Here is a 54,036-nt window from a genome sequence, read left to right on the forward strand (position 1 = left end):
CAGCGGGGGCCCAGCGGCGCGGGCTTTCTTGCGGGCGTTGCGCCCTTTGCGCATGGGTTTCGGGTCGGACATGGAACCAGAGTTGGCAGGTTATGGGCGCGTGCAAGCGTGGTGCTGTGAGTTCAGCGACAGCAAATGCATATTTTCAGAACAATGAAGACAGGGCCGTGTGATTGACCGGCAGGCCGTGCCCTTCATTGTTCCGGCAAATATGCAAATCCGGAGTGCCGCCATGAAGACCCAGACCCGTTGTGTTGTGATCGGTGGCGGCATTGCCGGCTGTTCGACCCTGTATCACCTGACCCAAGAGGGCTGGACCGACGTGGTGCTGGTCGAGCGGGATGAGTTGACCAGCGGCACGACCTGGCATTCGGCGGCGCAGGTGACGAATTTCGGCATGAACCAGACGATGGTGGGGCTGAAGACGCATTCGATCAATCTGTATAAAGAGTTGGCCGAGGACCCGGACTATCCGATCAACTATCACCATGCGGATGGCGGTATTCGGCTGGCCAATACGCAGGCGCAGATGGATGGATATCGCCACTTTGCGTCCATGGCGCGGGGCATGGATGTGCATTTCGAGGTGATTGATGCCGCCGAATGTGCGCGCCGCCATCCGCTGATTTCGACGGACAATCTGGTGGGCGGCCTGTGGGATCCGCTCGATGGCGATATTGATCCGGCGCAGCTGTGTCAGGCGCTGGCGCGGCGGGCGCGGAAGGCGGGGGCGGAGGTGTATCGCCATACGCCTGTGACTGGTCTGACGCAGCATAAGGATCACAGTTGGACGGTGCACACGTCCAAGGGCGATATTGATTGCGAAGTGGTCGTGAATGCCTGCGGCTACCGCGTGAACGAAGTGGGCGCGATGATGGGGGTGCATCATCCGGTCGCCTCAATGGAGCATCAGTATTTTCTGACAGAAGAGATCCCGGCCATTCGCGATGCGGGACATCGGATGCCGCTGCTGCGCTGTCCGATCAGTGATTATTACTGTCGGCAGGAGAAGAATGGCTTGCTGCTGGGGTTCTATGAGCAGGATTGCAAGACCTGGGGAATGGACGGGATTTCGCCGGATTTTTCCAATGATCTGTGTCCGGATGATCTGGACCGTGTGACGGATGTTCTGGAGGGGGCCTTTGCCCGTATGCCCGCGCTGATGGAGGTTGGGGTGCATACGGTGGTGAATGGTCCGATCACCTATACCATCGACGGGGCGCCCTTGGTCGGGCCCATTCCGGGCAAGCGGAATGCGTTTTGTATCATAGGCTTGCGGGCTGGTTTGGGTGAGGGCGGGGGCCATGGGTGGTTGCTGGCCCAGCAAATTGTGCATGGGGAGGCGTGTTATGACACCTGGGTTTTGGATCCACGTCGGTTCACCGGGCATGGCAATGTCGAGCTGACGGCGCTGAAGGCGATCGAGGATTATCAGAACGAGTTTCGGTTTCATTTTCCGAACGAGCATCGCCCGGCGGGGCGGCCGATCAAGACAACGCCTTTGACCCCTGTTTTGGCCGCCGAGGGGGCGGAGTTTACTGTGGTGAACGGGTGGGAGCGGGCGGAGTTTTTCAAGCCCGCGCCGGGGTTTGCGGTGACGCATGGGTTTCACTTTGACGAAGCGTTCGACGTCGTGGCCGAAGAGGTGAAGGCGGTGCAGACCGGGGTGGGGCTGGCTGAGGTCAACGGTTTCAACCGGATCGAGATTGCGGGCCCGGATGCGCATCGGTTTCTGGATCATGTGATCTGTGGCCGGGTGCCGCGGACTGAGGGGAAGGTGGGGCTTGGGTATCTCTTGAACCACCATGGGTGTGTGAAGGCGGAGGCGACGGTTGCCAACCTGCCGGGTGGGCCGGTCTGGTACGGGTCTGCTGCTGCGTCCGAGTGGCATGACATGGATTGGTTGCGTGCGCACGCTGATGGCTTTGATGTATCGTTTCAGTCACTTACGACTGACTGGACCATCCTTGTGCTGGCGGGGCCGAAGGCGCGGGAGGTGCTGTCGGAGGTGTCGCGCGGGGATTGGTCGGCGCAGGCGTTTCCGTGGCTGTCGGTGCGTCGCGCCTTTGTCGGGGTCGCGCCTGCGGTTGTGATGTCGGTGAGTTTTTCGGGGGAGTTGGCCTATGAGATCCATGTACCGAATGCACAGCTTTATGCGGCCTATCTGGCGTTGCGAGCGGCGGGAGAGGCGCATGGGCTGCGGTTGTTTGGGGCGCGGGCCGTCGAGGCGATGCGGATGGAGAAGGGGTATTTGCATTGGAAGGCCGATTTGATCACTGAGTTCGATCCGTTTGAGACAGGGCTGGGGCGGTTTGTGAAGATGGACAAGGACTTCGTGGGCAGGGTGGCGCTTGAGGAACGGCAGGCCAAGGGGCCGTCGCGGCGGTTGGTGAGCTTGTGCGTCGACAGCACCACGTCGCCCGCGCATCCGGGCGCGTCGGTCATGCGGGACGGTGCGGTTTTGGGCACTGTCACGTCGGGTGACTGGGGGCACCGGGTTGGGATGAATCTGGCCTATGCATTTGTCGATCCGGCCTTTGCCGCGCAAGGCACTGAATTTGCAGTGGATATGCTAGGTGAGATGATCCCGGCGCGGGTGATCGCGCCATCGCCCTATGATCCGGACATGACCCTGCTGCGCGGCTGAGCGGGGGTATGACAAAGCGGCGATATAGTTACAAAGGCGGGTGACAGATTTAGTTGCGTTGCATAACAATCCTCTCGGAAGAGCGAGTCAGGCCGTTGGAGCGCTGACCGGATATGGGAGGAAATTCATGTCACTCACACGTAAATCATTCCTGAACCTGGCGGGTGCCGCGGCGCTGGCCATCGGGTCGGGGACCGCTGCGCTGGCGCAAGAGGTCACGCTGAACCTGCACCAGTTCCTGCCCGCGCAGGCCAATGTGCCCAAGCTGGTGCTGGATGTCTGGGCGGACAATGTCGAGGAGGCGAGCGGCGGTCGGATCAAGGTGGACCGCTTTCCGTCGATGCAGCTTGGCGGTCGTCCGCCAGAGCTGATTGACCAGGCGGTTGACGGTGTGGCCGATGTCGTCTGGACCGTGGTCGGCTACACGCCGGGCCGCTTCCCGCGGACAGAAGTCTTTGAACTGCCGTTCATGATGACAGACGCGCGTGCGATGTCATCAGCCTACTGGCAAATGTTTGAAAAGCATATGAAAGATACCGAGTTCAAGGATGTGCATATCCTGGGCACATGGGTCCATGGGCCGGGCATGATCCACGTGAACAAAGAGGTGAAGACGCCTGCTGATATGGCGGGTCTGAAGATCCGGGGCGGGTCACGCACAGTGAACAACCTGCTGGAAAAGATGGGTTCGACCCCTGTGGGGATGCCTGTGCCTGCAGTGCCCGAGGGCCTGAGCAAAGGTGTGATCGACGGCACCACGATCCCGTGGGAAGTGACGGCGGCGCTGAAGATCCCGGAGCTGGTGGGTAATCACACCGAGTTCGAGGGCAATGCGCTTTATACCCTGACCTTTGTGCTGGCCATGAACAAGGATCGCTACGAGTCGCTGCCTGCCGATCTGCAGAAGGTGATCGACGACAATTCCGGGCTGGAGTTCAGCATCTTTGCCGGTGGCACGCAGGCGGATTCCGATGGGCCCGCGCGCGAGGCGGCGGTGGCCAATGGCAACACCATTGTCACCGTGTCGGGCGATGATCTGGCCGCCTGGCAGGAAGCGGCGCAGCCGATCTATGACGAGTGGGTGGCCGACATGGAAAGCAAGGGCATCGACGGTCAGGCGCTGATCGACGAGGCGCGTGCGCTGATGGATGCCTACGAAGGCTAAGCCGTTTACAGATTCGAAAGTCGGGCCGTGGCAGGAATGCTGCGGCCCGATTTGTCCAATGAAAAGAGGCAAGTATGTATAGGCTCGTGAAATGGTTGTCACGGTTTTCGGCGGTGATCGGGGGTATCGTTTTGGTGGCCCTCGTTCTACTGACGACGCTGTCGATCGTGGGGCGCGAGCTGTCGAAGCTGGGCCACGCGCTGGGCGAGGGGTGGTTCGGGCAGATGCTGCTGGCGAGTGGTGTGGACGAGATCAAAGGCACTTATGAGCTGACCGAAGCCGGTGTCGCATTTGCCATTTTTGCGTTTTTTCCGGTGTGCCAGTTCTATGGTCAGCACGCGACGGTGGATGTCTTTACATCGACCTTGCCGCGTCGGGGCCTTGGCTGGTTGCGCGCGTTCTGGGAAGTCGTTCTGGCCGCTGTGATCGTGTTCATCGGCCTGCGTCTGTACGAAGGTATGCTGCGCTATCTGGGCAATGGGGAGACGACGCTGTTTCTGCAATTTCCGGTCTGGTGGGCCTATGCCGCGAGTGTTGGGGCGGCGGCGATTGCTGGGCTGACGGCGGTCTATTGCGCCTGGGTTCGGGTGGTCGAAGCGGCCACCGGGCGCCAAATCTTGCCAGAGGGTTAACAGGCGATGGATTGGATTCGCGATATTGTCCAGTTTCTGGGCCTGACCCGGTTGGAACTGGGGTTCTGGTCCTTCCCGATCCTGCTTGGGCTGATTTTCTTGCGCGCGCCCATCGGGCTTGCGATGTTCCTGATGGGGCTGCTGGGGTGGATATTCGCGATGAACGGCAATGCCACGCCGATCCTCGCCAAGCTGAAATCCGAGACTTACACCACATTCTCTAACTACTCGTTAACCATCATCCCGATGTTTCTGCTGATGGGGCAGTTTGCGACCTTGTCGGGCATGTCCACGTCGCTGTTCAAGGCGGCGGAGAGCTTTCTGGGCCACCGGAAGGGCGGTGTTGCCATGGCGTCGGTTGGCGCCTGCGCGGGGTTCGGTGCGATCTGTGGGTCGTCGCTGGCGACCGCGGCCACGATGGGCCGTGTGGCCCTGCCGGAGCTGAAAAGATATGGGTATTCAGGGGGTTTTTCGACCGCGACCCTGGCTGCCGGTGGGACGCTGGGCATCCTGATCCCGCCATCGGTGATCCTGGTGATCTATGCGATCATCACGGAGCAGAACATTGCCAAGCTGTTTCTGGCGGCCTTTGTCCCGGGCATTCTTGCCGCGATTGGCTATGTGCTGACCATCTCGGTCTATGTGCGCCTGTTTCCGGGCAGTGCGGGCACGCGCGAGGCTGTGCCTTGGCCGGAGCGCTGGAAGGCGCTGGGAGAGACGTGGCCGGTGCTGGCGATTTTTGCGCTGGTGGTGGGCGGTATTTACGCCGGATGGTTTACGCCGACCGAGGGCGCTGCCGTGGGTGCGGCGGGCACGGGGCTGGTGGCTTGGCTGGGCGGCAACCTGAGCTGGCGTGTGCTGGGCGAGGCGCTCATTGGGACGGGCAAGACGACCGCCATGATCTTTTTCATCGTGTTCGGGGCTGCGCAGTATAACGGGTTTCTGGCCCTGTCCGGTGCGCCGCAGTGGCTGGCGGATTTCGTTCTGTCCCAAGGGTTTACGCCCATTCTGGTGCTGAGCGTGATCCTGCTGTTCTATCTGGTGTTCGGCTGTGTGATGGACAGCCTGTCGATGATCCTGCTGACGGTGCCGATCTTTTTCCCTGTGATCTCCGGCCTCGATTTCGGGATGAGCCCGGAGCACGTGGCGATCTGGTTTGGCATTCTGGTGCTGATCGTGGTGGAGGTTGGGCTGATCACGCCCCCTGTGGGAATGAACCTGTTTATTATCAATGCGATGGACCGAGAGACGCCGATCACAGAGACGTACAAGGCGGTGCTGTTCTTTGTCGGGTCGGACATTTTCCGGGTGATTCTGCTGGTGGCTTTTCCGGCGATCACTCTGTTTTTGATCCCGTGACGCGCAACGTTCGTTGGCCTGTATGTCGTCAGTGGTGCGGAATACCCGTTAACGCCAGCAAAGCACGTGCTTCTGGCGATACACATGCCGTACACAACCTGTGCACCACCCGTACACCGGTGATGCACCGATGGCCCGGTTAACGGCCCGCTCGGGGCGTTAATCTTAATGGGTGGTTAAGGCGGGTGGTGAGCCTGCGTGCCGGCGTGGTCTGTATGCAATAAAGTGCCACTTATGCCCCTATCGCTTGGTAAGCTGCGGCAGCGCCGCGCACTATAGCGCAGCGACCTTGAGTCTTTGGGAGGAGGCACATGGCAAACGCGGCATCTTATTTCGTGGACCGGCATGTTGCCGAAGGGCGGGGCGATAAGGTGGCCTTTCGCGAGGTTGGCGCGGGGCGCAGCCTGACCTATGGCGCGCTGGCCGAGGCGTCAGGCCGCGCGGCGGCTGCATTTCTGGCGGCGGATGTGCGGCCCGAGGAGCGGGTGGCGATGCTGGTGCTGGACCAGATCGAGTTTCCGATCCTGTTCTGGGGCGCGCTGAAGGCTGGCGTCATCCCGGTGCCGCTGAACACGCTGCTGGCGACGCCTGTTTACGATGCGATTTTGCGGGATAGCCGGGCGACGATGTTGATCGTATCTGAGCTGTTGTGGGACGTGGTGGCACCTGTGTTGGAGGGTAATCCGTTTCTGCGCCGTGTTGTTGTGATTGGTGCGGCGCGGGAGGGAGTTGAAACCTATGATGGCTTCATGGCTCGCGCCGAAGGGCCTGTCGCTCCGTTTGAGGCCAAAGATGATGAGACGGCGTTCTGGCTCTATTCCTCTGGCTCGACCGGGCAGCCCAAGGGGGTGCATCACATCCATTCGGCACTGAAGGCGACGGCGGACACCTATGGCGCGCAGGTCTTGCAGGTGCGCGAGGACGATGTGGTGTTTTCGGCTGCCAAGTTCTTTTTCGCCTATGGCTTGGGCAATGCGATGACCTTTCCGATGTCGGTAGGGGCAACCGTAGTGATCTTTGGTGGGCGGCCGACGCCGGACCAGATGGTGCAGGTAATTGCGGATGAACAGCCGACCGTCTTCTGCGGGGTGCCGACGCTCTACGCCGCGATGGTGGCGCATATGGAGGCTGAGGGCGCGCCGGAAACGCCATTGCGCACGTGTATTTCGGCGGGCGAGGCGCTGCCCGAGGATGTGGGGCTGCGGTGGGAGGCGCTGACGGGTGTGCCGATCCTCGATGGTGTGGGGTCGACCGAGATGCTGCATATCTTTCTGTCGAACGCGCCGGGGGATGTTGTTTATGGCACCTCGGGCGTGCCGGTGCCGGGATATGAGGTGCGGCTTGTGGACGAGGCCGGGGCCGAGGTTGGTACGGGCGAGGTCGGTGAGTTGCTGGTCAATGGGGCGTCCGCTGCTGGCGGATACTGGAACCGGCGGGACAAGACGCGGGATACGTTCGAGGGCGTATGGACGCGCACTGGCGACAAGTATGAGCGGCGTGAGGACGGGCGCTTTGTCTACTGCGGGCGGACGGATGACATGTTCAAGGTGTCTGGCATCTGGGTGAGCCCGTTTGAGGTGGAGCAGGCGATTACCTCCCATGCCTCGGTTTTGGAATGTGCCGTGGTGGCTGCGCGGGATGAGGATGGGTTGGAGAAGCCAAAGGCCTTTGTCGTGCCACATGGGGAGCGGCCCGAGGGGTTGGAAGAGCTGTTGAAGGATCATGTGAAGGACCGCGTGGGCAAGTGGAAATACCCGCGCTGGGTGGAATGCGTGGAGAGCCTGCCCAAGACGGCGACGGGAAAGATCCAGCGCTTCAAGTTGCGGGAGGGCGCGTGATGGAGTGGGGCAAGGGCACGGTTTCGGTTGCCGGGCATGATTTGGAGTATGCGTGCTGGGGGCCTGCGCCGGGGGACGCGCCGACGTTGGTGATGTTGCATGAAGGGTTGGGATCGGTGGGCCTGTGGCGTGACTGGCCTGCCGCCTTGGCTGAGGCGACGGGGATGGGCGTGCTGGCCTACTCTCGGGCTGGCTATGGCCGGTCGTCGTCGGTGCCCGTGCCCCGCCCGCTGGATTACATGACGCGGGAAGCGGAGGATGTGCTGGGGCCGTTGATGGATGCGGCGGGCGTGCGGGCGGCGGTGTTGCTGGGTCATTCGGATGGGGCGACGATCGCGGCGATTTATGCCGGGTCGGTGTCGGATATGCGGGTGCGGAGCCTCGTGCTGATCGCGCCGCATTTCTTTGCCGAGGCTGAGGGGCTGGAGGCCATTCGGGCGGCGAAGACGCTCTATGAGGACGGGGATTTGCGGGAGCGGTTGGCGCGGCATCACGATCACCCGGATGTGGCATTTTACGGCTGGCACGATGCCTGGACCAATCCGCGCTTTGCCGACTGGAACGTGGCCGATGCAATTGATCACTGGCGCATTCCGGCGATGGTCGTGCAGGGGGCCGAGGATGCCTATGGCACGTTGGCGCAGGTTCGGGAGGTTGAGGAGCGCGCTTATTCCCCGGTCGAGGCGTTGATTGTGGACAGTGCCGGACATGCGCCGCACGAGGACGTGCCTGAGGTGGTGACGCCTGCTGTGGCTGCGTTCTGTGCGACGTTGCTAGCGTTGGAGGATGCGCACTCTGACGCGCAGTAAAATGCATTAAATCGCGGTATGCGGCGGCATATTGTGCATTTCGGGGGCCGTGTAGTGTAGCATAGTGCCACTTTCGACCACTTAAGCGCGACGTGATTCATGACCCAGATCATCGATTTCCGGACTGATCCCAGCCGCTACAAGCATTGGCGTGCGGACTATGACGGGCCGGTGGCGACCCTGTGGATGGACGTGGATGAGGATGGTGGCCTGTTTGACGGCTACCAGTTGAAGCTGAATTCCTATGACCTCGGCGTGGACATTGAGCTGAACGATGTGGTCCAGCGGATGCGGTTTGAACATCCGGAGGTGAAGGTGGTCGTCATGCGCTCGGCCAAGGATCGGGTGTTTTGCGCGGGTGCCAATATTCGGATGCTTGGAGGGGCGGCGCATTCGCACAAGGTCAACTTCTGCAAGTTCACAAATGAGACGCGCAATGCCTATGAGGCGGCAGAGGCGGAGAGCGGGCAAAAGTACGTTGCTGCCGTGCAGGGCGCCTGCGCTGGCGGTGGGTATGAGCTGGCGCTGGCGTGCAATCATATCATGTTGACGGATGACTCGACGTCTTCGGTCGCTTTGCCGGAGGTGCCCTTGCTGGCCGTGCTGCCGGGGACGGGTGGCCTGACCCGTGTGACCGACAAGCGGATGGTGCGGCGGGATCGGGCGGATGTGTTTTGTTCGACCGAAGAGGGCGTGAAGGGCAAGCGCGCCGTGCAGTGGAAACTGGTGGACGAGGCTGTGCCGAATGCCCGGTTTGATGACGTCGTGGCGGAGCGGGCGGCGGAGTTTGCGGCGGCCTCGGCCAAGGTGGATGTCGCGCAGGGGATCACACTGGGGCCGATTGAGCGGACGGTGTCGGACGATGGGTCGGTTTCTTATGGGCTGGTCGAGGTCACCGTGGATCGCGCGGCGCGGCGGGCGGAGATTTTGATCAAGGGGCCGGAGGGCGATGCGCCCGCCGATGTGACGGCGTTGGTGGCGGAGGGCGATCAGTCCTACATCCTGCGGCTGGCGCGGGAGTTGGAAGATGCGGTTTTGCATCTGCGTCTCAATGAGATGGAAGCCGGGCTTTGGGTGATCCGGAGCCAGGGCGATCCGCAGGCGATCTTGGCCCACGAGGCGTTGATTTTGGACAACCCCGACCACTGGCTGTGCAATGAGATCCGGCACTATTGGAAGCGGGTGTTGAAGCGGGTGGATGTGACTTCGCGCTCGCTGGTGGCTCTGGTGGAGCATGGGAGTTGCTTTGCCGGGGTCTTGGCCGAGCTGCTTTGGGCGGTGGACCGGTCCTATATGATGGAGGACGAGTTTGAGGGTGACAATCGGCCCCTTGCCGCCATCACCTTGAGTGAGGGGAATTTCGGGGCCTATCCGATGGGGAATGACCTGACGCGGTTGCAGACGCGGTTCTACGGGGCGGACGATGCCGACGGGTTGCGGGAGCATATTGGCGCGGCGTTGGAGGCTGAGGAAGCTGACGAGGCTGGGCTGGTGACCGAGATCCTCGACGATATCGACTGGGAGGATGAGATCCGCATTTTCCTGGAAGAACGCGCCTCGTTCAGCCCCGACGCGATGACGGGGATGGAGGCAAATCTGCGCTTTGCCGGGCCGGAGACGATGGAGACGCGCATCTTTGGCCGTCTCACCGCTTGGCAGAACTGGATTTTCAACCGGCCCAATGCGGTTGGAGAGGATGGCGCGTTGCAGCGGTATGGGACCGGTGTGCGAGGGGATTTCAACATGGAGCGGGTGTGACCCAGTTTGAGATGGAGCCGTTTTCCGACACGGAAAACGGAACGGAAACCGTGTCGGTTTCCGGCAACAGGAGGAGATGAAGACATGACTGTGATGAACGTCAGCTATGACACCCAAATCCCCAACAATGTGGGGCTGAGCCAGGACCGCAAGGTGTTGAAGGCGCTGGAGAAGTGGCATCCCGGCTACATCAACTGGTGGAATGACCTGATCCCGCAGAATTTTCAGGAGTCGATGGTCTATCTGCGCACGGCCGTGAGCGTGGACCCCAAGGGGTGGGCCAAGTTCGACTATGTGAAGATGCCGGAATATCGGTGGGGGGTGCTGCTGGCCCCCGCGGTGGAGGATCGGCGCATTCCTATGGGCGAGCATTATGGCGAGCCGGCGTGGCAGGAGGTGCCGGGCGAGTATCGCAATATGCTCAAGCGGTTGATTGTGATCCAGGGCGATACGGAGCCAGGCTCGGTTGAGCAGCAGCGGTTCCTTGGGCTGACGGCGCCCTCGCTTTACGACATGCGCAACCTGTTCCAGGTGAATGTGGAAGAAGGCCGGCACCTGTGGGCGATGGTGTATTTGTTGCAGAAATACTTTGGCAAGGACGGGCGCGAGGAAGCTGATGATATGCTGGTGCGGTCTTCGGGCAACGAGGATGCACCCCGCATGCTGGGGGCGTTCAACGAGGAAACGCCGGACTGGCTGTCGTTCTTCATGTTCACCTATTTCACAGACCGTGACGGGAAGATGCAGTTGGAGAGCCTTGCGCAGTCGGGCTTTGACCCGCTGTCGCGCACCTGCCGCTTCATGCTGACCGAGGAAGCGCACCATATGTTCGTGGGTGAGACGGGCGTGACGCGGACCATTCAGGCGACCTTGGCCGCGATGCAGGAGCACGGGATTGATGATCCCTATGACATTGAGAAGATCCGCGACTTGGGCGTCATTGATCTCCCGACGATCCAGAAGAAGTTGAACCTGCACTATACGCTCAGCCTTGATTTGTTTGGGCAGGAAGTGTCGACCAATGCTGCCAATGCGTTCAACGCAGGGATCAAGGGGCGGTACATGGAGCAGCGGATTGATGACGATCACAAGCTGACGAATGACACCTATGCCGTCGCCAGCATCGTGGACGGCAAGATCGTGACGCAGGATGTGCCTGCGCTGACCGCTATCAACATGCGGCTGCGGGATGATTACATCCGCGATGCGTCCGGTGGGCTGCGCCGGTGGAACAAGCAGATCCAGCGGACGGGCATCGACTTTGAGCTGAAGCTGCCGCACGAAGGGTTCCACCGGAAGATCGGGGTGTTTGCCAACCAGCCGATCACGCCGGAGGGTGCATTCATCAATTCCGCCGATTGGGAGGCGCGTCAGCACGAATGGTTGCCCACGAAGGAAGATGGTGCTTTTATTCAGTCATTGATGAAGCCGTGCTATGAGCCCGGCAAATATGCCAGTTGGATCGCCCCGCCCAAGGTTGGGATCGACAACAAGCCAGGTGACTTCGAATACGTAAAACTTCACATGGCGTGAGGATGAACGCGATGCAGGTTCAAAGGACTGTTGTTGAAACACCCCCGCCCCAGCGTGCCTTTTGCGCGCTGGAATGCAAGGGCTGCACAGGCATGTGCTTTGCGCTTTACATGATGCTCACCCGCGAAGAGCAGGACGCCATGTCAGAGCGCTACATGTCCGGCAACAGTGCCGAAACCTGTCATTGAGAACGGGTCACTGACGGAAGGGTACATCAATGAAAGTGGGTATTTATTACGGCTCGGAGACGGGCAATTCCGAAATGCTGTGCGAAGATATTGAGGCGGAACTGGGTGACGGGTTCGACTGCGATATCCAGAGCCTTGCCGACGTGGACCCGGCGGCGATGGAGAAAGACACGTTCTACATCATCGTGACGTCAACCTATGGGAATGGTGATTTGCCGTCCACGGCGCTGCCATTTGAGGAGGCGTTGGTGGAGGGCAAGCCGGATTTGAACGGCATTCGCTTTGCGATCTTTGGGTTGGGCGACATGGTCTTTGCTGATACCTTTGCACATGGCTCCATGAAGCTGGCCAAGATGATGAACGCCCAAGGCGCCACGCAGGTGGGTGAGCGCGGTATTCACGATGCGTCGGGCTTTGACATGCCCGAGGACATCGCCTTGCCTTGGGTGCAGGGGATCATGGGATTGATCGACGCGGACCAGGCTGCTTGAGCCAGCCATTTCGGCACGAGATTCGGGTCACATGGGGCGATTGCGACCCGGCAAGGATTGCCTACACGGCCCGCCTGCCGTGGTTCGCCCTCGATGCGATCAACGCATGGTGGGAGGCCCATCTGGGCGGGGACGGCTGGTATCAGCTTGAGCTGGACCATAATGTCGGCACGCCCTTTGTGCATATGTGCATGGATTTTCGATCGCCTGTCACGCCGCGACATAGGTTGATCTGTGAAGTGTGGCCGAGCCGGCTGGGCGAAAAGTCGGTGACCTTTCGGGTGGATGGGTGGCAGGGCGGGAGCTTGTGCTTTGAGGGGACGTTCACCTGCGTCTTTGTCATTGCGGACAGATTTGAAAGCCAACCTGCCCCGCCTGCGCTGCGGGAGGTGCTGATCCCCCATATTCGCGCCACGTGATCCGTTGAATTGAACCGGTTGCGCCCTACAACTTTTTGTTACGAACAGGTTAAGTGCGCATGACATCACCGAAACCCATACCCGATGGCGCAATCCCTATGATTGCACGCCTTGCCACCCGCGTCCGCGCGGCGCGTGACGCGCTGGGCCTGCCGCGCCGCGAATTGTCGGAACGCTCGGGCGTGTCACCGCGCTACCTTGCCCAGCTGGAGGCGGGGGAGGGCAATATCTCCATTGTTCTGCTGGAACGGGTGGCGACGGCGCTGAACATGCGGATTGAAGATCTGCTTTCGGAGGCGCCGCCCATGGACGGGGATGTCGCACGCGTCGCGCGTCTGTATCAGGCGGCACCTGCGCAGGTGCAGGGCCGGGTGCGCGCGCTCTTGGCGCCGCAGAACCCGCTGGCGTTGCGGGCGCAGCGGATCTGTCTGGTCGGTCTGCGGGGCGCGGGCAAGTCCACGCTGGGCCGTATGGCGGCGGACAAGTTGAAGGTGCCCTTTGTTGAGTTGAACGAAGAGATCGAGGCCGAGGCAGGCATGCCGCTGTCGGAGGTCATGGCCCTCTACGGTCAGGACGGGTACCGCGCGCTGGAAGCGGAAGCGGTGGCGCGGGTTGTGAGCCGCCATGACAAGCTGATCCTTGCCGTCGCTGGCGGGATTGTCAGTGACACCGCAGTCTATGACACGGTTCTGGAGCGGTTCCACACGATATGGGTCCGCACCAGTCCGGGCGAGCATATGGCCCGCGTACGTGCGCAGGGTGACCTGCGCCCGATGGCCGGGAACCCGGCGGCCATGGACCAGCTGAAGGCGCTTTTGACCCATCGCACGCCGTCCTATGAACGGGCGATGGCGCAGGTGGACACGGCAGCCAAGCCGGTATCCACATCCCTGAACGAATTGCTGGCGATCATTGCCAAGCATCGGTTCTTTGAGGGTCTTGGGCCGTGACGACCGTCATCGCCCCGTTGCAGAACGCGTTCTGGCAGGCTTGCGAGACCTTGCTCTACCGTCACACGACCCCGTGGGAACTGGACGAGGCGCTAGTGGAGTGGGGATATGGCTTGGGACCGTGCGAGGCGCAGGATCTGGTCGGTTTGAACAAGGTTCTGGCGGCGCGCGACGGCGCGGATGTCACGCCGGTGCTGCCCCGTATGGTGGCTGAGGGGCGGTTGGGCAAACGCTTTGGCTGGGGGTTCTACCGCTATCCTGGAGGCGGCGGCGCAGTGATTGATCCTTTGATCGAGGATCTGATCTGCGAAGAAGCGTGGTTTGCAAAGGTGGAGCGCAGCGAGCTGTCGGGCGCAGAGCTTGTGGCGCGATTGCATGCGGATGTCGGTGATGTGCTACGCGCCAATCCGGATGCAGCGGTAACGCAATTGCACTTTCCGGCCGACAGGTTCGCGACTATCTGAGCCGTCGGGCGGTCGCTGTTTGGCTGCGCCAAAGACGCCCCGCCCTCCGTCCCGTCAAAGCGCCAGCAAGATCATCGTGCCCAGTCCCCAGAGCGTCATCTGGTAGTGCGTGTTCTGCGCCCCCTCGTGGCAGAACCAGTAACAGAAGTGGTTGCCGATGATCAGGAAGCCCGCCCAGATCGCAGTGAACAGCATGGCCCCCGCCATCGCCACAGCGCGGCCTGTGTCGGCATTGCCGGTCCCCACCAGCCCCATGATCAGACCTATGACCCCGGCCCAAAGCACAAGTGTGGCCGCCAGTTCCGCCACGACGACGAGGTGAAAGGCCATCCTTTGCAGCCTGCGGTTCGTGATGGCGCGGTGGGCGACATGGGCGAACGCCTCCGGGTAGTCGATCCGCATCCGCGTCATGCTCAGCACTTCGGCCGTATAGGTTTCATTCACCGACGGGTGAAGGATGTTGTCGCGGACGCCAAGAGTGAGCCATCCGGCAAGAAGGCTGGTCGAAAGAGCCTGTGCAGCGATCAGCATATGGTCCATCTGTTGCCTCCCGTTTCCTGGCTCCCCATGAAAAAGGGCCGCGCGATGGCGGCCCTTTTCCGAATTCACACTCCGCGCGTGGATCAGGTCCAGGCGACCTGGGCCGGGCGGAATTCGTAGGTGATGTGGTGTTCGCCCCCCACCAGACCTTCCTTGGTGTGGTTGGTCAGCGACCGCCAGTAGGGCTGGATCGTGACGCCTGCGTCCTGGATCATCTTCTGGCCGATGGCCATCAGCTTGCGACGCTCTTCGACGTCCGCTGTGGCGAGGGCCTTGGTCAGGTTGGCGTCGAACTCGGGGCTGGACCAGCCAAACTCGTTCCATGCCTCGCCCGAACGGTAGGCCAACGCCCAGATCTGGACGCCCAGCGGGCGGTGGTTCCAGTTGGTGGAGCTGAACGGGTATTTCGCCCAGTCGTTCCAGAAGGTCGAGCCGGGCAGGACCGTCCGTTTGACGTTGATGCCCGCGTCACGCAACTGGGCTGCGACCGCGTCGGTGGTGTCCTTGCGGTAGCCATCGTCGATCGAGATCAGCTCGTGTTCGAAATCGCCCATGCCGGCCTCGTCCATCAGGGCCTTGGCGCCTGCGGGATCAACCTCCATGGGTGGCATTTCGGCATATTCGGGGTGGAACGGTGCGACGTGGTGGTTTTCGGCCACTTCGCCACGGCCACCGATGCCAAGTTCGAGCAGGATGGTGTTGTCGACGGCCATGGTGATGGCGCGGCGCACACGCTCGTCCTCGTAGGGGCGTTTGCCGTCGACTTCGGCCAGTTGGTTGGGCCGGATCACGATGGTGGCCGCCGTCACGATGTCGTTCTGGACCATGCCATCAATGGCGGCAATCAGGTCAACAAAGTCACCGTCGACGGAGTAGGTCATGTCAACCTCGTCCGCTTCGACCGCAGCCATCCATGCGGCGGGGTCGGTGCCGTAGTCGATGTATTCGATCCGGTCGAGGTATGGGCCGCCATACACTTCGGTGCCCCACCAGGTGTGGTCGGCGTTCTTGACCAGCACGCCCTTCACGCCCACTTCGAGCGATTCCGGCAGGTAGGGGCCAGTGCCGATCGGATTGCTGAGCGCGGTGTCCGCAGTGTAGCTGCTGTGCACGATGGCCGCAGGGTAGTCCGCCATGCCTGCGATCAGCGAGATGTCAGAAGCGGGCAGGTTCAGGCGCACGGTGTGCGTGTCCACCACTTCGATCCCACCTTCGATGGCCTTGTTGGTGTCGGCGTCGATCAGCGTGTTGAAACGACCCGCCATCGAGTTGCCTTCGAGGTCCTTGTCGCACCAGCCAGCGATGTTGCGGGCCACGTCCTCAGCAGTGAAGTCGTCGCCGTTGTTCCATTTGACGCCCTGACGCAGGTTCAGGGTGTAGACTGTGGCGTCGTCGTTGATTTCCCAGCTTTCCAGCAGCGCGGGCTGGAAGGTGCCGTCGTTTTCGTAGGTGACGAGGTACTCCAGCCAGCCGCGTGAGAAGTTGGCGATCTGCGACCAGTCATAGGTGCGCGGATCCTTGAGCGCGCGGACCTCGGTCTGGTAGCGCAGTGTGCCGCCGTCGGCGTGGCCTGCGGCCTTGGCGGCGGGGGCGGTCATGCCCAGCATGCCGTAGGCAACGGCAGCGGTGGCGCCGAAGCTGCTGGCTGTCGCCAGGAACTCGCGGCGGTTGATGGGATCGGTGCCGACCTTGGCCGCTGAATCCACGATGGATTGCGGCAGCGGTTTGCCGGTACGGGTTGTGAATGTCATGTTCTTCCTCTCTGTTGGCGTCGCAAACATGTGTTTGCGCCCTGTCGGTCAGGGTGAGTGCCCAACCGTTTCGGTGTTGCAGTTGACCTGCGTTTTTGTCGCCATCCCGTGGCGGGAGACGCCCGAAGTTCAAACGATCAGGCGCATGGCGTCAACCCCGTGGTCCGGAGTTGCAGGGATTTGAATACTGCATACGCGCCAGCATTTTTTGCGGGTTTGCGTCGTCTACTGGTTGAAATGCGCCCTTTGGATCAGGCCAGGTCCTCTGACGCCGGGCGCAGAGGGGCCCGCCCCGATACGAGGTCCGCCGTGTGCGTCACATTACAGGTCAACAGGTCGGTGAGTGCCGCACCATCAACCGTGCCGGGCGGTGCACCCAGCGCCGTTGCCGCATCCGTGGTGATGGCAGGCAGCCAGTCTGCCAGTGGCGAGTCGAGATGCGCGGTCACGCAGGCCAGCGCGAGCGCCGCGCGCGGATCGTGGGCGCCGAGGGGGCAAAACGCGTCTGCCACGTTGTCCGATCCAATGACCACCGGCACGCCAGCGGCGCGCAATTCGCGCAGCCGGGTGATCCCGCGCCGGTCCGGTGTGCCATCAGTGCGCCCTTGCAGGTAGAGATTTGTCACGGGCAGGGCGCACACCGTGATGCCCGCCCGCGCCAGCTTGTCCGCGATGCGGGTGACATCGTCTGGGCTGCGGTCCATCAGGCTGACGCAATGTCCGCACAGGATCGGGCGGTCGAAGCCGGTATCCAATGCGATGTCGGCGATCATTTCTAGCCCGTTCAGGTCGCCAAGCCCCTCGTCCACGTGAAAGTCAAGCATCAGGTCATGCGACTGAGCGGTCGCGAAGATGGCCTTTAGCCCGGCATGCGTGCGCGGGTCGTCATACACGAAGGCGCCTGCGACACCATCGGTCAGGCGCAGCACGTCACCGACTGTTTGTGCAAATTCCGGGTAGCTCCACAGCTCGATCCCCGTCAAAGCGGCGAGCTGCAGCCCCGAGTGATCCTCGGCCAGTTCGACCAGAACGGACCACGCAAGCGGCGGAGCCGGTTCGTTGCCCCAGTCCACATGGCTGCGGATCAGGATGCATCCATTGCTGTGTGCTTCCGCCAGCCCCTTGGCGGCGCGGTGGCGCAAGTCGTCTTCGTCCCAGTGGTTCTTGTCCGCGTGCTGCCGCGCGATGGCCTCATGCAGGTTGCCGCCGACCTGACCAAGTCGGTGGATCGTATGACATTTATCGAGGTGGCAATGCGGCTCGACAAGCCGGGGCAGGACCATGCGTTCGGGCGCGCCCGTCGGTGGCGCCAGTCCTATCAGTCGGCCGTTCTCGATGACAGCGCTGCCATGCAGGCAGTCATCATGTACTGTGCCGCCAAAGGATGCAGGTGCCGCGACAAGAGTTTGCGGGACAAGGACGTTCATTTACTCTGCCGTGTCCGTGCGTTGTTGCAGACACGTGTGGCTATATCTGGATCCGCGTAATCGCGCAGGTGCAAGAGCCGCATGTCCATAAGCCTCCCCTCCCTCTGGCATGGAAGTGGATGTCAGCCGCCCTTGAGACAAAAATCCGCACCAGCACTATGGAAGGAGGGTTTCAAATTTCATGTGCACACGCAAGAGTGGAGGGTATGCAGTCTCTCGCGCCACCCTCCATCGCACCGCCCTTCGCCCGTTACTCACATGGGGTCGAAGTGCCCGCTGGATGGCGGATGGTGCGCACGTCCGGGCAGTTGGGGTTGGCCGGTGATGGCACTGTCCCCGCGGGGACACGCGCGCAGGCCGACATCTGTTTTGCAAACATCGCCGCCATTCTGGCCGAGGCGGGCATGGGCGCGCAGGATGTGTGTCATGTCAGCGCCTATGTCACCGACCGCAGCCATATGGCTGGATACATGGAGGCGCGGGATGCGTTTCTGGCGGGGCGCGAGGTGTTGCCCAGTTCGACGCTGATGATCGTGTCGGGCTTTACCCGCCCCGAGTTCACCGTCGAGGTCGAGGTGTGGGCCGCCGCCCCCTAGCCGTGATCGCGGCGGAGCAGTTTCCAGATTGTCCACGCGAACGTGCCGCCGAAGAAGATCGCGGCGAGGCCGATGGCTTCCCATCCGGCCGGTCCCTGCGGCATGCCGCGGAAGATCAGCGCCCCGGTCAGCATGGCGAGGCCAGCGACTGAGAACCAGAAGCGGAACATCAGGTCGCTGCGGGTAGGCCCGAATTTGTTGGGCGTTTGTTTGTTGGACATGTTGGTGCGCCTTGTACCTGTTGGACTGGGGCTCTGCCCCAGACCCTGGGATTTTCTGGAAACAGGGAAGACGTTAGCGTTTGTACGGGTTTTTCAAGGCGGGGCGTATGGTTCCGGCGCAGGTGCCAAATCCGATGCGGTAGCGGTCGCCCTTTGCGTGGCCAGCAAGCGTGAGCGTGTCGCCGTCTTCGAGGAAGGTGCGTGTTTCGCCTGTGTCGAGCGTGATGGGGTCCTTGCCGCCCCAACTGAGTTCCAGAAGGCTGCCGCGTTCTGGCCTTGTTGCGCCGGAGATGGTGCCGGAGCCCAGAAGATCGCCGACGTTCATCGGGCAGCCCGAGGTGCTGTGGTGCGCCAGTTGCTGGGCGGCAGAGTAGTACATCTCGCGGTAGTTGGTGCGGGTGATTGTGGTGGCGTCCTTGCCTGCCGGTGCAAGGGTGGCCGTCAGGTCGATGTCGTAGAGCATCGGGCCGGTGTCCTTGAGGTGGTCGAGCAGTTCGACCTCGCGTTTTGGCGTTGAGGTGCGGAAAGGCTCAAGCGCGGCCTTGGTCACGATCCACGGGCTGACCGAGGTGGCGGTGGCTTTGGCCTGGAACGGGCCGAGCGGCTGGTATTCCCACGCTTGAATGTCGCGCGCGGACCAGTCGTTGAGGAGGACGTAGCCGAAGATCGCGGCGTCGGCCTGATCTACCGTCAGGGGGCCGTCTGACGCCATGCCGACGATGGCGCCCATCTCAAGCTCCATGTCGAAGCGGCGGGAGGGCAAGAAGGCGGGTATGTCGTGATCGGGTGATTTGAGTTGGCCCCATGGGCGGCGGATGTCGGTGCCGGAGACCACGACGGACGAGGCGCGGCCGTTGTAGCCGATGGGCATGTGCAACCAGTTGGGCGGCAGCGCGTTTTCGGGGCCGCGGAACATGGTGCCGACATTGGTGGCGTGGTGGCGGCCTGCGTAGAAGTCGGTGAATTCGGAGACGACGAACGGCATGTGCATCGTGGCGTCGGCCATAGGGACGAGAAGCGGTTCTATGAGCGCCTGATCCTTGGAGCCTTTCTTCAGCAGGGCGGTCAGGCGGTTGCGCAGGGCGGTCCAGACGGCGGGGCCTTGCTCCATTAGGTCGTTCCAGAAGGGCAGTTCGAACAGCGGTTCGTCGGTGAGGTCGATGATGCCCTGCGCCTCTGCGGTGGTGACGTCGAGGATCATGTCGCCGATAGCGACTCCGCAGCGCGGACCGAGCGTGTCGGTGGAAAACACGCCGTAGGGCAGGTTGTTGAGGGGGAAGTCGGTGTCGGGGCTGTTGGCGCTGTCGAGCCAGGCGGGCGTGAGGGGCATTTGGTCTTTCTTCGGTCTTCAAAACCACCCATTGCCGTGGGTGGGCGGGTCTTCTCCCGGCTGTATCTTGCGGTTGTCCGCGGGATGGTTACGCCACTGGCGGATGATGGTGGGCAGTTGCCAAACTGTGAATACACTCAGGGCAATTAATAGCCAGCCGACCCATGAAATGGAGGAGATGAACTCCGTCACGTCTTGTCTGTGCGGTGCCACTGCCCGCGCTCGGCCCCGCGTAGGTCGTGGCCTGGCCCCTTGCCGTAGCGGTCGGGGCGGTTTTGGACGAATTTCTGCCACCAACCCCAGAGGATGAAGCCCAGCACAAAGACGATAAACGCGCCCATGAGGTATCCGAGATATTCCATCATTTCTTGCCCGGGCTCCCGTCGAATTTCTTTTCGATGTCTGTCCAGCAGTCGATGTAATCGTCCTGCAGCGGCGCTTCCTGAGCCGCGAATTGTGTCAGGTGCTGCGGGAAACGGGTTTCGAACATGAACGACATGGTGTTGTCGAGTTTCTGCGGGTGTAGGTCAGCGTTCGAGGCCCCCTCGAATGCGGTTTTGTCCGGCCCGTGCGGCAGCATCATGTTGTGCAAGCTCATCCCGCCCGGCACGAAGCCTTTGGGCTTCGCGTCGTACTGGCCGTAAATATTGCCCATCAGCTCTGACATGATGTTCTTGTGATACCATGGCGGGCGGAACGTGTCTTCGGCCACCATCCAGCGTTCGCGGAACAGCACGAAGTCGATATTGGCCACGCCCGGCTGGCCCGAGGGGGCTGTGAGCACTGTAAATATGGATGGATCGGGGTGGTCGAAGAGGATCGCACCCACCGGGCAGTAGGTCTTCAGGTCGTATTTCAGCGGCGCATAGTTGCCGTGCCATGCCACCACATCCAGCGGGGAATGGCCGATTTCGGTCTCGTGGAACTGGCCGCACCATTTGATGGTGAGGGTTGAGGGCGCCTCGCGGTCCTCAAAGGCGGCGACGGGGGCTTTGAAATCGCGCGGATTCGCCATGCAGTTGGCGCCGATGGGGCCGCGCCCGGGCAGTTCGAACTTGGCGCCATAGTTTTCGCAGACAAAGCCGCGGCAGGGGCCTTCGAGCACCTCGACGCGGTAGACGAGGCCGCGGGGCAGGATTGCGATCTCTTGCGGTTCCACGTCGATGATGCCGAGCTCTGTGCAGAAGCGCAGCCGTCCCTCCTGCGGGACCACCAGCATCTCGCTGTCGGCGGAGTAGAAATAGGCATCCTGCATGGAGGTGGTGACGAGGTAGATATGGCTGGCCATGCCCACCTGGGTGTTCACGTCCCCTGCTGTGGTCATGGTGCGCATACCCGTCAGCCAGGTCAGGTCCTGATCGGTGTGGGGCACTGGATCCCAGCGATATTGGCCCAGGCTTGTGACGCCCTGCGGGATGTGCGGCGCGGAGTGCCAATAGGGCAGGTCGATGCGGGCGTAGCGCCCCGAATGCTTCACCGAGGGGCGGATGCGGTAGCACCATGTGCGTTCGGGCCGCACATCGGTGAAGGCCGTACCGCTCAGTTGCTCGCCATAAAGGCCATAGTTGCACTTCTGTGGCGAGTTCATGCCCTCGGGCACCGCGCCCGGCAGCGCCTCGGTCTCAAAATCGTTGCCGAAGCCGGGCATGTACCCTTCGGTGATGCCTGCACCTGATGGCGCCTGGATCATGGAGTGCGGAGCGGACTGGCGGTTCATGGACACCTCCCTTGCGGAATTGGTCACACATGTAATAGTTGGAATTGTAACTAACAAGCGGATGCCAATGGTTAAGAGCGATGATTTCGATGTGCGGCAGTTCCTGCCCTATTTGCTGAACCAGGCGGCGGAGGCGTCGAGCCTGGAGTTTCAGAAAGTCTACAAGGACAAGTACGGGATGCTGCGCAACGAGTGGCGCGTTCTGTTCCATCTCGGCATTTACGGGCAGATGACGGCCAGCGGCATCGGCGCGCGGTCGCAGATGCACAAGACCAAGATCAGCCGCGCCGTGCAGCGGCTGGCGGAGCGGCGCTATCTGACGCGCACACGGGCCGAGGTGGACCGGCGTGTCGAATACCTGACGCTGACCTCTGCAGGGCAGCGCGTGTATCAGGATCTCAAGGCGACAGCCGCAGAATACGACACAGCCCTGACCGACGGCATGTCACGGCAAGAGGCTGCGTTGCTGCGCACGATGTTGGAGCGGCTGGCTGCTAGGCCGTGACCGACCGGACCAGCGCGAAACTGTCGGCTTCGACCCGTTCGGGACGCTGCTGTGCAATCGTATCGGCAAGCTCGGGCTGGCGAGGATGGTGCAGGAAGCTGTCAAAAGCCGTCTGATCCCGCCATTGCGCGTAGTTGATGACGTGCAAGCCACTTCCGGACACGTGGAAATTCGACGACAGGAAGCCATCACACCCGCTGATCCAGCCATCGAGATGTTCGAAGATGGCCTGCATCAGTGGTTCAGCCCGTCCTTCTGTCACGCGAAAGCGTATGATCTGGATGAACGGATCAGGGGAGAGTTCTGGCATGGTCAGTTCCGGCAATGAATTCTAAGCAATGCCGGTAGTTTAACGTGCCTGTCCTAGAAGTCGACCTCGACCTCGGGGAGATTGAGCGCCTTGATCAAATCCCGCAGTTCCTGCCGTGCGGCCACGTTCGAGATGTTGAGTTGCTTGACCCCGATATCCTTGAGATCCAGCAGGGTCAGGCCGCGCGGGAACAGTTCGCGAAAGATCACGCGCTCGGAAAACCCAGGTGCGATGCGGAAACCGATGCGCTGGGCAAGCATCTTGATCGCGCGCTCCATCTTTTCCTTGTTGACCATGCGTTGTGCGCCCATGCGGTTGCGCAGCACGATCCAGTCGATAGGTTTCAGACCGGCCTGCGCGCGCAGTTGGCGGGCATTCCAGACCATTTCCGAATAGACGGACGGCCCGAGGATCTTTTCGCCCGAGGCGTCGATCCGCGCCAGCAGGTCGAAGTCGACAAAGCTGTCGTTGAGCGGCGTGATCAGGGTGTCGGCCAGCGAGTGTGCCACCTGGCTGAGCCGGGTGTGCGAGCCGGGGCAGTCGATCAGGATGAAGTCGTTGTCGGGCTCTAGCGTTGCGACCGCTGCCGACAGCCGGTGGTCATAGATGTTTTCACCCGGTTTGAGGTCGGCTGCGTCAATCTCAGGCAGGTCATGCACGTCCGGCGACGGCAGATCGAGTTCGGTCGAGGCAAGGAATGATGCCCGATTCTCGACATACCGTCCGAAAGTGCGTTGCCGCAGGTCCAGATCCAGCGCGCTGACCTTTTTTCCGGCCCGCGCAAGGGCCGTGGCCACGTGCATCGAGACGGTCGATTTGCCGGCCCCGCCCTTTTCGTTGCCGACCACGATGATATGCGCCATGACTGCCCCCTAACCGCACATCCGCTTTGCGAATTTTGCGCTACTATATGTAGTGGCGAGAGGCTTTGAAAGCGGGCGACGCAACTTTCCTGCGGCGACGTGGCGCGGATGTCGCGTTGCCTTTCTGTTAGCGCTATCATACACGGTGATCGAACGCGGGCACTCGCCGCGCCTATATGTCTATGGAACGAAGTGAGGAACGAGGAGAGCGATATGCCCTTGCACCCGACTTTGCAGCGCGTGACCGAGCGCGTGATCGACCGCAGCGCCCCGACACGGCGGCGCTATCTGGACCGCATGGCGGCGGCCAAATCTCAGGGACCGGCGCGTGCGCACCTGTCCTGCAGCGGGCAGGCACACGCCTTTGCCGCCGCGGGCCCCGACCAGTCGCGGCTGGCCGAGGCGAGCGTGGGCAACCTTGGCATCGTGACAGCGTATAACGACATGCTTTCGGCGCACCAGCCGTTCGAGACCTATCCGACCTTGATCCGCGACGCGATCCGCGCGGCTGGGGGCACGGCGCAGGTGGCGGGTGGCGTGCCAGCAATGTGTGACGGTGTGACCCAAGGCGAAGCGGGTATGGAGTTGAGCCTGTTTTCCCGCGACGTGATTGCTCTGGCGACCGGCGTCGCGCTGTCGCACAACGTATTTGACGCGGCTGTGTTTCTGGGTGTGTGCGACAAGATCGTGCCGGGACTGATCATCGCAGCGCAGTCGTTTGGACATATGCCAGCCGTTTTCCTACCTGCCGGTCCGATGACCAGCGGTCTGTCGAACGACGAAAAGGCCAAGGTGCGCCAGAAGTTCGCCGCTGGTGAAGCGACACGGGAGGAACTGCTTGCCTCTGAGATGGCGGCCTATCACGGCCCCGGCACCTGCACGTTCTACGGCACGGCGAACACCAACCAGATGCTGATGGAGTTCATGGGGCTGCACCTGCCCGGCGCATCCTTTGTGAATCCGGGCACGCCTTTGCGCGATGCCTTGACTGTTGAAGGGGCCAAGCGGGCGTTGTCGTTGTCCGCCCTCGGGAACAATTACACGCCCGTGTGCAACATCCTTGATGAAAAGGCGTTCGTGAACGGGATTGTCGGTCTGAATGCCACAGGCGGGTCCACCAACCTGCTGATCCACCTGATCGCCATGGCCCGTGCGGGCGGCATCGTGCTGGATTGGGAGGATTTCTGCGATCTTTCCGAAGTCACCCCGCTGATCGCGCGCGTGTATCCCAACGGTCTGGCCGATGTGAACCATTTCCATGCCGCGGGTGGTCTGGGCTTCATGATCGGTGAATTGCTGAAAGCGGGCCTGCTCCACGACGATACACAAACCGTGGCTGGCGAAGGGCTTGAGAACTACACCCACGAACCCAAGCTCATCGACGGTGAACTGACCTGGCAACCGGGCGCAGGCACCAGCCTGAACGACAAGATCGTGCGCCCGGCGGCTGATCCGTTCCAGGAGACGGGTGGCCTCAGCCGGTTGGTCGGCAACCTCGGCACCGGCGTGATGAAAGTGTCTGCCGTCGCACCCGAACATCGCGTGGTCGAAGCGCCAGCCCGTGTGTTCCATGACCAGGATCAGGTCAAGGCGGCGTTCAAGACAGGCGAGTTCAACGAGGGAGATTTTGTTATCGTTGTCCGCTTCCAAGGGCCAAAGGCCAACGGCATGCCTGAGCTGCACAGCCTGACACCGATCCTCGGCATCATGCAGGGACGCGGGCAGAAAGTGGCGCTGGTTACCGACGGGCGCATGTCAGGCGCGTCGGGCAAGGTGCCCTCGGCCATCCATGTCTGCCCCGAAGCGCTGGATGGCGGTGTCATTGCGCAGGTGCAAGACGGAGATGTGATCCGCGTCGATGCCGTGTCGGGCCAGCTGGAGGTGCTGACCGACGGGGTGCTTGACCGCCCCCACGTGACCGCAGATCTTTCGCAAAATCATTGGGGTGTGGGGCGCGACATGTTCCACGCCTTCCGCAATACTGTTGGGTCCGCCAATACAGGCGCGACCGTTTTTGGAGACTTTTGAATGCTGACCGCCAAAGCCGCTGCCGTGCGCGCCCGTGAAATCTGTGAATTGGCGCCGATCGTGCCTGTGCTGGTGGTGGATGATGTGGCCCATGCAGTGCCCTTGGCCGAGGCTTTGGTTGCTGGCGGCTTGCCCGCGTTGGAAGTGACCTTGCGCACGGACGCCGCGCTCGACGTCATCGCGGCGATGTCCAAGGTTGAGGGCGGCGTTGTGGGCGCCGGCACTCTGGTGACGCCAGACGATGTAAAGGCCGCGAAAGAGGCGGGCGCGCAGTTCGGCGTGTCGCCCGGTGCGACCGAAGCACTGATCGCGGCTTGCGAGGCCGAGGAACTGCCGCTTCTGCCCGGCGCTGCCACGGCGTCCGAGGCGATGAGCCTTTATGAGCGCGGTTACGACATGCTCAAGTTCTTCCCGGCGGAAGCGTCGGGCGGTGCGCCTGCGCTCAAAGCCATCGGCGCGCCTCTGCCTCAGATCTCTTTCTGTCCAACAGGTGGGGTCAACATGGCCAATGCGGAAAGCTACCTCAGCTTGCCGAACGTGGTGTGTGCTGGTGGGTCGTGGGTGGCCCCGAAGGACAAAGTTCTGGCAGGCGATTGGGCCGGGATCGAGGCCCTGGCATGCGAAGCGGCGGCGTTGCCTCGGTAACAGCGCGTTGCGGAAACGCGCTGTATTCAGCCCTTTTGATCCATGTCAATGAAGTTGGCGGCTCGACTGTCAACTTTAGTTTACATGGAGGGCTGACATGCGCATTCTGTTTGTACATCCGAATTATCGTTCTGGCGGGGCTGAGATTGCGGGCACATGGCCGCCGGCTTGGGTCGCTTATCTGACGGGGCACCTGCGACAGGCGGGCTTTGACGATATCCACTTCATCGACGCGATGACGGATGAGTTGACCGATGCCGATCTGGCGCAGCGGATGGAGGCCATCAAGCCCGATGTGGTCGGCGTCACGGCGATCACGCCGTCGATCTACCGGGCCGAGGACGTGCTGAAAATCGCGCGAGACGTGGTGCCAGACGCCGTGCGCGTCATGGGTGGGGTGCACGCGACCTTCATGTACAAGCAGGTCCTGTCCGAAGCCCCCTGGATCGACGTGATTGTGCGGGGCGAGGGTGAGGAGATCTGCACCGAACTCATGCTGGCCATCGAAGACGGCCGCTTTCCCGCTGAGCGGAAGAAGATACGCGGCCTTGCCTTCATGGATGGCGACAAGATCTTTGCCACGCAAGCCGCCAGCACGGTCAAGGATCTGAGCAAGATCAAACCGGATTGGTCGGTTCTGGACTGGTCGAAATACATCTACATCCCCCTGAACACGCGCGTCGCCATTCCGAACCTGGCGCGCGGGTGCCCGTTCACCTGTTCGTTCTGCAGCCAGTGGAAGTTCTGGCGAGACTACCGGGTGCGCGATCCGAAGGACGTGGTGGACGAGATCGAAGACCTTGTGGAAAATCATGGCGTTGGGTTCTTTATCCTCGCTGACGAGGAACCCACGATCAACAAGAAGAAGTTCGTGGCCTTCTGTCAGGAGCTGATCGACCGGGGCCTGCCGGATCGCGTGAAATGGGGCATCAACACCCGCGTCACGGACATCTATCGCGACAAGGATTTGCTGAAATTCTACCGCAAGGCTGGCCTCGTCCATGTGTCGCTGGGCACAGAGGCCGCGGCGCAGATGAAGCTGGACGTGTTCAACAAGGAAACCAAGGTCGAAGAGAACAAGACCGCCATCAAGCTGTTGCGCAAGGCGGACATTCTGGTCGAGGCGCAGTTTATCGTGGGTCTCGACAACGAAACGCCCGAGACGCTGGAAGAAACCTACAAAATGGCGTGGGACTGGCAGCCCGATCTGGCGAACTGGTCGATGTATACCCCTTGGCCCTTCACCCCGCTGTTTCAGGAGTTGAAGGATCAGGTCGAGATTTACGACTTCTCAAAATACAACTTCGTGACGCCCATCATGAAACCCGCCGCGATGGAGCGGGGTGAGCTGCTGGACGGCGTGATGAACAATTATCGCCGGTTTTACAGTCGCAAGGCGCTGTTCCATTACCCGTGGCGCGGCACCGGGTTCCGGCGGCGGTATCTGCTGGGCTGCCTTTATGCCTTCCTCAAGGCTGGGTTCCAGCGCACGTTCTATGATCTGGGCAAGGCGGGGTATTGGGGGCCTCAAACCAAGAAGACGGTTGATTTCCACTTTGATGAGACCCGGCAAGTGGCCGAGGCGCAGTTGGAGGATTGGGAGGCCAGCGCCGACCGCGCCGCGCGTGCCAAGGAACGGCGCGAGGCGGTGAAGGCGCAGACCATCGCGCGCAAGCAGGATCTGAAGATGCCCAACGGGGCGCAGGTCAAAGCCTGCAGTGGCGGCGATCAGCAGATGGAGGATGTCTGAGGATGCCCAGCGTCCTGCGGGGCTGATCGGGCCGAACGCGATCCTTCAACTTTTGCCGTTGCTGGACCGGATTGGTGGGCCTGAGCGGCGCAACCGGATGCTTGCTGCGGCTGGTATTTTCGATGTGCCGGATGGGTCCTGTATGATCCCCGAAGGCGACGCCGCGCGATTGCACCAACAGTTGCGCAAGGAAGAGCCGGATTTGGCCCCCTGCCTGTCATCCGTCGCGGGATACGAGACGGCGAATTACATCCTGAGCCACCGTATTCCGCGCCCTGCGCAATGGGTGCTGCACACGTTGCCACCGGCGCCGTCGGCGCGGCTGTTGTCGCGGGCTATTAAAAAACATGCTTGGACGTTTGTCGGATCGGGGCGGCTGCGTGTGCCCAATGCGTGGACCTTCGAGATTGAGGATAATCCGCTGATCCGGGGAGAGAGGAGCGAGACTTGTCTGTGTCACTGGCATGCAGCTGTGTTTGCGCGGCTCTATCAGGCATTGGTGTCGCCAAGCTGCACCTGTGAGGAGTGCCGGTGCGGTGCGCAAAACGGTGGTGGCCCATGCCGGTTCGAGGTGAGGTGTGCGGCGTTGCATGTCGGGTGATGTCGGGGTGTGCGAGCGATGTCGGATTTGAACCTGGCATGCTTGACGCCGGGTAGTGAGTAATCGGTCGCTGTCTTGCGTTGCCTCAATTGGTCCGCCCGCAAGGTGGCATATTGACGTCCAAACGTGAGTGAGATTTCAAACAGGAGTAATTTGCGTGCGCATGACCCAGCCGCGCCCAGGACTTCTTGGATCATGGGACCGTTTCGTGGGCCCAGGTATGAGCAGAGGCGAGACCGTATTGCTGCTCGGCTCGACCTTTGCTGGTGGTGCGCTGGTCGCCGTTCATCTTCATACATTGGGATTGAGTTGGCCGCTGATCGTGCTGGGGGCGCTGATCGCGGCCGATATCATCGGCGGAGCAGTCTGCAACATGACGGAAACGACCAAGAGGTGGTATCACCGCCCTGAACAGCGCCATCGCGACCATTTGGGTTTTGTCGCACTGCATCTCTGTCACATTGTCATCGTTGCATGGGCGTTTCGAGGGCCGGGCTTCGACAGCGTTTACGCCTTGAGCATGGGCGGCTGGTTGCTGTTGTCCACCATCATCGTTCTTTGCGCGCCGAACGTGCTTCGCAGTCCGCTTGCGACGTTATTCTTTGCCGTCGCTTTGGGTCTTTCGCTCTATGCTTTGGGACCGACGCCGGGCTTTGAATGGTTCGTGCCGCTGTTGTTCATCAAGTTGCTGATCGGACATGCTGTCCCCGTTAAGGGCTAGCCAAACTGCGGTGGCTTATGTTTTTCGGGCTGAGATAGGGCTTGGGCGGGCGTCCGGCGACAGGACATGAGGGCCCGCGTCCCTCCGTATGCGCCACCCATCGCAAAGAAAAAGGCCGCTCCGGTTGGAGCGGCCTTTGGCAATTCTGTGATTTGGCGTGCTTTAGAAGCCCAGACCTGCGTACTTGTTCTTGAACTTCGACACGCGGCCGCCGGTGTCCATCAGGCGCGATGTACCGCCGGTCCATGCGGGGTGCACGGAGGGGTCGATGTCGAGCGCCAGTTGGTCGCCTTCCTTGCCCCATGTCGATTTCATTTGCACCACGGTGCCGTCCGTCATCTTGACGTCGATGATGTGGTAGTCGGGATGCGTGTCGGCTTTCATGCTTCCGCTCCTTCGGACTTCTTGGGTTTGTAGTTGGTGACTTCCGCGATCCGGGCCGATTTGCCGCGGCGCGAGCGGAGGTAGTACAGTTTGGCGCGACGCACGCGACCGCGGCGGACCACGGTGATGCTGTCGATGTTGGTCGAGTAGAGGGGGAACACCCGCTCCACGCCTTCGCCAAAGGAAATCTTGCGAACGGTGAACGAGCCAGCGATGCCTTGGCCGTTGTTGCGGGCGATGCAGACGCCTTCGTAGTTCTGCACACGGGTGCGGGTGCCTTCGGTCACCTTGTAGCCGACGCGGATGGTGTCACCGGCTTTGAAGTCGGGGATGTCTTTCCCCAGGGCGGCAATCTGTTCCGCCTCCAGCTGTGCGATCAGGTCCATGGGCCTGGTCTCCTATCTCATGCTCGTGGTTTGCCCACGAAGGTTTGTCGCGCCTGAGAGCTCTCGTGTCTTCACCGGGTCCACCGCAGTGCCCGCCGGAGGTCAGGTCATCATTCCTTGTTCGTCCTATTGGCGCGTGTGAATTTCACCGAAGAAGGTGCCACGCGCCAAGGTGTCCGGTCGGGTAGAACCCGAGTCGGAATGGGCGGTGTATAGGCGGGGTGGCCGTGTGGATCAAGCGGTTCGGGCGCGAAGTTACTGTGATTTCGCCTGGTGTTCCGCCCAGAGGTCGGGACGCCGGGCCCGTGTGAGTTTCTCGGACTGCGCTTGCCGCCATTCCGCGACCTTGCCGTGGTTGCCGGACATAAGCACATCGGGGATGTCGCGTCCCTCCCATGTCGCGGGGCGGGTGTATTGGGGGTGTTCGAGCAGGCCGTTTGAATGGCTTTCGTCGACGGCGCTTTCTGCATTGCCGAGCACGCCGGGCAGGAGGCGCACAGTGGCATCGAGCATGGCTTGCGCCGCGATCTCGCCGCCGGTCATCACAAAGTCGCCCAAGGATACCTCGATGATGTTCCAGTGCTCGAGCACGCGCTCGTCCACGCCCTCGAATCGGCCACAAAGCATCGTGACCCCGTCGCAGCGCGCCAGATCGCGCGCCATGCTCTGATCAAACCGTTGTCCCCGCGGGGACAAATAGAGAATGGGCCAGCGTCCGCGGGCGTGGGATTGCGCCTCGGCAATGGCGTTGCTGACCACATCGGCACGCAGGACCATGCCCGCGCCACCACCTGCAGGCGTATCATCGACGTTGCGGTGTTTGCCGATCCCGTAGGCGCGCAGGTCGTGGGTGTGAAGCTGCCATTTGCCGTCCTGCAACGCCTTGCCTGTGAGCGATGCGCCGAGGACGCCGGGAAATGTCTCCGGGAAAAGCGTGACGATGCGCGCCTGCCAAACGCCGACCAGATCGGGCGCTTCGTCCATCAGTGACGAGGGTTTGAGCGTCGGGCGGATGGCTTTGCGCCCGTGGGATTTTGGGGGCTGTGTCATGGCCCTAGAACAAGCCTTCGGGCGGGTCGGCCACTATGCGGCGAGCGGACAGATCGACGGTCGGCACTGCGGCTTTCGTGAAGGGCAAAAGCACCGTGGTCGTGCCGCCGGGCGCGTGGATTTCCAGAAGATCGCTGGCACCGTGGTTCTGCACCGACTTGACCCGGCCCAGAGATGTGCCGCCGGTGTCGAACACCTCAAGGCCGACGAGGTCGGTGTAGTAGAACTCATCATCGGGCAGGTGCGGAAGCTGGTCGCGGCAGGCGAAAAGCTGGGTGCCTTTCAACGCGTCAGCATCCTCTTTGGTGGCCACTTCAGCGATGCGGGCGACGAAGCCGTTTTTCATGGGCCGGATAATGGCCAGCGAGAAGAACCGCGCGCCGTCCTCGGTGGTGAGGGGGCTGTACGCTTCGATGTCCTCCGGATCTGCGCAGAAGGATTTGACACGTACCTCGCCCCGCACCCCGTATGCGCCGCTGATCGCGCCCACGCAGATCAAATCGTCACTCATTCCAGCACACTCCGTCGCGCATGACGCCGCCTTGCGACACGCAAGCCTCACCCGCCTGGCTGCGTTCGAACAGCAGACCGGCCACGAAGGCGATCAGGATCAGGATGGCAGTGCGGATCAGTCCGAACATCGGGTGCGCCCCTTGTGGTGGTTGGTGCATTTGCGACACGTTGCAGGGCCTTGTCCAGTGTATGCTGGCCGTGGTGTCTGTTTGCACCATCCTGCCGCCGTTCTATCGCGTCTCGATCACCAGATCGTGCCGGTGTTCCCATCCCGCGCGTTCCAGTTCGGGTGTATCTGCGTGCTCTTCGGGCCAGCCGACGCACATATAGGCGACGAGTGACCAGCCCTTGGGTACGTTGAGGTCGCGGCACAGTTGTTCCGGATCGAGGATGGAGACCCAACCCATGCCGAGGCCTTCGGCACGCGCGGCGAGCCACATGAGCGTGATGGCACCGACCACCGAGTAGCGGCGCATTTCGGGCATAGTCGCGGCACCGAGGCCGCGTCCTTGTGTCGTGCAGTCATCGCAGAAAATCGCAAGATGTTCAGGGGCTTCAGCCATGCCGGACAGCTTGAGTTGGCTGTAGTTTGTAGCTTCGTCGCCATCGTAGCCTGCAAGGGCCTGCGCGTTGGCGGCTTTGTAGTTTTCGAGCGCTGCGGCACGAGCCGTGTCGCTTTGGACGCGGAGGATCCGCCAAGGTTCGGACAGGCCCACGGAAGGGGCCAGCCGAAATGTGTCGAGGCAGCGCATCAGCACTGCCTCGGGCACTGGGTCGGTGCGAAAGCGGCGCACATCGCGCCGCCACGCCATGAGGTTCAGAAGCTGGCTGCGAAACTCATCCGGAAATGTGTCCACGCGCCAAGCCCTTGATTACTCTGCGGTTTCTTCTGCCGCTGCTTCTTCAGCCGGGGCTTCAGACGCTTCAGCAGCCTTGGCCGCTTTCTCTTCTGCGCGGTCCTTGGCTTTCTGGCCGGGCTCACCCTTTTGGGGGTTGTTGCGGTCTTTCTTCTCCACAACGCCAGCGGCTTCCAGCATGCGGCTGATGCGGTCGGTGGGCTGTGCGCCCTGACCCAGCCAGTATTGCACGCGCTCCATGTTCATTTTCACGCGCTCTTCGCTGTCTTTGGGCAGGAGCGGGTTATAGGTGCCCAGCTTTTCGATGTAGCGACCGTCGCGCGGCATGCGGCTGTCGGCAGCCACGATGCGGTAGAAGGGACGCTTTTTCGAGCCACCACGGGCAAGACGGATTTTCATGGCCATTGTTTGTTTCTCCTTTAATGGCGGTGACGGGCAAACACCCGTTATTCTTGGTGTTTCTTGTGGTGCTGAATGACTTCAGCGATGATGAAGTTCAGGAACTTCTTGGCGAATTCGGGGTCCAGATCGGCCCGGTTTGCCAAATCTTCAAGCCGAGCGATCTGCGCGGCTTCGCGCGTGGGATCGGAGGGCGGAAGGTCGTGTGTGGCCTTGAGTTTCCCCACGGCCTGCGTGTGTTTGAACCGCTCGCCCAGGGTATAGACGAGGATTGCATCGAGCCGGTCGATGCTGGCGCGGTGGTCCGCCAGCACTTCGGCGGCGCGGGTGATGGCGTCGGTCATGGGCGTCCCTTTCCTGGGCCGAAAGGGCTGGCAAACAGAGTGTCACCTCCTGTGCACCATCCGTACACCCCTCGTGCACCCCCATCGTGCAAGTGGGGTAAGGTTTCGTTAATCAAGTGCCCATCCTTTCGGTTTGAACATCGGGTCGGCGTAGTGGCCGATTTCCATCTCGATCCCGTGCGCCAGTTGCGTGCCATCGAGAGCTTCGGGGGACGGGTGGCGGTAGACGGCGTCGGAGCCGTCGATGGTTTGCGCCGCCTTGTCCTTGAACGCACCCAGCCGCTCGGCCAGCCGGATGCTGTCGAGGTTCATCGGGTCGAGATAGCTGACGGCCCCGTCCCATCCATTCGCGTAGTAATGCGCGCGCACGGCGTGAGTCGCTTCGAGGGCGTAGCCCTTGCCCGCCTTGTCTGGCCAGATGATCCAGGCGATTTCGCGTTCCGGCCAGCCTGCGGGCTGCCAGCCACCGGCCATGCCGTAGGTGTCGTCCGTGTCCTTGTCGTGGATCATCCACATGCCGAAGCCGCGGATGTCCCAATGCCCGATTTCGGCGGCGTAGAGCATCCACGCCTCATAAGGGTTCAGCGGGCCGCCCATGAAGCGGGAACGGTAGGAGGCGAAGGTTGCTTTGAAATTCGGGTAGTCCTCGGGCTCTGGCCCGCGCAGGACAAGGCGCTGCGTTTCGATGACGGGAATGGCGGCGTGGGACATCACATCATCTCCCGGACGTAGCGGTAGATGAGGGCGGTGTCGCCGTCTTGCGCGATCTCGCCATCGGGCAGGCCGCCGAGGCGTTGCGCCAGCTTGATGGAGCGGGCGTTTGCCGGGTCGATATAGGAGACGAGCGTGGACCAGCCGAGGGTCTGGAAGGCGTGGGTGAGGGCGGCTTGTGCGGCCTCTTGCGCGATCCCCATCCCTTCAGCCTGTTCGGTCAGCATGAAGCCCAGTTCGGGTTCGGGGTCACCGGGCTCAAAGCCCAGCAAGACGAAGCCCGCGATGTCGCCCGCGTGCCCGATGGTCCAGAGACCGTGGCCGTGGAGGAGCCAGGTTGAGGTCATCTGGCTGAAGTCGAGCCAGGCGTCTTCGCGCGTCATTGGTCCGCCCAGATGCTTGCCGCGGTCGGTGCAGGCGATTTGGGCGTAGGTGTCGAAATCGGTCACGCGCGGGGCGCGCAGCAGCAGCCGGTCGGTTGCGAGGGTCGGCAGGTGGCCTTGGAGCGCGATGGCGAAGAGGGAGGCCGCGCCGGTGCGGGGCGTTTCGCAAGGGAAGGTCATGGGCGCGCGCCTTTCCAAAAGGACGCGCTGCCGCGCGACGTCATATTGGCGGCGGTTGAAACGTGAGCCCGTTTGGTCGGGTGTGCAGCCTGTGGCTGATCGGCCCTTCGGGGAGGATTTTTTTGAAACAGGGAAGGGGTCATGTCAGTGCCTCCGGTCCGGGGTGGCGCCAGAGTTGCATGGGGCCGAAGCGTTCATGCGTGAAGTCGCTGTCGTAGGTCGCGCCGAGGCGTTCGGCGACGCGGCGCGAGCCATCGTTGCCTATGGCGATCAGGCTGGTGAGGGTGGTCCAGCCGAGGGTGTCATAGGCATAGTGGCGCGCTGCGATGGCGGCTTCGGTGGCGTAGCCCTTGCCTGTCGCACCGTCGAAAAGGTCCCAGCCGAGTTCGTTTTCGGGGAAGCCTTCGGGGTGCCAGAGGCCGACGATGCCGACCGGGTTTTGCGTGGTCTTTTCGACGAGCGTCCAGCGGCCGAAACCGCGCAGGACCCAGTGGCCTGCTTCCAGTGCCAGGTTGCGCCAGCTGAGTTCGCGGCTTTGCGGGCCGCCGACGAATTCCGCACGGGGGGAGGCGTAGAAGTCGGCCAGCACATCGAAATCCGTGAGCGCGGGCGCGCGCAGGATCAGGCGCTCGGTCTCAAGCGTGGGGGTAGAGAAGGTGACTGTCATGCCGTGGGCCTCGGGTGGCGATAGACATAGGCTGTGCCGGGGGTTTCGGCATCTTCATCGCGGACCGCACCCAGCCGTTCGGCCAATGCGATTGAGCGGGTGTTCGGGTAGGCAATGTAGCTGACGATGGTAGCCCATTTGAGTGTGGTCCACGTGTAGTCGATGACGGCTTTTGCCGCCTCGAATGCGATGCCTTTGCCTTCGATAGCGGGTTCGAAAATCACCCAGCCGACTTCCTGTTCGGGCCAGGTTTTCGGGTTCCAGTGGCCGACGATGCCGAGTGGTGTGTCGTCGCCCTGATAGGTCACGACAAACATGCCGTAGCCGCGCATGACCCAGTGGCCGATTTCGGTGCAGAAGAATTCCCACCCGCGTTTGTCGTCCTTAGGTCCGCCGACATATTGGGCGCGGTCGGTTTTGTAGAACTCGATGAAGGTGGGCGCGTCCTGCGGTTGCGGCGCCCGCAGGGTGAGGCGTTCGGTCGTGAGCGTCGGTGTGTTGGTGAGGGTGATCATGCGGACACCTCTGCAGTGAGGCGGTAGACCACGGCGCCTTCGTACCATGCCGGGGGTGTATCATCGGTCCGGGTTGCTCCGATCCGTTCGGCGATGCCGATGGAGCCTGAATTGTCGGGTAGGATGTGCACGATCATCTCGGGCCATCGGAGGTCGCCGAGGAGGTGATCGCGCACATGTGCTGCCGCTTCGGTGGCGAGCCCTTGCCCTTCATACCTGCTGTCCCACAGAGTCCAGGTGAATTCAGGTGGCTGCCTGTGGTCACGCTGCATCGGCCCGACGTGACCGATGGGCGCGCCGTCCTGTTGCATGATGTAGCGCCCGAAGCCGCGCAGCGCCCAGTGGCCGGCAAAGGCCGCGAATTTGTCGAATGCCTGGGCCGCGTCGAAGGGTCCGCCGACGAATTGTGTGCGGGGGCTTGCGCAATAGTCAGTGTAGGGGGGGAGGTCGCTGGCCTGAGGTTGGCGCAGGGTCAGGCGGTCTGTCGTTAGGGTTGTCGCTGCGGTCATGCGGCCCTCCGGTGGCGGTAGACTGCCGTTTCGTTGGCCGTTTCGCCGTCGGGTAGGGGGGCGTCCGGGTCGTGTGTGGCGCCCAGGCGGGTGGCAAGCGCTTCGGACCGCGTGTTGCCGGGTGTGATGTAGCTGACCAAGGATTTATCGCCATGGTTCGCGGTGAACCAGTCGCGAGCAGCTACGGCGGCCTCGTATGCGATGCCCTTGCCTTCGGACTCTTCCATCAGGGTCCAGCCCAGTTCCGGTTCGGGGAAGTGGGCGGGGTGTTGGAGGAGGATTTCACCGCAATAAGTGCCGGTGGCCCGGTCCTCGATCGACCAAGCGCCGAAGCCCATGAGCGACCAGCTTCCGATAGCGGCTGCAAATTCGGCCCATGCCCGGTCGGCGCCGATCTGGCCCCAGCTGAATGTCGCGCGGGGGGACGCGCAATAGGCGGCGAAGGCCGGGAAGTCGGCCCGGCTTGGTGCGCGCAGCACCAGACGCTCGGTTTCGAGCGTGGGGATATGATCGGTGATCCCGGTCACTTTTTCTTGCCGAACCCAGAGAGGCCGGGGGGCAGTGGCATGCCGCCGCCCAGGCCGGGGAGACCGCCGGGCATTTTGCCGCCGAGTTGTTTGGCTGCCGCTTCGAGCTGGGCCTGGTCCATGTTGCCCATGTCGGGCATGCCGCCGCCCTTGCCCATCATCGCCTGCATGGCTTTCTTCATCATGCCGCCTTTGCCCTTGCCGAGCTTTTTCATCATGTCGGACATCTGGCGGTGCATTTTCAGCAGCTTGTTGAGGTCGCTGACCTGCATGCCGGAGCCTGCAGCGATGCGTTTCTTGCGGCTGGCCTGCAGGATCTGGGGGGCGGCGCGCTCTTTCTTGGTCATGGACTGGATCATGGCGATCTGCTGCTTGAGGATCTTGTCGTCGAAGCCCGCGTCCTGCACCTGTTTGGCCATTTTGCCCATGCCGGGCATCATGCCCATCATGCCTTCCATGCCGCCCATCTTGATCATCTGTTCCAGCTGCATGCGCAGGTCGTTCATGTTGAACTGACCCTTGGCCATGCGCTTCATCATCTTTTCGGCCTGTTCGGCCTCGATGGTTTCCTGCGCTTTTTCGACCAGGCTGACGATGTCGCCCATGCCGAGGATGCGGCCTGCGATGCGCTCGGGCTCGAAGGTTTCGAGCGCGTCCATCTTTTCGCCCAGGCCCACGAACTTGATCGGCTTGCCGGTGACGGCGCGCATGGAGAGTGCCGCACCGCCGCGCCCGTCGCCGTCCATCCGGGTCAGGGCCACGCCCGTGATGCCGATGCGGTCGTCGAAGTTTTGCGCTGTGTTCACGGCGTCCTGACCGGTCAGGCCGTCAACGACGAGGATGGTCTCGCGCGGGTTGGCGATGTCGCGGACTTGCTCCACTTGCGTCATCAACTCTTCGTCGATCGAGAGGCGGCCTGCGGTGTCGAGGATGTAGACGTCATAGCCGCCCATACTGGCCTGGGTCTTGGCCCGTTTGGCGATCTGGACCGGGTTCTCGCCCTTGACGATGGGCAGGGTATCGACGCCGACTTGCGCGCCGAGGATAGCGAGTTGTTCCATCGCAGCGGGGCGGGTCACGTCGAGCGAGGCCATCAGCACGCGCTTGCCGTCACGCTCGGTCAGGCGTTTGCCGAGTTTGGCGGACATGGTGGTCTTACCGCCACCTTGCAGGCCGACCATCAGGATCGGGGCGGGGGGGCTGTCGATTTTGAGCGCGCCGGGTTCGCCTTCGCCCGTGAGGGTCGCGACGAGGGCATCGTGCACGATCTTGACCACCTGCTGGCCGGGGGTGATCGACTTGGTGACGGCTTGACCTGTGGCCTCTTCCTGCACGCGCTTGATGAAGTCGCGGGCGACGGGGAGGGAGACGTCGGCCTCAAGAAGCGCCACGCGAACCTCGCGCAGGGCGGTTTTGACGTCGTCCTCGCTCAGCGCGCCTTGCTTGGTCAGCCGGTCGAAGACACCGGAGAGGCGTTCGGAGAGATTTTCAAACATGGGCCTTCATCCTTTCGACCGTTGACGTTTGCCTGACACGTAAGTGCAAGCGGTGCAGACCCCAAGAAACAGACCGAAACGAGAAGCACCCCCGTGGGCGCAACGCGCTGACGGAGGGCGATCCCGGGCATATACCAAGGGACTGGAAGTTTACGGACTTCCGGGTATTGCGCGGGGCGTATGCCAGCGTTGGCTGTGAGTCAAGAGCGGTGGCTGCAAGCCTTGGCGCATCCGCTGCGCTGGCGCTTTGGGGCGGGCGCGATTCTTATGCCGATTGTGCCGATACGCGCGGCGGGTTGGAGGGGGTCTCCCACCCTTGGCGGTGATAGGCGCTATGCCAGAACATCCACTCGTGCCAGGACGATTGGGCAAAGGCGGTTTTCATCGCGTTTTGGGTGTTTTGGTCCGCTTGGGCGCCGAGCCGGTCGGTCAGGGCGATCATCGCATGTACGGATGAGGCGAATGCCTCACCCGCATAGGTGTCGATCCAGGCGCGATATGGGTTTTCGGGCGCGGCATGGGCATGGATGGACGTGCCGACCCGGTAGTAGATCCAGAAACAGGGCAGCAATGCGGTCACGGCAACGGGGAACGGATCGACTGCGGCGGACCGAAGCAGAAACGCGGTATAATGATCACAGGCCTGCGATGGCGGGGTGGCCATGAACGTCTCTGGTGTCACAACGAAGCGCGCCATGTAGTCGCCATGCAACTGTCGCTCGACCGCGATTGCACCTGCGGCTGATCCGGCAAGCTGCGCGATGGCGTCTGCCCCAGGCGCGCGGGACGCCGAGAGCGCGAGGGCGCGGGCGAAGCCTTCGAGATAGTGCGCATCCTGGATGATATAGCCTTGAAACGTGTCTGACGGCAGCGTGCCCGCCGCGAGTTCCGTGTTGAACGGCATTGTCAGGATCGTCTCCTGAAGCTCGGCCGTTTCGGACCATAGCATTTCGGTAAAGCTCATGTCCTGGTCTCCGTGGTTTGATATGGGGGTAGGGGCGCGGAGGTGGTGCGGTTGGGTGGTCGCATGGCATCCGCGCGCGGCGCTTGCGCCGCACGTGAGGTGCCGAAAAGCTGTTTCGCGATCATCACCTGCCTCCTCGCGTTATCATAGGGAGGCGCAGGGCAGACCTCGGAGGGACTGCACGCAACTTCCTCCGCCGGTCTGAACCGGTTCAGGTTCCAAGGGTGCTTCTCAACCCGGCACGATGCCGGATGCCCCTGTTGCTGTGGTCGAGAGTACGTTGCCACGGGCGGGTGTCAAACGCATTGTGGCGCCAGGAGCAAACCCGCGCTGATGTGGAGGTGGCGCTTGTTATCCTAAGTGACGGAGCGGCGCAGAGACCGCCTCATTCCTGGATGCTTTCCAGATAGGCCATCAGGTCCACGATGGGTTTGCTGGTTAGGATCGGCTGGCCGGTTTCGGCTTTCAGCGCAGTATCCTCGCCTTCGAAATACCAGCCATAGACCGGCATGGGCGAGCCATGGCTGACCAGCGGGTCACGCCCGTCGATCCGCGATACCACGCGGCTGATCGGGAATGTGCCGTCGTTGCGCGTGGCAAGATCGGTCAAGCTGGGCGGTTGGAGCAGCAGCGCCGGACGCATGGGTCCGTTGCCGTCCGCGTTGACACCGTGACAGGTGGCGCAATGCCGTTGATAGAGCGTTGCCCCGATTGATACATCCTGAGCCAAGGCGGTCACGGGCATGCTGCCAAGCAAAGCTAAGGTGGCGATGATCTGTTTCACGGGACGTCTCCTATCTGATACGGATGGGAGCGTAAGGAGCGGTGCGCCGCCCCGACCTGATCTTGATCAAATGCCCTGTGCTTTTTCGCGCAGCAGCCCGAGAGGGACGACCCCCATGACGCCACTCTTTGCGCCGCAAGCCTACAACAATGCGTGGTCCAATTATCGGTTGCATCGCGCCTGTGGCGGGTTGACCGCCAAGGAGCTGACCCAAGCGCGCCCGTCCTTTTTCGGGTCGATCATTGCCACGCTCAACCACATCCTGATCGTCGACTGGTTTTACGTGTCGGCGCTGGAGGGGGCCTGCATCGGCGCCGCCGCCTTTGAGTCCGAGGTGCCGCATCCCGAGCTGCCCGCCTTGCGTGCCGCGCAACGCGAGGTGGACCGCCGTTTGATCGCTGTGACCGAGGATGCCACGCTGTCTGACCCGGTGCGCATCGTGCGGATGCTGCGCGCCAGCGAGGTGCAGGAGGAGCGGTTTGACCGGACGTTTCTGCACCTCATCCAGCATCAGATCCACCACCGGGGGCAGGTTCACGCGCTGCTGAGCATGACCAGCGTTGCACCGCCGCAGCTGGACGAGTTTTACATGGCCTGGGACACCGAAGCGCGCCTGCGGGCGCCGGACTTGGCTGAAATGGGCATAACCGAGGATGACGTCTGGCGCGGGCGTTAACCGGCCCGGCGGTAGGCGCGCAGCCAGTCGTTGATCGCATCAGCGCACTGGCGCGGGCCGTTGCCAGATGTGAAGGCTTCGACCAGTGGGTACGGGGCTGCGTCGTCAAAAATGAGGATAGGGCGGGCGGTGTCAGAGAAGGTCTCGACCTCGGCCCGGCGGAGATGGGTCAGCGCATGCACGGCGTTTCGGTAGCGCAGAAGCGTTCGGCGCTGCACTGTGACTGTGCCCGTGCTGGCATCGAAAATCACCTGATCGCGTTTGATCGCGAGTGCAAAGATGCCCAGCGGAACGCCTGCGCCCAGGCCGACGGTCCAAAGACCACTAGTTTCGCCCGCCGCTAAAAGCGCGAGACCGGCGGCGGCACAGGCCACGATGCAGACAATGAGCCCGCCGCCCAGTACCCAAGGGGCGTGCGCGAGGATCAATTGCATGGGCAGGTTGCGGATGACGGTCATGGTGCGACGCTAGCGGCAACAGGTGATCGCGGACAAGTCCGGGAACCGGGCGCTGGGGGGCGGCGTTAACCATTCAGTAACGTTTTGAACGTTGCGCAGATGATTAAGAAAGATGAAGGATACCCTTTGAAGTTTATTGTTGTGACTTTTACTGCACTGACCCTTGCCTCACCGATGTTTGCGTCGGTTCATGTGCCACAGTCCCTGTCCGCATCAGGACCCCAAGCGATTTATCACGGCGGCGGATGTCGAAAATCCTCGCCTCCCGGGCAGTGCTGCCACGCAGGCTCACAACCGTATCACTGCCACTGAAATGCCAAAGCCCCGGCCAGATAGTCGGGGGCTTTGCGCTTTCTTGGGGTTGTGATTAGGCCGCGAGCTTCTCGATCTCGGCCTTGGCGTCCGCGATGGCTGCCTCGCCTTGGGCCATGACGCTGTCTGCGGCGATAACCTCGACATCGTGGATGCCGATAAAGCCCAACACATGCTTGAGGTAGCCGGTAGCGAAGTCGATGTCGCTGCCTACGGGGGTGCCGCCGGTTGCGACGGCGATGATGGCCCGTTTGCCGTCGAGCAGGCCGACGGGGCCAGTCTCGCTGTATTTGAAGGTCAGGCCTGCGCGGGCCACCAGGTCAATCCAGGCCTTGAGCGCGGCCGGAATGCCAAAATTATAGACCGGTGCGCCAATCACGATGGTGTCCGCCGCCTTCAACTCCGCGACCAGCGTGTCGGACAGGGCAAGCGTGTCGCGCTGGGCCGGGTCGCGGTCATCGGCGGGGGTGAAGTTGGCGTTGACCCAGGTCTCATTAATCTGGGGTAGGGCTTCGGCTAGGTCGCGGCGGATCACGTCGCCGCCAAGCTTGGCAACGATCTGGGCGCTCAGGTCGCGGGTCACGGAGCCTTCGGTGCGGGCGGAGCTGTCGATATGCAATATGGTCATGGTCGGGTCCTCTCTGGGATGGCGATGTCGTCTGTCCCCAGATTTGTACCTTGCAAATTTGAACGCAATTCCTGAAACTCAACATCATCTGTTAACATTTGCACAAAGAGCCTTTGACCGATGGACAACTGGGACGAGATCAAGACCGCCTATCAGGTGGCGCGCATGGGCACGGTCAGCGGCGCGGCAGACGTGCTGGGTGTTCACCACGCCACGGTCATCCGCCACATTGATGCGCTGGAGGGGCGGTTGGGTGTGAAGCTGTTCCAGCGTCATGCCCGTGGCTATACCCCGACCGAGGCGGGCGACGATCTGTTTCGGGTTGCGCAAGCCACCGATGATCAGTTCAGCCAGCTTGTGGGCCGCATCAAGGGGCGCGGAACGGAAGTGTCGGGCGAGTTGGTGGTGACGTCCCTCGTCAATATGGCGCCGCGCATGGCCCCGGTTCTGACCGAATTCCAGCAGCAGCATCCCGATGTGATTGTGCGCTATCTGACAGGCGAGCGGCTGTTTCGCCTGGAATATGGCGAGGCACATGTGGCAATCCGGGCTGGCAATGCGCCGGATCAGCCGGATAATGTCGTCCAGCCTTTCGTGCGTCAGTCCATGGGGCTTTATGCAACCAAGGCCTATGTCGAAGCCCGCGGGCATCCTGAAGACATTGCAACTGCGAAAGGCCACCGTTTTGTTAGCCATGACGCTGCCGACAATCGCGCGCCGTTTCACAAGTGGCTGCGCAGTCAGGTGAAGGAAGACGACATCACCTTCCGATCAACCGACGTCCGCGCGTTGGAACAGGCGGTTCTGGCCGGTGCCGGGATCGGCTTTCTGTCGGTGCTGGAGGCGCGCGCCAATCCCAATCTGGTTGAGATCACGACCCCGCGCGAGGACTGGTCGGCGCCATTGTGGCTGGTGACCCATGTGGATCTGCATCGCACCAATAAGGTGCAGGCTTTTCTGACCTTCCTCAAAGAAAAGTCCAAGGACTGGCACGTTCTGTGACGCCAGCCTTGCGCGGCCATGCGGCGATGCTGTTGTTCTCTGCCCTCGTGGCCGGGTCGTTTTCGCTTGGGTCCATGGCCGCGAACGAGATTGCGCCCGCCGCGCTGAACGCGGCGCGCTTCTGGATTGCTGCGGCGGTGATCGGGATCGCGGTTGTTGCGCGCGGTGGTGTGCCTGCGCAGGCGCTGAATGCTCCGTGGCGGTATGCCGTGCTCGGCGGTCTCTTTGCCGTCTACTTTGTGCTGATGTTCGAGGGCCTGAAGACCGCGGCCCCTGTCAGTGCGGCGGCGGTCTTTACCCTGACCCCTGTCATGTCCGGGGTGTTCGGTTATGTCCTGCTACGCCAGATTACGACCCCACGCATGGCGCTGGCCCTCGCCGTGGGTGCCACGGGCGCCTTGTGGGTGATCTTTCGCGCGGACCTGTCCGCTTTTCTTGCGTTCGAGGTGGGGCGCGGCGAAGTCATTTATTTCTTCGGCTGCGTGAGCCATGCGATCTACACCCCGATGGTACGCAAGCTGAACCGGGGTGAGCCCGCGGTGGTCTTTACCTTCGGCATGCTGGTTGCGGGCGCGGTGTTGCTGAGCCTGTGGGGCTGGCGCGATCTGCTAGCAACGCCTTGGGCTGATCTGCCGGGTATCGTGTGGGTGACGCTGATTTATGTGGCGCTTTTTGCCTCTGCCGCGACCTTTGTACTGTTGCAGTTTGCCACCCTGCGCCTGCCGTCGGCCAAGGTCATGGCCTATACCTATCTGACCCCAAGCTGGGTGATCCTGTGGGAGGTGGCGCTAGGCAACGGCGTGCCGCCCGGCATTGTCTGGGTCGGCGTTGGCCTGACGGTGGTCGCGCTATCGCTGCTGTTGCGGGATGAGGGTTAGATGACATGATCCTGTTACACTCATCGGCGCAGATAGTTTCATGAATATCGAAATGAAAGTGTCGGTCACGGTAGACCGGTCCGAGACGTTGCTGGCACCCGTGGGATTGAGCACACCTGCGGCCACCTGTCTGGGCGTGGAGGTTGACGGGGCCGATGTCGCCCGTGTGACTTGCGCCGCCTTACGGCAGGACGCTCTGATCCTTACCCCGCGGGCGGAACGCGTCATGTTGCACTACGGTTTCGACACGGGCCACACGCCGTATCCTGACGCGATGTTTGCGCCGCATGACAGCCGTTTCACCCGTGCGCATCCCGACCTTGCCGCAGAGGCGCAGAAGATCGTGTCGGACGGCGGGGTGGAGGCGATGGTCGCGCATGTCACGTCGATGTTCGACTACGGCCACACCGATGATCGGTTCTATGACACCGCAGATGCCATGCCGCAGTTGTGCGACATGACCACGGGCTCTTGCGTCGACATCAATGCCTATCTGGTGGCGGGCCTGCGCGCGGTGGGGGTCGAGGCGGGTTATGTCGCGGGATACTTCATTCCAGAAGGGCGCCGGGATCACACAACCGACATGCACTGCTGGGTCGCCACGCGAGAGGGCGAGCGGGTGCGTCATTGGGACATCGCACACCACCTGAAGATGGGACGGCGTGACATTCGGGCTGTGTTGAACCCCAAGCTTGGTGTGCGTGTGGCGATGTCGCATTCGATGGGATGGACGCTGCCTGGTGTGCCGTTCGCGGACTTCAAACTGCTGTGCGAACCGGTTTGGTTCAACGATGCGGTCTGGGATCAGGCCGACTGTACATTCACGCTTGCAGGCTATGACGCGCTGGATGCGGCGCAAAATGCGCTTGCTCACGCCTGACGGTCGGGCAGTTCTTTTTCGAGGAACCGCTCGAACGCGTCTAGGTTCACAGGCTCGAACTGACCAAACCCCTGCATCCAGACAGAGGCGCCGCGCATCGCGTCGGGGTCCAACTTGCACCACTTCACGCGGCCCCGCTTTTCCTGCTGGATCAGTCCGGCGCGGGTGAGGATGGTCAGGTGCTTTGAGATCGCGGCCAGCGACATCTCGAACGGTTCCGCCACGTCGGTGACAGCCATGTCATCCTCAAGCAGCATCGTCAGGATCGCCCGCCGGGTCGGATCGGCGAGGGCGGAGAAGATGGTGTCGAGCGGATCGGCCATGGCCCGTCATAGCGAGCGGGCGGTCCGAGGGGAAGCGATCAGAGGTAAGGGTGCCTGTTCTCTGCTGACGGCCAGCGGTGTTTCATTTGTGCGCGTTGAGATGGGGTGAGGCCGATGTCACGCGCAATGTGGTCGGTCATAGGGGGCAGGGTGGTGCCCTTGGATGTCTTTGTTTTTCTGTTGGCGCGCAGGAATTTTGCACAAGTAGAGAGGGCGCGCAAAAGCGCGTTGGAGCGTGCCATTTGCATGAGTTGCCTCATTTTGCAGGGGTATGAGGGGAATATGGGCGTGTTAGCCTGAAGGGACAAACAGAGTTCCTTGACATGACTTGTGCGTTTTCTGCACGATTGGCCCATGTCGCGCACCTTGCCACCCCTCAATGCCCTGCGCGCTTTCGAAGCGGCGGCCCGGCATGAGAGCTTTACCCGGGCCGCTGAAGAGTTGGGTGTGAGCCACTCCGCCATCAGCCGTCACGTACGCGGGCTTGAGGCGCGGCTGGGTGTGCAGCTTTTTCGCGATGCGTCGCGCGGTGTGGCGCTTTCGGCTGAGGGCAGCCACTACCTTCAGCGGATCGCACCTGCCTTTGATGTCATCAGCGACGCGACCGAGGGGTTGGCCGATACGCCAGCAGGCCGGGTTGTGGTCAACAGTGAACCCCTTTTTGCGAACAAGGTGATCGCGCCCTTGCTGCGCAAGTTCCAGCAGGAGCTACCCGAGATTGAGTTGCGCCTGATTGCCTCTGATCAACTCGCCAATCTGGATCGGTTCGAGGCCGATATGGCCATCCGTTTTGCGCATAAAGGCACGCTTGATGTGCCGTCTGACCTTATGAGCGATGCCAAATTGTATCCCTTTGCGGCGCCGGGCCTTGTTCCGGGTGATTGCATACGTCCCGAGCATCTTGGCCAGTTCCACCTGTTTCGGGACAGGCACGAGCTTGTCTGGTCGAAATGGTGCACGCTCGCAGGCTTTGATCCAGCGCTGGCCAATGAGGGGGAGTGGCGCGCCCGCTTGCCGCTGGCGTTCGAGGCGGCTGTGTACGGCGCCGGGCTGTACATGGGGTCGGCCGATTGTGTGCGGGTTGAGGTTGATGCGGGGCGACTTGTTCGGTTGTCCGATGTCGGGTTCCGCATGGGGTCCTTTCATTTGCTGACCGGTGGGCAAACCGCGCGGCGTAAGGCGGTCCGGACGGTGCGCACCTGGTTGCTGGATCACACGCGCTGCTTCCGCAGTAGAGAAAATCAACCAGATGGTTGAACATGCCTTCTGGGTGCGATTGGTCTCAAGCGGACGGTGCGACGCAATGGCACTTGCCTTCATTGTTCCAAAAAATATTTATAAAAACAAATGGTTGAGGTCACTACGCGTCGTAGTATGTGCGCGTTGACTCATACCCCGCCCCGACATATCCAACCTTCGAACCAAATGACGGGATGAAAGGCGCGTGACCGACCCCGAAGACGCAGATCGACTGAAGGCCCTGAGCGCCAAGATCGACGCGGTCAAGGAAGAGCACGCCCCGAAACCCCGCACACCGGATCCTCACTCTCAGGCGCAACTGGCCTGGCGCATGGTGGTCGAACTGGTGGCCGGTATAGGGATCGGCTTTGGCATGGGATACGGGCTGGACGCGCTGTTCGGCACCACGCCGTTTCTCATGATCATATTTGTGTTTCTGGGCCTCGCGGCCGGCATCCAGACGATGATGCGCAGCGCGAAAGAGGTTCAGAGCATGCGGGAGGCCGAAGAGGCCGATGAAGGCGACGCCCCGCGGGGCTAGGACGGAGAGAGCCGAATGGCAGACGAAGCAACAAGTGGTGGTGGGCTGTCCTTCAAGCCTATGGATCAGTTCGAGGTCAAAGCGCTGTTCGGCGGTGATATCGGGATGTTCACAATCACCAATGTGACGCTTTGGTTGGCGCTGGCCGTCCTGGCGGTCATTGGTCTGCTGGTCCTGACCACATCCAAGCGCGAGACGGTGCCGGGCCGTGGCCAGTCCATTGCGGAGCTGATGTACGGCTTTGTTTACAAGATGGTCGAGGATGTGACCGGCAAGGACGGGATCAAATACTTCCCCTACATCATGACGCTGTTCATGTTCATCCTCTGCGCCAACTTCCTCGGTCTGATCCCGATGTCGTTCACCACGACCTCGCACATCGCGGTCACCGCTGTTCTGGGCTTTGGTGTGTTCATCGCCGTGACAGTCCTCGGCTTCGTCAAGAACGGCGCCTCTTTCCTGAGCCTGTTTTGGGTGTCGAGCGCGCCGTTGCCGCTCCGCCCGATCTTGGCAATCATCGAGGTGATTTCGTATTTCGTCCGCCCCGTCAGCCATTCCATTCGTCTGGCAGGCAACATGATGGCGGGGCACGCCGTTTTGAAAGTGTTCGCTGGCTTTGCCCAGGTGGCGGTGATCGCCCCGGTGGCCATCGTTGGCGTCATGGCGATCTACGGGCTCGAAGTGCTGGTGTCGGCCATCCAGGCCTACGTCTTCACGATCCTCACATGCGTGTACCTCAAGGACGCGCTGCATCCGCATCACTAATGTTTGGTGGGCAGACTGCCCACCCTACGCAAACTTCCAATCGTAAGGAGAATTCTCATGGAAGGTGAACTCGCACACATCGGCGCAGGCCTGGCAGCAATCGGTTCCGGCGCAGCCGCAATCGGTGTGGGCCACGTGGCTGGCAACTTCCTCGCCGGCGCCCTGCGCAACCCTTCGGCCGCTGCTGGCCAAACTGCTACCCTGTTCATCGGCATCGCCTTTGCAGAAGCCCTGGGGATCTTCTCGTTCCTCGTCGCTCTGCTGCTGATGTTCGCCGTCTAAGCTTCTCTGGCGATATTCCTTACGGTCGGGCGGCGTGATACGGTCACGCTGCCCGATGTAACGGCTCGCACTTCGGCCCTGTGCGCAGGGCGAACTCAAGGGAACGACCGACATGGCAGAAAACACAAACGCTGCAGGCGAAGTGGCAGCAGGCGCGCCTCCGGGGATGCCGCAGCTGAACCCTGATTACTTTGCCAACCAGATCTTCTGGCTGATCGTCACGCTGCTGGTGATCTATTTCGTGCTGTCGCGCGTGGCCCTGCCGCGGATCGCAGCCATCCTTGCCGAACGGCAAGGCACAATCACAAATGACATCGCCGCGGCCGAGGACCTCAAGGCCAAGGCGGAGGCGGCGGAAGCGGCCTATGAGAAGGCGCTGGCCGATGCCCGCGCTGAAGCGCAACGCATTGCCGGTGAGACCAAGGCAGCCATTCAGGCCGACCTCGACGTCGCCATCGAAAAGGCGGATGCCGAGATTGCGGCCAAGGCTGCCGAGAGCGAAAAGGCCATCGCCGAAATTCGCGCCGGTGCCCAGGATGCCGTCAAAGAGGTGGCGAAGGACGCCGCGCATGACATCGTCGCTCTGATGGGTGGCAAGGCTGACGAAAAGGCGATAACTGCTGCCGTCAACGACCGGATGAAAGGATAAGTCATGCGTTTTCTGACCCTTACGCCCCTGTCCGTTCTGGTAGCCGGCCCCGCGCTTGCTGCATCGAAGAACCCGTTTTCGGCGGAGTTCTGGAAGCTGAGCAACACGGATCTGATCGTTCTGATCGCGTTCATTCTGTTCATCGGAGTCCTGTTCTACTTCAGGGTGCCTGGCATGATCGGGAAGATGCTGGACGACCGCGCGAGCGGCATCCAGTCCGAGATCGACGAAGCCCGCGCCCTGCGGGAAGAAGCCCAAACCCTGTTGGCCTCTTACGAGCGCAAGCAGAAGGAAGTTCAGGCGCAGGCGGACAAGATCGTCGAACAGGCCAAGAAGGACGCGGAAGCCGCTGCCGATCAGGCCCGTGCCGATCTGAAGAGATCGATCGAGCGTCGCATGGCTGCCGCCACCGACCAGATCGCGTCGGCTGAAGCGAGCGCTGTGAAAGAGGTGCGCGACACCGCCGCAGTGGTTGCTGTGCAAGCTGCGCGCGATGTGATTGCCAAGCAGATGACGGCCACCGACAGCAACAAGCTGATCGATGACGCCATCGCCGAGGTGGACGCGCGGCTGCACTAAGCCTTTGTCCCCACTCGGAAATTATTGAACCCCGGCCACCGCGCCGGGGTTCTTCGTATGTGAACCTTTTGTGAAGTTTTGCGTGGGCTTGCCATGGATCAAATGAGGTGACCGCGGCAGTCGCTAGGCGTTGGGAAAGGCACTGTTTCCCAGCCCAGCGAGGTTCTCAATGTTCGACGCCCAGACGACCAAAGACACGCCCGCCTTTGCCCATCGCCGCAACAGCCCACCCATCATGACGGTGCGCAATCTGTCGCTGCACTACGGTGAAAAGCAGGCTTTGGACGATGTCAGTTTTGATCTTTATGCCAACGAAATCCTCGCCTTCATTGGCCCGTCCGGCTGCGGGAAATCCACCGCCCTGAAATGCCTGAACCGCATGCATGATGACACGCGGGATGTGCGGATCAGCGGAACGATCCTGATGGAGGGCGAGGATATCAATGGCCCGGATGTCGACCCGCCACTTCATCGCCGTCGCTTTGGCTGGGTCGCGCAGAAGCCCAACCCGTTTCCCACGTCGATCTACGAAAACGTGGCCTACGCGGCGCGGCTGCATGGTCTGACGCCAAACGGAAAGGCGCTGAAAGAGCATGTGGAACAATGCCTTACCCGTGCTGGGCTGTGGGAAGAGGTGAGAGAGCACCTGTACAGGAAACCGGGGACCGACCTGTCGGGTGGGCAGCAGCAACGGCTGTGTATTGCCCGCGCGCTGGCGACGCAGCCTGATGTGCTTTTGATGGACGAGCCAACGGGATCCATCGACCCGATTGCTACCGCCCGCATCGAAGACCTGCTGCTGGAACTGAAGCAGGATCAGGCCATTGTCATCATCACGCATTCCATGGCGCAAGCGCGGCGGATTGCGGATCGGGTCGCCTATTTCCACCTTGGCAAATTGCTGGAAGTGCAGCCGACTGAAGCAATGTTCACCGCGCCTGCAACAAGCGAAGCCCGTGCCTTTATCGAAGGCAAGATGGGGTGATCAGGCCGATGTTTCGTGGTCGAGGCGCTGGCGGGCGATCTCTTCATTGTGCTCGGCCTTTTGCTGGTCGCGCAGGGCCCGTTCGACATAGTCGAGATGGGCGTGGACGGCAGCGCGGGCTGTGTCGGGGTCGCGGACTTGCAGGGCCTCGTTGATCTGCCGGTGTTGGTCCAGAAGGGCCTGCCGGGTGGTGCGCTGTTTGAACATGACCTGCCGATTGTAGAACACACCATCTCGGAGCAGTTGATACATCGACCGCATCATGTGGAGCATGATGACGTTGTGGCTGGCCTCGATGATCGCCATGTGGAACTGCGCGTCGAGCTGGGCTTCTTCCTCGCCATTGCGCTTGGGGTGGGCGGCTTCCATCTTTTCGAAGACCTTTTGCACGACGGCCAGATCGGTGTCTGAGGCGAGGCGCGCGGCGCGTTCGGCGGCGAGCCCCTCCATGTCGCGTCGGAAGCTGAGATAGTCAAACACAGCCTCGTCATGGCGGGCGAAAAGTTCAGTCAAAGCAGGAGCAAAGGCGGAGCCGAGGACGTCGGCCACGTAGACCCCGGCGCCCGGTTTGGCGACCAACAGCCCGGTCTCTTGCAGGGTGCCGATGGCGTCGCGGAGGGAGGGCCGGGAGACGCCCATGCGCTCGGCGAGGTCGCGTTCGGGGGGCAGCCGTTCGCCGGGGCGTAGGATGCCGCGCAGGATCAATTGTTCGATCTGGCGGATCACGGCGGCGGACAGTTTGTCGGGCTGGACGGGGCGAAAGGGCATGGTCTCTCCGGTCGAATTGGTAAAATCATATGACCAGTTGAGCGGTGGTGCAATCGGAGAGCGGGTGCGGTGAGTCGGCGCGTGCGTTTACCTTGTTTTCATGGAGATTGACGTCGAAAACAGGGTGTCACCCCCCTGTGCACCCGTCGTGCACCCCCTGTACACCCCCAACGGACGCCGAGGCGGAGGTTAACGCAACGCGCGGTGGGGTCTGTTCATTAGTTGTTAACCAAGCGTGGGCTTTGCTGCTGACATGCGCTTTGTTCTCTTTGCCTGCCTTGCTCTTGCCGCCTGCAACACCGCGGGCCCGCATTTTCGCGGTTTGCCAGCCACCACGGTCACGGTTGACGGATCGACATTTGACGTGCGCGTCAACGGACGACTGGCGGAGGCGCTGCGGACGAACATGCAGTACGCACCGCGATTTGGTCCGATCAAGGCGCGTGCGGCCAAAGCTATGGAGATCGTCAGCGGATGCAAGGTGAAGGAGGTGCGTGGGGATCAGGCGCTGGCGACCGGTATTCTGGATTGTGGCAAGGGTGGTCCGCCCATCGACCGGCAGGTGCCGCAAGGGGAATACAGTTGTTACACGCTCGACAGCTATGTCAGCCCGGCCACGGATGAGCTGGTGCTGGCCGTGGATTGCGATGTGATCTGAGAGCGCTGCCCGCAATATCTTGTGGATAAACCCGCCCAAATCGCAGTTTGTGGGGGCGTGGCGTTGACAGCTTTGCCCATGGCCGTCCACCATGCCAGCCCAACCAGACTCACTTTGGGGGCCGCGTGCGCTTTTCCAAACTTCGACTGACCGGCTTCAAATCCTTTGTCGATCCGACCGACCTGATCATCGCGGACGGTCTGACCGGCGTGGTCGGCCCGAATGGTTGCGGCAAGTCGAACCTCCTGGAAGCGCTGCGCTGGGTGATGGGTGAGAACCGCCCCACGGCGATGCGCGGCGGGGGTATGGAGGATGTGATCTTTGCCGGCGCATCCACCCGGCCCGCGCGCAACTTTGCCGAGGTCAGCCTGCATATCGACAACTCGGAGCGGCTGGCGCCTGCAGGGTTCAACGATCAGGACGCGCTGGAGATCGTGCGACGCATTACGCGGGATGTGGGCAGCGCCTACAAGACCAATGGCAAGGATGTGCGGGCGCGCGATGTGCAGATGCTGTTTGCCGATGCGTCCACGGGCGCGCATTCGCCTGCGCTGGTGCGGCAGGGGCAGATTGCGGAGTTGATCAACGCCAAGCCGAAGAACCGTCGCCGGATTCTTGAGGAAGCGGCGGGGATTTCCGGCCTGTATCAGCGGCGGCACGAGGCCGAGTTGAAGCTGAAGGGGGCCGAGCAGAACCTGGCGCGCGTCGATGATGTGATTGAGCAGTTGGCGGCGCAGTTGAACCAGTTGGCCCGGCAGGCCCGGCAGGCGGCGCGCTATCGCGAGATTGGCGACGCCCTGCGCAAGGCTGAGGGGCAGTTGCTGTATCGACGCTGGCGCGAGGCGGATGATGCGCGGGCTGCGGCGGATGAGGAGCTGCGTGCGCGGACCACTGCGGCGGCGCAGGCAGAAGGCGCTGTGCAGGTGTCGGCGAAGGCACGAGTGACGGCCGAGGATGCCTTGCCCCCGTTGCGCGAGGAGGATGCGATTGCCGCTGCCGTCTTGCAGCGTTTGGCGGTGCAGCGTGATACCCTGGCCGATCAGGAGGCGCAGGCGGAGCAGGCCATTGAGCGGTTGACCGGTCGGATTGCGCAGTTGGCGCGGGACATCGAGCGCGAGGGTGGGCTGAACAAGGACGCGGGTGAGACGATCGAGCGTCTGGAATGGGAAGCCGCCGAGATTGCCAAGGCCAGTGAAGGCCATGAGGGGCTGCTGGCTGAGGCGGCAGAGGCGGCGCGCGAGGCGGGCCAGGTTTTGCAAGCGCGCGAGGGCGATCAATCGGACAAGACCGAGGATGTGGCGCGTCTGGCGGCGCGGCATGGGTCGGCGCAGCGTTTGCTGGAGGACAGCCGGAAGGTTGAGGCGAAGTCGGAGGCTGAGGCAGAGAAGGCGCGGGCGGCTGTGGCGACGAGCCGCGCGGCGCTCGACAAGGCGGGGGTGGATTTTGAAGCGGCTGAGGCGGCGTCGGCTGAGGCTGAGGCGACGGCCAAACGGGCCGATGCGGCGCTGATCGCGGCGGAGGATGCGCGGGCCGAGACGCAGTCGCGTGAGGCCGATGCCCGCGCCGAACGCTCGGAGGCTGAGGGCGAGATGAATGCTCTGCGTGCCGAGGCCGGAGCGCTGGCCAAGCTGGTGGAGCGGGATACGGCGGAGGGCGGTCAGATCCTCGACCGGTTGCAGGTGCAGCAGGGGTTTGAGAAGGCGCTTGGGGCGGCTTTGGCCGATGACTTGCGGGCGCCGCAGGTTGAGGCGGATGGTCCATCGGGCTGGGCGGTTTTGCCTGCCTACGATGTGGATCAGCCGTTGCCCGAGGGTGTGACGGCGCTGACCCAGCACGTGTCGATGCCGGAAGTGTTGCAGCGCCGGATGTCGCAGATTGGCCTCGTCGATGCAGATGACGCGGCGCGGTTGCAGCCGCTGTTGAAGCCCGGTCAGCGGTTAGTGTCGCAGGAAGGCGATGTGTGGCGTTGGGACGGGTTTCGCGCGTGGGCGGAGGATGCGCCGAGTGCGGCGGCCTTGCGTTTGCAGCAGTTGAACCGGTTGGAGGAGTTGAAACAGTCGCTGGAGCGGGCCACGTCCCGTGCGGATGGTGCGCGGCAGGCGCATGAGGCGTTGACTGCTCGCATGGCTGAGTTGACCGAGGCTGATAAGATGGCGCGCCATGCGCGGCGTGAGGCAGACCGGATGGTCGCGGATGCAGGGCGAGCGCTGAGCCGGGCGGAGGCGGATCGCAATCTGGCTGAGGGGCGGTTGGAGTCCCTTGGTTTGGCCGTGACCCGGCACGAAGAGGATGCGATGGCGGCGCGGGTGCGGGTGTCGGAGGCCGAGACGGCCTTGGCCGATTTGCCCGATCTGGAGGCCGCGCGGGCGGAGGTTGAGGACCTGCGCATGACCGTTGAGGCGGCGCGCATTACCATGATGTCGCGTCGGTCGGCCCATGACGATCTGCGCCGCACGGGTGAGGCCCGCGTGAAGCGCGCGCAGGAA

At 62.1% G+C, this 54,036-nt stretch carries 64 protein-coding genes and 1 riboswitch (2 of these 65 running past the window's edge); of the genes, 33 read left to right on the forward strand and 31 right to left on the reverse strand.

The genetic code is table 11. The features are described from left to right. On the reverse strand, positions 1 to 72 hold the 5' portion of the coding sequence (locus FD715_RS13500) for a trimethylamine methyltransferase family protein (RefSeq protein WP_147110499.1). It extends 1,452 nt beyond the left edge of the window; the window shows 72 of its 1,524 coding nt (coding positions 1-72); it begins with the start codon at positions 70 to 72; its stop codon lies beyond the left edge, outside the window. A 160-nt stretch (positions 73 to 232) separates the two neighbouring features. On the opposite strand from FD715_RS13500, the gene FD715_RS13505 reads away from it, so the two are divergent. The 13 genes from FD715_RS13505 (at position 233) to FD715_RS13560 (ending at position 14,253) form a co-directional block, all read left to right on the forward strand. Further along, positions 233 to 2,647 carry an FAD-dependent oxidoreductase gene (locus FD715_RS13505; RefSeq protein ID WP_147110502.1) on the forward strand — a complete coding sequence of 805 codons (2,415 nt, stop codon included), beginning with the start codon at positions 233 to 235 and terminating at the stop codon, positions 2,645 to 2,647. Positions 2,648 to 2,774: 127 nt separating this feature from the next. Beyond that, on the forward strand, positions 2,775 to 3,812 hold the full coding sequence (locus FD715_RS13510; protein ID WP_147110505.1) for a TRAP transporter substrate-binding protein: 1,038 nt from the start codon (positions 2,775 to 2,777) through the stop codon (positions 3,810 to 3,812). A gap of 74 nt (positions 3,813 to 3,886) precedes the next feature. Further along, positions 3,887 to 4,444 carry a TRAP transporter small permease gene (locus FD715_RS13515; protein WP_147110508.1) on the forward strand — a complete coding sequence of 186 codons (558 nt, stop codon included), beginning with the start codon at positions 3,887 to 3,889 and terminating at the stop codon, positions 4,442 to 4,444. 42 nt (positions 4,445 to 4,486) lie between these two features. Continuing rightward, a complete protein-coding gene (locus tag FD715_RS13520; protein ID WP_147110874.1) occupies positions 4,487 to 5,803 on the forward strand; it encodes a TRAP transporter large permease in 1,317 nt (438 codons plus the stop codon). A 311-nt stretch (positions 5,804 to 6,114) separates the two neighbouring features. Next, positions 6,115 to 7,641, forward strand: a complete 1,527-nt coding sequence (locus tag FD715_RS13525) for a benzoate-CoA ligase family protein (protein WP_147110511.1) — start codon at positions 6,115 to 6,117, stop codon at positions 7,639 to 7,641. Next, positions 7,641 to 8,450, forward strand: coding sequence for an alpha/beta fold hydrolase (locus tag FD715_RS13530; RefSeq protein ID WP_147110514.1), 810 nt, complete (start codon positions 7,641 to 7,643; stop codon positions 8,448 to 8,450). Before FD715_RS13525 ends, FD715_RS13530 begins: the two co-directional genes overlap by 1 nt. 99 nt (positions 8,451 to 8,549) lie before the next feature. Next, a complete protein-coding gene (gene boxC, locus FD715_RS13535) occupies positions 8,550 to 10,208 on the forward strand; it encodes a 2,3-epoxybenzoyl-CoA dihydrolase (protein WP_147110517.1) in 1,659 nt (552 codons plus the stop codon). Between the two features lie 84 nt (positions 10,209 to 10,292). Continuing rightward, positions 10,293 to 11,741, forward strand: a complete 1,449-nt coding sequence (boxB, locus tag FD715_RS13540) for a benzoyl-CoA 2,3-epoxidase subunit BoxB (RefSeq protein ID WP_223274875.1) — start codon at positions 10,293 to 10,295, stop codon at positions 11,739 to 11,741. Between the two features lie 11 nt (positions 11,742 to 11,752). Beyond that, positions 11,753 to 11,929 carry a hypothetical protein gene (locus FD715_RS22530; protein WP_189799491.1) on the forward strand — a complete coding sequence of 59 codons (177 nt, stop codon included), beginning with the start codon at positions 11,753 to 11,755 and terminating at the stop codon, positions 11,927 to 11,929. Between the two features lie 29 nt (positions 11,930 to 11,958). Next, entirely contained in the window at positions 11,959 to 12,420 is a 462-nt protein-coding gene (locus FD715_RS13545; RefSeq protein WP_147110520.1) for a flavodoxin domain-containing protein, read from the forward strand. Beyond that, positions 12,417 to 12,839 carry a thioesterase family protein gene (locus tag FD715_RS13550; protein WP_147110523.1) on the forward strand — a complete coding sequence of 141 codons (423 nt, stop codon included), beginning with the start codon at positions 12,417 to 12,419 and terminating at the stop codon, positions 12,837 to 12,839. Before FD715_RS13545 ends, FD715_RS13550 begins: the two co-directional genes overlap by 4 nt. Positions 12,840 to 12,898: 59 nt before the next feature. Then, positions 12,899 to 13,789, forward strand: a complete 891-nt coding sequence (locus tag FD715_RS13555; RefSeq protein WP_147110526.1) for a helix-turn-helix transcriptional regulator — start codon at positions 12,899 to 12,901, stop codon at positions 13,787 to 13,789. Next, on the forward strand, positions 13,786 to 14,253 hold the full coding sequence (locus tag FD715_RS13560) for a 3-hydroxyacyl-CoA dehydrogenase family protein (protein WP_147110529.1): 468 nt from the start codon (positions 13,786 to 13,788) through the stop codon (positions 14,251 to 14,253). Before FD715_RS13555 ends, FD715_RS13560 begins: the two co-directional genes overlap by 4 nt. A 54-nt stretch (positions 14,254 to 14,307) precedes the next feature. On the opposite strand, the gene FD715_RS13565 is transcribed toward FD715_RS13560, so the two are convergent. The 3 genes from FD715_RS13565 to FD715_RS13575 form a co-directional block, all read right to left on the reverse strand. Continuing rightward, positions 14,308 to 14,793: a DUF2165 domain-containing protein gene (locus FD715_RS13565; RefSeq protein ID WP_147110532.1), complete on the reverse strand. Its 486-nt coding sequence runs from the start codon at positions 14,791 to 14,793 to the stop codon at positions 14,308 to 14,310. Positions 14,794 to 14,876: 83 nt separating this feature from the next. Next, positions 14,877 to 16,544 carry an ABC transporter substrate-binding protein gene (locus FD715_RS13570; RefSeq protein ID WP_147110535.1) on the reverse strand — a complete coding sequence of 556 codons (1,668 nt, stop codon included), beginning with the start codon at positions 16,542 to 16,544 and terminating at the stop codon, positions 14,877 to 14,879. 251 nt (positions 16,545 to 16,795) lie between these two features. Beyond that, the gene (locus FD715_RS13575) at positions 16,796 to 17,971 is read right to left on the reverse strand and encodes an amidohydrolase family protein (RefSeq protein WP_223274877.1); all 1,176 of its coding nucleotides are present in this window, start codon (positions 17,969 to 17,971) and stop codon (positions 16,796 to 16,798) included. 206 nt (positions 17,972 to 18,177) lie between these two features. On the opposite strand from FD715_RS13575, the gene FD715_RS13580 reads away from it, so the two are divergent. Next, a complete protein-coding gene (locus tag FD715_RS13580; protein ID WP_147110538.1) occupies positions 18,178 to 18,567 on the forward strand; it encodes a RidA family protein in 390 nt (129 codons plus the stop codon). On the opposite strand, the gene FD715_RS13585 is transcribed toward FD715_RS13580, so the two are convergent. The 4 genes from FD715_RS13585 to hmgA all read right to left on the reverse strand — a co-directional run bounded on the left by FD715_RS13585 (position 18,564) and on the right by hmgA (position 21,835). Further along, positions 18,564 to 18,788 carry a hypothetical protein gene (locus FD715_RS13585; protein WP_147110541.1) on the reverse strand — a complete coding sequence of 75 codons (225 nt, stop codon included), beginning with the start codon at positions 18,786 to 18,788 and terminating at the stop codon, positions 18,564 to 18,566. The genes FD715_RS13580 and FD715_RS13585 overlap by 4 nt on opposite strands. Positions 18,789 to 18,861: 73 nt before the next feature. Continuing rightward, complete coding sequence (gene fahA / locus FD715_RS13590; RefSeq protein WP_147110544.1) at positions 18,862 to 20,118, reverse strand: fumarylacetoacetase; 1,257 nt, start codon at positions 20,116 to 20,118, stop codon at positions 18,862 to 18,864. 188 nt (positions 20,119 to 20,306) lie between these two features. Further along, a complete protein-coding gene (locus FD715_RS22535; protein ID WP_189799492.1) occupies positions 20,307 to 20,483 on the reverse strand; it encodes a hypothetical protein in 177 nt (58 codons plus the stop codon). Continuing rightward, positions 20,480 to 21,835 (reverse strand): homogentisate 1,2-dioxygenase, encoded by a 1,356-nt coding sequence (gene hmgA / locus FD715_RS13595; protein ID WP_147110546.1) that lies wholly within the window; start codon positions 21,833 to 21,835, stop codon positions 20,480 to 20,482. Before hmgA ends, FD715_RS22535 begins: the two co-directional genes overlap by 4 nt. A gap of 67 nt (positions 21,836 to 21,902) precedes the next feature. On the opposite strand from hmgA, the gene FD715_RS13600 reads away from it, so the two are divergent. After that, entirely contained in the window at positions 21,903 to 22,340 is a 438-nt protein-coding gene (locus tag FD715_RS13600) for a MarR family winged helix-turn-helix transcriptional regulator (protein ID WP_147110883.1), read from the forward strand. On the opposite strand, the gene FD715_RS13605 is transcribed toward FD715_RS13600, so the two are convergent. Then, entirely contained in the window at positions 22,330 to 22,650 is a 321-nt protein-coding gene (locus tag FD715_RS13605) for an antibiotic biosynthesis monooxygenase (RefSeq protein WP_147110549.1), read from the reverse strand. The genes FD715_RS13600 and FD715_RS13605 overlap by 11 nt on opposite strands. 53 nt (positions 22,651 to 22,703) lie before the next feature. Beyond that, positions 22,704 to 23,513: a division plane positioning ATPase MipZ gene (locus FD715_RS13610; protein WP_147110552.1), complete on the reverse strand. Its 810-nt coding sequence runs from the start codon at positions 23,511 to 23,513 to the stop codon at positions 22,704 to 22,706. A 213-nt stretch (positions 23,514 to 23,726) separates the two neighbouring features. Between FD715_RS13610 and edd the strand changes: the two genes are divergently transcribed. The 5 genes from edd to FD715_RS13635 all read left to right on the forward strand — a co-directional run bounded on the left by edd (position 23,727) and on the right by FD715_RS13635 (position 29,258). Then, complete coding sequence (gene edd, locus FD715_RS13615; protein ID WP_147110555.1) at positions 23,727 to 25,541, forward strand: phosphogluconate dehydratase; 1,815 nt, start codon at positions 23,727 to 23,729, stop codon at positions 25,539 to 25,541. Beyond that, a complete protein-coding gene (eda, locus tag FD715_RS13620; RefSeq protein ID WP_147110558.1) occupies positions 25,542 to 26,186 on the forward strand; it encodes a bifunctional 4-hydroxy-2-oxoglutarate aldolase/2-dehydro-3-deoxy-phosphogluconate aldolase in 645 nt (214 codons plus the stop codon). 97 nt (positions 26,187 to 26,283) lie between these two features. Next, positions 26,284 to 27,936 carry a magnesium-protoporphyrin IX monomethyl ester anaerobic oxidative cyclase gene (gene bchE / locus FD715_RS13625; RefSeq protein WP_147110561.1) on the forward strand — a complete coding sequence of 551 codons (1,653 nt, stop codon included), beginning with the start codon at positions 26,284 to 26,286 and terminating at the stop codon, positions 27,934 to 27,936. Next, positions 27,929 to 28,537 carry a bacteriochlorophyll 4-vinyl reductase gene (gene bchJ / locus FD715_RS13630; RefSeq protein WP_147110564.1) on the forward strand — a complete coding sequence of 203 codons (609 nt, stop codon included), beginning with the start codon at positions 27,929 to 27,931 and terminating at the stop codon, positions 28,535 to 28,537. The genes bchE and bchJ overlap by 8 nt, the downstream gene beginning before the upstream one ends. A 157-nt stretch (positions 28,538 to 28,694) precedes the next feature. Continuing rightward, positions 28,695 to 29,258 carry a hypothetical protein gene (locus FD715_RS13635; protein ID WP_147110568.1) on the forward strand — a complete coding sequence of 188 codons (564 nt, stop codon included), beginning with the start codon at positions 28,695 to 28,697 and terminating at the stop codon, positions 29,256 to 29,258. 162 nt (positions 29,259 to 29,420) lie between these two features. Here FD715_RS13635 and rpmE read toward each other — a convergent pair whose 3' ends face one another. The 17 genes from rpmE to FD715_RS13715 all read right to left on the reverse strand — a co-directional run bounded on the left by rpmE (position 29,421) and on the right by FD715_RS13715 (position 39,927). Further along, entirely contained in the window at positions 29,421 to 29,642 is a 222-nt protein-coding gene (gene rpmE / locus FD715_RS13640; RefSeq protein WP_039682115.1) for a 50S ribosomal protein L31, read from the reverse strand. Continuing rightward, positions 29,639 to 30,028, reverse strand: a complete 390-nt coding sequence (gene rplS, locus FD715_RS13645; protein WP_147110571.1) for a 50S ribosomal protein L19 — start codon at positions 30,026 to 30,028, stop codon at positions 29,639 to 29,641. The genes rpmE and rplS overlap by 4 nt, the downstream gene beginning before the upstream one ends. A 255-nt stretch (positions 30,029 to 30,283) precedes the next feature. Then, positions 30,284 to 31,078, reverse strand: a complete 795-nt coding sequence (gene trmD, locus FD715_RS13650; RefSeq protein WP_147110574.1) for a tRNA (guanosine(37)-N1)-methyltransferase TrmD — start codon at positions 31,076 to 31,078, stop codon at positions 30,284 to 30,286. A 4-nt stretch (positions 31,079 to 31,082) separates the two neighbouring features. Continuing rightward, on the reverse strand, positions 31,083 to 31,589 hold the full coding sequence (gene rimM, locus FD715_RS13655) for a ribosome maturation factor RimM (protein ID WP_147110577.1): 507 nt from the start codon (positions 31,587 to 31,589) through the stop codon (positions 31,083 to 31,085). Then, positions 31,582 to 31,719 (reverse strand): hypothetical protein, encoded by a 138-nt coding sequence (locus FD715_RS22540; RefSeq protein WP_189799494.1) that lies wholly within the window; start codon positions 31,717 to 31,719, stop codon positions 31,582 to 31,584. The genes rimM and FD715_RS22540 overlap by 8 nt, the downstream gene beginning before the upstream one ends. Positions 31,720 to 31,821: 102 nt before the next feature. After that, positions 31,822 to 32,448, reverse strand: coding sequence for a 5,6-dimethylbenzimidazole synthase (bluB, locus tag FD715_RS13660; RefSeq protein WP_147110580.1), 627 nt, complete (start codon positions 32,446 to 32,448; stop codon positions 31,822 to 31,824). 15 nt (positions 32,449 to 32,463) lie between these two features. After that, positions 32,464 to 32,853, reverse strand: coding sequence for a 30S ribosomal protein S16 (rpsP, locus tag FD715_RS13665; protein WP_147110583.1), 390 nt, complete (start codon positions 32,851 to 32,853; stop codon positions 32,464 to 32,466). A gap of 41 nt (positions 32,854 to 32,894) precedes the next feature. After that, the gene (locus FD715_RS13670) at positions 32,895 to 33,191 is read right to left on the reverse strand and encodes a chorismate mutase (protein ID WP_147110586.1); all 297 of its coding nucleotides are present in this window, start codon (positions 33,189 to 33,191) and stop codon (positions 32,895 to 32,897) included. Between the two features lie 108 nt (positions 33,192 to 33,299). After that, complete coding sequence (locus tag FD715_RS13675; RefSeq protein ID WP_147110588.1) at positions 33,300 to 33,902, reverse strand: GNAT family N-acetyltransferase; 603 nt, start codon at positions 33,900 to 33,902, stop codon at positions 33,300 to 33,302. After that, positions 33,902 to 34,465, reverse strand: a complete 564-nt coding sequence (locus FD715_RS13680) for a GNAT family N-acetyltransferase (protein WP_147110591.1) — start codon at positions 34,463 to 34,465, stop codon at positions 33,902 to 33,904. Before FD715_RS13680 ends, FD715_RS13675 begins: the two co-directional genes overlap by 1 nt. A gap of 139 nt (positions 34,466 to 34,604) precedes the next feature. After that, entirely contained in the window at positions 34,605 to 35,132 is a 528-nt protein-coding gene (locus tag FD715_RS13685) for a GNAT family N-acetyltransferase (protein WP_147110594.1), read from the reverse strand. Then, positions 35,129 to 35,647 (reverse strand): GNAT family N-acetyltransferase, encoded by a 519-nt coding sequence (locus FD715_RS13690; protein ID WP_147110596.1) that lies wholly within the window; start codon positions 35,645 to 35,647, stop codon positions 35,129 to 35,131. Before FD715_RS13690 ends, FD715_RS13685 begins: the two co-directional genes overlap by 4 nt. Next, on the reverse strand, positions 35,644 to 36,156 hold the full coding sequence (locus tag FD715_RS13695) for a GNAT family N-acetyltransferase (RefSeq protein WP_147110599.1): 513 nt from the start codon (positions 36,154 to 36,156) through the stop codon (positions 35,644 to 35,646). Before FD715_RS13695 ends, FD715_RS13690 begins: the two co-directional genes overlap by 4 nt. Next, positions 36,153 to 36,683 carry a GNAT family N-acetyltransferase gene (locus FD715_RS13700; RefSeq protein WP_223274878.1) on the reverse strand — a complete coding sequence of 177 codons (531 nt, stop codon included), beginning with the start codon at positions 36,681 to 36,683 and terminating at the stop codon, positions 36,153 to 36,155. The genes FD715_RS13695 and FD715_RS13700 overlap by 4 nt, the downstream gene beginning before the upstream one ends. After that, positions 36,680 to 38,179, reverse strand: a complete 1,500-nt coding sequence (gene ffh, locus FD715_RS13705) for a signal recognition particle protein (RefSeq protein WP_147110602.1) — start codon at positions 38,177 to 38,179, stop codon at positions 36,680 to 36,682. Before ffh ends, FD715_RS13700 begins: the two co-directional genes overlap by 4 nt. A 265-nt stretch (positions 38,180 to 38,444) precedes the next feature. Then, on the reverse strand, positions 38,445 to 39,143 hold the full coding sequence (locus FD715_RS13710; RefSeq protein WP_147110605.1) for a TenA family protein: 699 nt from the start codon (positions 39,141 to 39,143) through the stop codon (positions 38,445 to 38,447). 171 nt (positions 39,144 to 39,314) lie between these two features. After that, positions 39,315 to 39,412: riboswitch (TPP riboswitch) on the reverse strand. A 116-nt stretch (positions 39,413 to 39,528) separates the two neighbouring features. Further along, entirely contained in the window at positions 39,529 to 39,927 is a 399-nt protein-coding gene (locus FD715_RS13715) for a cytochrome c (RefSeq protein ID WP_370455404.1), read from the reverse strand. Positions 39,928 to 40,042: 115 nt separating this feature from the next. Between FD715_RS13715 and FD715_RS13720 the strand changes: the two genes are divergently transcribed. Further along, positions 40,043 to 40,603 (forward strand): DinB family protein, encoded by a 561-nt coding sequence (locus tag FD715_RS13720; protein ID WP_147110607.1) that lies wholly within the window; start codon positions 40,043 to 40,045, stop codon positions 40,601 to 40,603. On the opposite strand, the gene FD715_RS13725 is transcribed toward FD715_RS13720, so the two are convergent. Together FD715_RS13725 and FD715_RS13735 are read right to left on the reverse strand one after the other, a co-directional pair. Then, a complete protein-coding gene (locus tag FD715_RS13725) occupies positions 40,600 to 41,061 on the reverse strand; it encodes a hypothetical protein (protein WP_147110611.1) in 462 nt (153 codons plus the stop codon). The genes FD715_RS13720 and FD715_RS13725 overlap by 4 nt on opposite strands. 367 nt (positions 41,062 to 41,428) lie before the next feature. Further along, positions 41,429 to 42,001 (reverse strand): FMN-dependent NADH-azoreductase, encoded by a 573-nt coding sequence (locus FD715_RS13735; protein ID WP_147110618.1) that lies wholly within the window; start codon positions 41,999 to 42,001, stop codon positions 41,429 to 41,431. Positions 42,002 to 42,121: 120 nt separating this feature from the next. Here FD715_RS13735 and FD715_RS13740 point away from each other — a divergent pair, with 120 nt between their 5' ends. The 3 genes from FD715_RS13740 to FD715_RS13750 are packed head-to-tail and all read left to right on the forward strand — an operon-like array spanning position 42,122 to position 44,761. Then, a complete protein-coding gene (locus FD715_RS13740) occupies positions 42,122 to 43,003 on the forward strand; it encodes a LysR family transcriptional regulator (RefSeq protein WP_147110621.1) in 882 nt (293 codons plus the stop codon). Next, a complete protein-coding gene (locus FD715_RS13745; RefSeq protein ID WP_147110624.1) occupies positions 43,000 to 43,881 on the forward strand; it encodes a DMT family transporter in 882 nt (293 codons plus the stop codon). Before FD715_RS13740 ends, FD715_RS13745 begins: the two co-directional genes overlap by 4 nt. 40 nt (positions 43,882 to 43,921) lie before the next feature. Continuing rightward, the gene (locus FD715_RS13750) at positions 43,922 to 44,761 is read left to right on the forward strand and encodes a transglutaminase family protein (protein ID WP_147110627.1); all 840 of its coding nucleotides are present in this window, start codon (positions 43,922 to 43,924) and stop codon (positions 44,759 to 44,761) included. On the opposite strand, the gene FD715_RS13755 is transcribed toward FD715_RS13750, so the two are convergent. Further along, the gene (locus FD715_RS13755) at positions 44,752 to 45,084 is read right to left on the reverse strand and encodes a helix-turn-helix transcriptional regulator (RefSeq protein ID WP_147110630.1); all 333 of its coding nucleotides are present in this window, start codon (positions 45,082 to 45,084) and stop codon (positions 44,752 to 44,754) included. The two genes, FD715_RS13750 and FD715_RS13755, sit on opposite strands and share 10 nt — an antisense overlap. 354 nt (positions 45,085 to 45,438) lie before the next feature. Here FD715_RS13755 and FD715_RS13760 point away from each other — a divergent pair, with 354 nt between their 5' ends. The 7 genes from FD715_RS13760 (at position 45,439) to FD715_RS13790 (ending at position 50,124) form a co-directional block, all read left to right on the forward strand. Next, positions 45,439 to 46,341 (forward strand): LysR family transcriptional regulator, encoded by a 903-nt coding sequence (locus FD715_RS13760; RefSeq protein WP_147110633.1) that lies wholly within the window; start codon positions 45,439 to 45,441, stop codon positions 46,339 to 46,341. Between the two features lie 187 nt (positions 46,342 to 46,528). Further along, a complete protein-coding gene (locus FD715_RS13765) occupies positions 46,529 to 46,864 on the forward strand; it encodes an AtpZ/AtpI family protein (protein ID WP_147110636.1) in 336 nt (111 codons plus the stop codon). Between the two features lie 15 nt (positions 46,865 to 46,879). After that, on the forward strand, positions 46,880 to 47,629 hold the full coding sequence (locus FD715_RS13770) for a F0F1 ATP synthase subunit A (protein ID WP_147110639.1): 750 nt from the start codon (positions 46,880 to 46,882) through the stop codon (positions 47,627 to 47,629). Between the two features lie 57 nt (positions 47,630 to 47,686). After that, positions 47,687 to 47,911, forward strand: coding sequence for a F0F1 ATP synthase subunit C (locus tag FD715_RS13775; protein WP_015496525.1), 225 nt, complete (start codon positions 47,687 to 47,689; stop codon positions 47,909 to 47,911). Between the two features lie 112 nt (positions 47,912 to 48,023). Next, entirely contained in the window at positions 48,024 to 48,560 is a 537-nt protein-coding gene (locus tag FD715_RS13780; protein WP_147110642.1) for a F0F1 ATP synthase subunit B', read from the forward strand. Between the two features lie 3 nt (positions 48,561 to 48,563). Beyond that, a complete protein-coding gene (locus tag FD715_RS13785; protein WP_147110645.1) occupies positions 48,564 to 49,139 on the forward strand; it encodes a F0F1 ATP synthase subunit B in 576 nt (191 codons plus the stop codon). Between the two features lie 235 nt (positions 49,140 to 49,374). Beyond that, on the forward strand, positions 49,375 to 50,124 hold the full coding sequence (locus tag FD715_RS13790) for a phosphate ABC transporter ATP-binding protein (protein ID WP_189799498.1): 750 nt from the start codon (positions 49,375 to 49,377) through the stop codon (positions 50,122 to 50,124). Here FD715_RS13790 and FD715_RS13795 read toward each other — a convergent pair whose 3' ends face one another. Then, entirely contained in the window at positions 50,125 to 50,892 is a 768-nt protein-coding gene (locus tag FD715_RS13795) for a FadR/GntR family transcriptional regulator (protein ID WP_147110651.1), read from the reverse strand. Between the two features lie 253 nt (positions 50,893 to 51,145). Here FD715_RS13795 and FD715_RS13800 point away from each other — a divergent pair, with 253 nt between their 5' ends. Further along, positions 51,146 to 51,550: a hypothetical protein gene (locus FD715_RS13800; protein ID WP_223274880.1), complete on the forward strand. Its 405-nt coding sequence runs from the start codon at positions 51,146 to 51,148 to the stop codon at positions 51,548 to 51,550. Positions 51,551 to 51,675: 125 nt separating this feature from the next. Next, on the forward strand, positions 51,676 to 54,036 hold the 5' portion of the coding sequence (gene smc / locus FD715_RS13805) for a chromosome segregation protein SMC (RefSeq protein WP_147110655.1). It continues 1,095 nt past the right edge of the window; only the first 2,361 of its 3,456 coding nucleotides appear in the window; its start codon is at positions 51,676 to 51,678; its stop codon lies beyond the right edge, outside the window.

Origin of the sequence: Tateyamaria sp. syn59 (assembly GCF_007995245.1) — a bacterium.
Taxonomy (GTDB): Bacteria; Pseudomonadota; Alphaproteobacteria; order Rhodobacterales; family Rhodobacteraceae; genus Tateyamaria.

Bases quoted from the DNA above. Each gene is read 5' to 3' on its own strand.
- FD715_RS13600 (WP_147110883.1), top strand. From the start codon at position 21,903: ATGGTTAAGAGCGATGATTTCGATGTGCGGCAGTTCCTGCCCTATTTG.
- ffh (WP_147110602.1), bottom strand. From the start codon at position 38,179: ATGTTTGAAAATCTCTCCGAACGCCTCTCCGGTGTCTTCGACCGGCTG.
- FD715_RS13505 (WP_147110502.1), top strand. From the start codon at position 233: ATGAAGACCCAGACCCGTTGTGTTGTGATCGGTGGCGGCATTGCCGGC.
- FD715_RS13780 (WP_147110642.1), top strand. From the start codon at position 48,024: ATGGCAGAAAACACAAACGCTGCAGGCGAAGTGGCAGCAGGCGCGCCT.
- rpsP (WP_147110583.1), bottom strand. From the start codon at position 32,853: ATGGCCATGAAAATCCGTCTTGCCCGTGGTGGCTCGAAAAAGCGTCCC.
- rimM (WP_147110577.1), bottom strand. From the start codon at position 31,589: ATGAGTGACGATTTGATCTGCGTGGGCGCGATCAGCGGCGCATACGGG.
- FD715_RS13675 (WP_147110588.1), bottom strand. From the start codon at position 33,902: ATGTCCCACGCCGCCATTCCCGTCATCGAAACGCAGCGCCTTGTCCTG.
- FD715_RS13685 (WP_147110594.1), bottom strand. From the start codon at position 35,132: ATGACAGTCACCTTCTCTACCCCCACGCTTGAGACCGAGCGCCTGATC.
- eda (WP_147110558.1), top strand. From the start codon at position 25,542: ATGCTGACCGCCAAAGCCGCTGCCGTGCGCGCCCGTGAAATCTGTGAA.
- FD715_RS13740 (WP_147110621.1), top strand. From the start codon at position 42,122: ATGGACAACTGGGACGAGATCAAGACCGCCTATCAGGTGGCGCGCATG.
- FD715_RS13680 (WP_147110591.1), bottom strand. From the start codon at position 34,465: ATGACCTTCCCTTGCGAAACGCCCCGCACCGGCGCGGCCTCCCTCTTC.
- FD715_RS13565 (WP_147110532.1), bottom strand. From the start codon at position 14,793: ATGGACCATATGCTGATCGCTGCACAGGCTCTTTCGACCAGCCTTCTT.
- FD715_RS13750 (WP_147110627.1), top strand. From the start codon at position 43,922: ATGAATATCGAAATGAAAGTGTCGGTCACGGTAGACCGGTCCGAGACG.
- rplS (WP_147110571.1), bottom strand. From the start codon at position 30,028: ATGGACCTGATCGCACAGCTGGAGGCGGAACAGATTGCCGCCCTGGGG.
- FD715_RS13800 (WP_223274880.1), top strand. From the start codon at position 51,146: ATGCGCTTTGTTCTCTTTGCCTGCCTTGCTCTTGCCGCCTGCAACACC.
- rpmE (WP_039682115.1), bottom strand. From the start codon at position 29,642: ATGAAAGCCGACACGCATCCCGACTACCACATCATCGACGTCAAGATG.
- FD715_RS13755 (WP_147110630.1), bottom strand. From the start codon at position 45,084: ATGGCCGATCCGCTCGACACCATCTTCTCCGCCCTCGCCGATCCGACC.
- FD715_RS13545 (WP_147110520.1), top strand. From the start codon at position 11,959: ATGAAAGTGGGTATTTATTACGGCTCGGAGACGGGCAATTCCGAAATG.
- FD715_RS13710 (WP_147110605.1), bottom strand. From the start codon at position 39,143: ATGAGCTTTACCGAAATGCTATGGTCCGAAACGGCCGAGCTTCAGGAG.
- boxB (WP_223274875.1), top strand. From the start codon at position 10,293: ATGACTGTGATGAACGTCAGCTATGACACCCAAATCCCCAACAATGTG.
- FD715_RS22535 (WP_189799492.1), bottom strand. From the start codon at position 20,483: ATGATGGAATATCTCGGATACCTCATGGGCGCGTTTATCGTCTTTGTG.
- FD715_RS13605 (WP_147110549.1), bottom strand. From the start codon at position 22,650: ATGCCAGAACTCTCCCCTGATCCGTTCATCCAGATCATACGCTTTCGC.
- edd (WP_147110555.1), top strand. From the start codon at position 23,727: ATGCCCTTGCACCCGACTTTGCAGCGCGTGACCGAGCGCGTGATCGAC.
- FD715_RS13575 (WP_223274877.1), bottom strand. From the start codon at position 17,971: ATGAACGTCCTTGTCCCGCAAACTCTTGTCGCGGCACCTGCATCCTTT.
- bchJ (WP_147110564.1), top strand. From the start codon at position 27,929: ATGTCTGAGGATGCCCAGCGTCCTGCGGGGCTGATCGGGCCGAACGCG.
- FD715_RS13525 (WP_147110511.1), top strand. From the start codon at position 6,115: ATGGCAAACGCGGCATCTTATTTCGTGGACCGGCATGTTGCCGAAGGG.
- FD715_RS13570 (WP_147110535.1), bottom strand. From the start codon at position 16,544: ATGACATTCACAACCCGTACCGGCAAACCGCTGCCGCAATCCATCGTG.
- FD715_RS13695 (WP_147110599.1), bottom strand. From the start codon at position 36,156: ATGACCGCAGCGACAACCCTAACGACAGACCGCCTGACCCTGCGCCAA.
- FD715_RS13510 (WP_147110505.1), top strand. From the start codon at position 2,775: ATGTCACTCACACGTAAATCATTCCTGAACCTGGCGGGTGCCGCGGCG.
- FD715_RS13530 (WP_147110514.1), top strand. From the start codon at position 7,641: ATGGAGTGGGGCAAGGGCACGGTTTCGGTTGCCGGGCATGATTTGGAG.
- FD715_RS13720 (WP_147110607.1), top strand. From the start codon at position 40,043: ATGACGCCACTCTTTGCGCCGCAAGCCTACAACAATGCGTGGTCCAAT.
- FD715_RS13725 (WP_147110611.1), bottom strand. From the start codon at position 41,061: ATGACCGTCATCCGCAACCTGCCCATGCAATTGATCCTCGCGCACGCC.
- boxC (WP_147110517.1), top strand. From the start codon at position 8,550: ATGACCCAGATCATCGATTTCCGGACTGATCCCAGCCGCTACAAGCAT.
- FD715_RS13585 (WP_147110541.1), bottom strand. From the start codon at position 18,788: ATGTCCAACAAACAAACGCCCAACAAATTCGGGCCTACCCGCAGCGAC.
- FD715_RS13795 (WP_147110651.1), bottom strand. From the start codon at position 50,892: ATGCCCTTTCGCCCCGTCCAGCCCGACAAACTGTCCGCCGCCGTGATC.
- FD715_RS13555 (WP_147110526.1), top strand. From the start codon at position 12,899: ATGACATCACCGAAACCCATACCCGATGGCGCAATCCCTATGATTGCA.
- FD715_RS13670 (WP_147110586.1), bottom strand. From the start codon at position 33,191: ATGACCGACGCCATCACCCGCGCCGCCGAAGTGCTGGCGGACCACCGC.
- FD715_RS13760 (WP_147110633.1), top strand. From the start codon at position 45,439: ATGTCGCGCACCTTGCCACCCCTCAATGCCCTGCGCGCTTTCGAAGCG.
- bchE (WP_147110561.1), top strand. From the start codon at position 26,284: ATGCGCATTCTGTTTGTACATCCGAATTATCGTTCTGGCGGGGCTGAG.
- FD715_RS13610 (WP_147110552.1), bottom strand. From the start codon at position 23,513: ATGGCGCATATCATCGTGGTCGGCAACGAAAAGGGCGGGGCCGGCAAA.
- FD715_RS13775 (WP_015496525.1), top strand. From the start codon at position 47,687: ATGGAAGGTGAACTCGCACACATCGGCGCAGGCCTGGCAGCAATCGGT.
- hmgA (WP_147110546.1), bottom strand. From the start codon at position 21,835: ATGAACCGCCAGTCCGCTCCGCACTCCATGATCCAGGCGCCATCAGGT.
- FD715_RS22540 (WP_189799494.1), bottom strand. From the start codon at position 31,719: ATGTTCGGACTGATCCGCACTGCCATCCTGATCCTGATCGCCTTCGTG.
- trmD (WP_147110574.1), bottom strand. From the start codon at position 31,078: ATGACACAGCCCCCAAAATCCCACGGGCGCAAAGCCATCCGCCCGACG.
- fahA (WP_147110544.1), bottom strand. From the start codon at position 20,118: ATGCCCCTCACGCCCGCCTGGCTCGACAGCGCCAACAGCCCCGACACC.
- FD715_RS13785 (WP_147110645.1), top strand. From the start codon at position 48,564: ATGCGTTTTCTGACCCTTACGCCCCTGTCCGTTCTGGTAGCCGGCCCC.
- FD715_RS13770 (WP_147110639.1), top strand. From the start codon at position 46,880: ATGGCAGACGAAGCAACAAGTGGTGGTGGGCTGTCCTTCAAGCCTATG.
- FD715_RS13735 (WP_147110618.1), bottom strand. From the start codon at position 42,001: ATGACCATATTGCATATCGACAGCTCCGCCCGCACCGAAGGCTCCGTG.
- FD715_RS22530 (WP_189799491.1), top strand. From the start codon at position 11,753: ATGCAGGTTCAAAGGACTGTTGTTGAAACACCCCCGCCCCAGCGTGCC.
- FD715_RS13690 (WP_147110596.1), bottom strand. From the start codon at position 35,647: ATGATCACCCTCACCAACACACCGACGCTCACGACCGAACGCCTCACC.
- FD715_RS13515 (WP_147110508.1), top strand. From the start codon at position 3,887: ATGTATAGGCTCGTGAAATGGTTGTCACGGTTTTCGGCGGTGATCGGG.
- FD715_RS13790 (WP_189799498.1), top strand. From the start codon at position 49,375: ATGACGGTGCGCAATCTGTCGCTGCACTACGGTGAAAAGCAGGCTTTG.
- FD715_RS13580 (WP_147110538.1), top strand. From the start codon at position 18,178: ATGCAGTCTCTCGCGCCACCCTCCATCGCACCGCCCTTCGCCCGTTAC.